Genomic DNA, 56,348 nt, shown 5'->3' on the forward strand with positions numbered 1-56,348 from the left:
GAGATCATGCGCTCGTTCCAGCAATTGAACCAGGAGCGCGGCATCACCATCCTGCTGGTCACGCACGAACCGGACATCGCCGCCTACAGCAAGCGGCTGATGCGCCTCAAGGACGGCCATGTCATCTATGACGGTCCGGCCGCCGAAGGCTTGCGCGAGATGGCGCTAAGCCAGGAGGCGGCCCTCGGCCATCCTCCGCTTTCACCGACAAGCGTGGCGGCGCCATGAACCCATTGCAGATCACGATAGAGGCGTTCCGCTCGATGCTGGCGAACCGCCTGCGCACCTTGCTGACGATGCTGGGCATTATCATCGGCATCGCCTCGGTGGTGCTGCTGCTGGCCGTCGGCGACAGCATGAAACGCTTCATCGGCAAGCAGCTGGAGCAGCTGGGCACCAACATGCTGTTCATTTCTCCCGGCGGCGACCGCGCGCAGCAGCAGCGCCTGCGCAACGGCGCCGCGCCGGCGCTGACGATGCTCGACGCGGCGGCGCTGAACCGGCTGCCGTCGCTGGCCGGCGCCGCGCCGACCCTGCAAGGCGGCTTCAATCTGGCGGTCGGCAACGAGAACGCATCGAAGACGGTGCACGGCGTCACGCCGGACATGTTCAAGATCCGTGGCTGGAAAATCGACAAGGGCAGCGCCTTCAGCGACGCCGACGTGCGTTCGGCCGCGCGCATGGTGGTCATCGGCCGCAAGATCGCCGACCAGTTCTTCTACAAGATTGACCCGCTGGGCAAATACATCCGCATCGAGAACGTCTCGTTCCAGGTGGTGGGGGTGCTGTACGGCGAGGGCAAGCAGGTTGACGGCGGCGATTTGAGCGACTACGTGCTGGTGCCGATCACCGCCGCCGCCGCCAACCTGGTAAAGATGCAGTTCCCCGGCAACGTTCACTATGTGGTCGCGCAGGGCAAATCCGGCGGCAACCTGCAGGACGCCATCCAGGACATCAACGAAACGCTGCGCGACCGCCACCGCATCAAGTTCGAGCAGCCGGACGACTTCCGCATCGATAACCTGGCCTCGTTCGCGGAGACGGCAAAGACCATCAGCGCCGGCCTGGCCGCGCTGCTTGGCCTGATCGGCGCGATCTCGCTGATCGTCGGCGGCATCGGCATCATGAACATCATGCTGGTGTCGGTGACCGAGCGCACCCGCGAGATCGGCATCCGCATGGCGATCGGCGCCAAGCCGCGCGACGTGCTGCTGCAGTTCCTGACGGAGGCGGTGGTCATCTGCCTGGTGGGCGGGGTGTTCGGCATTCTGGTGGCCACGGGGGCGGCGGCGGCGATCACCGCGACCGGCAAATTCGACGTGTTCATCACCTTGCAGGCGGTGGTGGTGGCGTGCGGGTTTTCCAGCCTGGTGGGCGTTTTCTTTGGTTTTTATCCGGCGCGGCGGGCGTCGAAGCTGCTGCCGGTCGATTGCCTGCGCTATGAGTGACGCCGCGTGAGGGTCGAATTTAGTAGTCGAATTTTTTGCTGCGCGCCGCGCTCTTGAAGAACGACACCGGGTCGCGCTCTTCTTCCAGCTTCTTGCGCCGCTCGCGCGCCTCTTGCGCCTGCTGCGCGCGGCGTTCGTTGTGCTCGGCGATGCGCTGCTGCACCTGGAAACCCCTCTTGCTGTTTTCCAGCAGCCCCATTTTTTGCCGCATCGCGGCCGCCCAGATAAAGAAAATGATCAGCAGGGAGAGCAGATAGGCGGCTTGCCAGATGCCATAATTCTGGCTGATGAAGGGAAACAGCGGCGCCGCTTGCTCCAGCCAGCCCTGGCCCAATATCCCGAGCACGGCGGCGCAGGCGCCCAGCGCCATGGTCTTGGTGATCAACCATCTGCTGGCTTTGATGCGATGTTCCCAGAATTCCAGGGGGGCATCGTTAGGGAGGGTGTCAAGCGTTTCGGTTGTCATGGCGGCATTTTTTGGGCGCGGGTGGAGCGGAGGATATTATAGGTCATATTTTCCCTTGGGAAACTATAGTTGCAATTGATATGTATCAATGAGGGCGCTGAGATGAAGAGAAGCTTGTTGTCGGCCGTATTGCTGGCCATGGCCGTGGCCGTGTGCATCGCGTCCCCGGGCGCGGTGGCGGCGGCCGACTCGGCCTTGGCGCCGACAGAATCGGTCGTCGGCCCCGGCTGGGCCAACAATTCGGTCAACGCCGTGGTGTTCCGCAAGAATTCCCTGGTCTCGGACCGGCACACGCAATACATCGGCTACTACGACGCCGAGCGCTATCTGGTGCTGGGCAAGCGCAAGCTGGGCACGTCGCGGTGGACCACGCAACGCACGCCGTACCGGGGCAACGCCGCCGACGCCCATAACGCCATCAGCCTGATGCTCGACGGCGCCGGGTATCTGCATGTGTCCTGGGACCACCACAACAACGCGCTGCGTTACGCCCGCAGCGTCAAGCCGGGCGCGCTGGAATTGCGCGCCAAGCTGGCGATGGTCGGTGTCGACGAGGAATCGGTGTCTTATCCCGAGTTCTACCGTCTGCCGGACGGCAACCTGCTGTTCTTTTACCGGCTGGGAGGTTCCGGCCGGGGCGACCTGGTCATCAACCGCTACGACACGAAGACGCGGCGCTGGTCGCGCCTGCACACCAACCTGATCACCGGCGAAGGCAAGCGCAACGCCTACTGGCAAGCCTTCCTCGACCACCAGGGCACCTTGCACCTGTCCTGGGTGTGGCGCGAATCGCCGGACGTGGCCAGCAACCACGACCTGGCCTACGCCCGCTCGCGCGACGGCGGCGTGACCTGGGAGAAATCGGACGGCCAGCCCTACAGCTTGCCGATCAGCGCCGGCAGCGCCGAGTACGCGCTGCGCATCCCGCAAAACAGCGAGCTGATCAACCAGACCTCGATGGCCGCCGACCGCGACGGCCACCCCTACATCGCCAGCTATTGGCGCGACGCCGGCTCGGCGGTGCCGCAATACCACGTGGTGTTCCGCACCGACGCCGGCTGGACGGTGCGCGCCCTCGACTTCCGCAAGACGACGTTTTCGCTGAGCGGGCAGGGCACCAAGCGCATCCCGATCGCGCGCCCGCAAATCATGGTCGATGCCGGTCCCGGCACGGGCACCCCGGGCGGCCTGCTGGTGTTCCGCGACGAGGAACGCGGCAGCAAGGTGTCGGTCGTCAGCATCAGCGATTTTGTCGGCGGCAAGTGGCAAGTCAGCGATTTGACCGATGCGTCGGTCGGTGCGTGGGAGCCGAGTTTCGATACCGAGTTGTGGCGGCGCAACGGTGTGCTCAGCCTGTTCGTGCAGGACGTGCAGCAGGTCGATGGCGAGGGACAGGCGGCGGTGCCGCCGCGGCCGGTGCGGGTGCTGGACTGGCGGCCGCCGCGCTAAAACCACGCTGAAACAATACGTGACAAATCGATACCGCCGGTATCGCGTATTTTGTTGTCGGCTGGTATTCGATTGGACTACCATTGATTTTTTAACGTCAAGAGTAGCCCATGAAATCCAAGCTTGCCATCATGCTGCTGGCCGTCAGCGCGACCGTCTGCGCGCAAGAAAACCCTACCGACAAAGCACAGTCCGCGCCGGCGCTGGGCAAGGAGCGCGCGGCCGACCTGCTGGCCAACGAGCGCGTCATCAAGGCCGACTCGCGCGTGAGCAAAACCGCGACCGTCACCATCAAGGGCAAGGCGGTGCCGTACAAGGTCACGGCTGGCACGCAGCCGGTATGGGACAAGGATGGCAAGGTCAGCGCGACCTTGTTCTACACCTACTACCAGCGCACCGACGTCGCCGACAAGAGCAAGCGTCCGCTGGTGCTGTCGTTTAACGGCGGCCCGGGATCGGCGTCGGTGTGGATGCACGTCGCCTACACCGGCCCCAAGGTGCTCAACCTCGACGCCGAAGGCTATCCGACCCAGCCCTACGGCGTGCGCGACAATCCGCACTCGATCCTCGACGTGGCCGACATCATTTTCATCGATCCGGTCAATACCGGCTTCTCGCGTGTGTTGGACGGCAAGAGCGACCGCGCGCGCTTCTTTGGCGTGAACGCCGACATTTCCTACCTGGCCGAATGGGTCAGCACCTTCGTCTCGCGCGAGGGCCGCTGGACTTCGCCGAAATACCTGATCGGCGAGAGCTACGGCACCTCGCGCGTGGCCGGCCTGGCGCTGGAATTGCAGAACGCCCAGTGGATGTACTTGAACGGTGTGGTGCTGGTGTCGCCGACGGAACTGGGCCTCAAGCGCGACGGCGTCGTCGCCGACGCGCTGGCGCTGCCGTACTTCGCCGCCACCGCCTGGTATCAAAAGGTGTTGCCGGCCGACTTGCAGGCGCGCGACTTGAAGGATCTGCTGCCGGAGGTGGAGGCCTTCACCATCGACGAACTGCTGCCGGCGACGGCGCGCGGCGGCTTTATCGATCCGCAGAAGAAGGCGCAGATCGCGGCCAGGTTCGCGCGCTACTCCGGCTTGTCGGAAGCCTATGTGCTGCAGAATAACCTGTCGGTGCCGGTGGACAGTTTCTGGAAGGAGCTGTTGCGCAAGCAGGGCAAGACCGTCGGCCGCCTCGACTCGCGCTACCTTGGCATCGACAAGACCGATTCCGGCGACAAAGTCGATTACAACGCCGAACTGACGTCGTGGCTGCACTCGTTCACCCCGGCCATCAACCAGTATCTGCGGGTGGAGCTGGGCTACAAGACCGACATCAAGTACAACCTGTTCGGCGACGTCCATCCGTGGGACTTCAAGAACGAGAAGACCGGTGAGAACCTGCGTCTGGCGATGGCGGCCAATCCCTACCTCAAGGTGATGATACAGTCGGGCTACTACGACGGCGCCTGCACCTACTTCGACGCCAAGTACACGATGTGGCAGCTGGACCCGAGTGGCAAGATGAAGGACCGCCTGCGCTTTGAGGGCTACCGCAGCGGCCACATGATGTATCTGCGGTCGGAGGATTTGGCCAGCGCCAACGAGGATCTGCGTGACTTCATCCGCCAGGCGACACCGGCGCCCAACGCGCCGGCCAAGTACTAAGACGCACCGCTGGATTACTGCTGTTGCTGGTTGCGCTTGGCGATTTCGTTGCCTGCGTAGGCGCCACCCATCGCGCCGGCGATGGTGGCCAGCGTCCTGCCTTTGCCGTCGCCCACCTGGTTGCCCAGCAGCCCGCCCACCACCGCGCCCAGGCCGATCCCCACCGCGCTGTTCTGTGGCGCCGGTGCCGCAGCGCGCTGCACCGGCGCTTGCGCGACCTCGGTGCGGTCGTCGTTGCGGCTTGCCTGGCGGCCAGGCGCATACGTGTGGTGCACGACGGTGCGGTGCTCGACGACCTGGCGGGGCTGCGGCTGCGGTGACTGTACTTGCGCGGTCAGCGGCTGGTTCGCCTGCGGCGCCGGCGCCGTGGCGCTGATCTCCGGCTGCATGCTGCCTTTCGCTTGCGAGTACGGCAGCAGGCCGAGGATGGAAGCGGCGCCCACCAGGCTGACGATGGTCACGGAAAACGCGGCGACGGCCAGCAGGGGATGCATGCGGTTAGGTACGGTATGTTCCATTTTCTTCTCTCCAGATATCGCCGTGTGTGGCGCTTGCCCCTATAACGGGACGGGAAGGGCACAGGGTGACCTGGAAAGTGTTTCCGGCGTAAGCAGATGTTACGGCGCGCTTTTGGCGGCGTCGCGGCGCTCCAGCCATTCGCGTCCGCCCCGCTCCAGCGCGCGCTCCACCACGGCGGCGGGCAGGCTGTAGACGGTGGCCCAGGTGGCGCGGCCGTCGACGCCGTTCGACGGAAAGCTGCTCGCCTCGACCGGCCAGTGATATTTGCGCTTCAAGCTTTTAATGATGGCCGCGAGCGAGGTGCGGCCTTGCAGCGGCGGGTTGCCGGACTGGTCGCTATCGGAAAGCAGGACCGCCAGCACGGCGCCGCGCGCCGTCAACGGACCGGGAAAGGTGGGGGATTTCGGAGATTTGGTAGCCATGGCGACATTCTACGCCGGGGGCGGGCCCACCCGACGGCAAGCCCGCCCCGCAGCCACCCGCTTAGGCGCGGGATTGACGCCTGCGCATGTAGCCGACCATGCCCAATCCGAACGCCATCATCACGTACGTGCTTGGTTCGGGCACGGCGGCGGCACTGATTTGCACCGTGTCGATACCGATGTAGTTCGAATTGGCGCCGAACAGCCCGGCGTCGGCGACCGTGTAGCGGAACGCGAACGCCCCGGTGGTCGGGCCGGCCAAGCCGTTCAAGGTGGCGCTGTAACGGGTCCAGTCTTCCGGATAGCCACCCACCTCCAGGGTCGGATTGATGCTGAGGAGAAGCGTGGAGAAGCTGCCCACGCTGGTCGCCGTGGTGCCAACATCGCTGCCGCCGATGTTGCTGAAGCGGACCTCCAGCCGGTCCGGCCATTCCGACAAGTCGGCGGTGCGGCTGTAGAAGGACAGCGTGTCGCCATTGCGGTAGGTGGAGGTCGGCAGTATCAGCCAGGTGCTGATGGTGGAAAAGTCACCGCCCGATTCGAAATTGGCGGCGAGATAGGAGTTCGGCGCGCCCTGTTGCGCGTCGAAGACGAACTCGTTGCCCTGGAACCAGGCGAGCGTGCCCGGCGGCTCACTCAGGTTTTTGACGGTCCAGCCTGCGGGTACACCGGTGTTGAAGTTTTCGGTCAACGGATCGGCCGAGGCGCCGGTACTCAGGCCCAGGGTCAATGCCAACGCGAAAGCCGACATCAAAGCGGATTTGAAAGAAACAGCCATCTTAACCTCCAGTAAGTGGAAAACGGCGAGCGGGCGCCCGCCGTCATGGTCAAAATAGCATGCTTAACTTATTGGCATTAAACTCAAAACAACCCTGCGGTAGTTTGATCGATACTGGGTCGCTGCGGCAGCGTCCTTCAGTGCACCTGGGCCATTTTACCCAGTGCGACCTTCAAGCTGGCGCTGTCCAACGAATTGACCAGTTGTGGATGGTCGGCAAAAAAGGACGCGACGCGCTCGACGACGCCCGGATTGTGCTGCTGCGCGGTGGTGGCGATTTCGGCCACTTGCGGCGGCGTGATGTCCGATACCTGCTGGGGCGTCAGTGTCGCGTGGCCGTTGGCGGTGAACAGCTCGCCCACGCTGCCGGCCAAGGCGGCCTGCATCGTCGGACCTACGTCGTCGAGCAACTGATTCAGCAAGCCGGCCTGCACCTGCGGATCGCTGCGCACGAACAACTGGCTGACCAGTTGGCCGAACGGCGGCGTCTCGCTCGACAGAAAGGCGGAGGCCAATCCCTGCGCGATCGACGCGCGTGGCGCATCGCCGGCGACGTGCGAGAACGCTTGCGCGACGCCTTCCGGATCGGTGGCGGTAGGATGTGCCGCGAATTGCTGCAATAAGTTTCCGAGGTCAAAGCCCATGACTGCTCCCGAGTTAAAAACCTCAGCATAGCGGCGAAGCGGGGCGGCGTCTGTTCGGGGGCTAACGAAGGGTGGGGCACTCAACAGGGGAATTGTCTATTTATACAGTATAATCGAGACACTTTAGTTCGCATGCGACATTGTTTTTATTTTTATGATAACTTGCGTGTCTATTGGGAGAGAGCACATGCAAACAGAACAACGACACAACGCTTCGCTCAGCGCGGCGGTGGAACATGGAATTTGGCTGGCCGAGTCGCAGGGGAGCGCGATCGCCTGGGCGTATATGCAGACGTACAAGGTGCCTGCGGAAGCGATCCGCCGCGTGCTGGCCTATCCGGAGACCCGCCGCAAGAGCGATACCGTCCGCCGTTACCAGTGATGTGCCTGGCGCGCCGGCGCCAGCCAACAAAAAACCCGCAGAGCCTGATGGCGATGCGGGTTTTGTCGTTTGGTGAAGCTATATACTGCGTGGTCAAATTCTATTCATGGTGCCGGGAGCCGGAATCGAACCGGCACGCCTTGCGGCGCGGGATTTTGAGTCCCGTGCGTCTACCTATTCCGCCATCCCGGCAACGCGACCCGCATTATCACTGATTTGCTCCGCAGCCGCAAGCCTTGATGCGCACTATTTGGTTTTTAAGCAAGTGGCCGGACGTCGCGGTCGCCTGCGCACCGTTGGACGCAGATCAAAACGTGCTGTCTTTGTCGGATGAGCTCGTTTTTTTTGGCGCCACAATGGATGCATGAACGACCAGTATATTCCCGTAAACCGTATAAACTTTAGCCATGCACCGCAAGGGGCGGAGGGCGCTATGGAATTGTCCCAGAGAGTAGATATGCTGGCCGCGCGGGTCGATGCGCTTACCGAGTTGGTCAAAGCGGCCCATGGCGACCAGTTGGAGACGCATGGCGAGCAGCTGGCTGAGTGCGGCGAACGCTTGGATGCGCTTGAGCGGGTGCTTGGCAATCACGGGGAACAGCTGGCCTCCGTGCGCCAGGAAGTGGCTGCCTTGCGCAAGGAAGTGGCGGCGCTGACTTTTAAAGTTGCCATTTTGGAGGAACGGTTGAATGCCTTGGTTGCAAGAGTTCAGACACTCGAGCAACAAGTCTCCCTACTGGCGGCAGAGTTGGCCGCTTTGTCCGTCAGGGTCGACCATTTGTCCGTCAGGGTCGACCATTTGTCCGTAAGCGTCGACCATTTGTCCGCCAGCGTCGACCATTTGTCCGTCAACGTCGACAACCTTTCCCAAGGGGTAGATAGGGTTGAGCGACGCGTGGGCCGGGTCGAGTTCGCGATGTGGCTGCTCGCGGCAGCCAACATCTCACAGATGATCTTCGTCCTCAGCCGCTAACCGTCACGCGACCTTCAACAGGCGCTGTTGATGCTGCTGCTCCAGCAGCGCGAAGATGGCGTCCTTCGACAGCACATACTGATCCATGAGCACTTCCTTCAGTTCGCTGATCTGCTCGCGGTAGTCGTTGATCGACTGCAGGGTGTACGTGTAGAGCTCGTCCGCCTTGGCCTGAACCTGGTCGAGGTCGTTTTCCTTGTTCTTGAACTGCGAGTAGTCCAGCTTGGAGCGCGAGTACATCGACAGCTTGTTGACCATCATATCAAGCATCGAAGTGGCCTTCTGGATGTCGTTCTGGCTGCCCACCGAGATGCCGCGCGCCCCGTAGAACAACTCCTCGGCCGCCACGCCGCCGTATAGCTGGATCACGTCGCGCTCGAGTTCCTCGAGCGTGCGCAGCGCGACGTCGCCCGACGCCGACAACACATAGCCGAGCGCGCCGAGCTTGGACACCGACTCGGTGCTGATCTTGAGCAGCGGCGAGCGTTCCTTCACCTCGGCCAGCGGCAACCCCTCGCGCAGCCACGGATCGATTTGCATGAAGAAGTGGCCCAGCTCGTGCAGCGCGACGCGTTCGCGCTGGCGGGTCTTCTCGGCCGTGGTGGCGCGGTCGGTCAGGCCGATGGTGGCCCGTTCGAAGGCGCGGAACATCAGGTCGGTGTTGATCACGGTCTTTTCCTGGATCGCGATCATGCTGGCGCGCTCGACCACCGTCTGCAACAGCGCCGGGCTGAGGTTGGCCGTGATCTCGGCCACGTGGTCGAGGTTGAGCCCGTCCCAGTCGACGCAACCGTGCGCCTTGCGCGACAGGAAGGAGCGCAGCAATTCGCTGCGCTCGCCCTTGTTGGGCAGGCGGAAGTTGATCTTGACCGAGAAGCGGCGCAGCATCGCCTCGTCCATCTGCGAGGAGGCGTCGTCGAAGTTGGAGGCCACCACCCAGATCACGCCGGCGCCCTGGTCGCTGCGCACGCCGTCGAGCAGGCCCAGCAGAGTGTTGGCGGTGTCGTCTTCCCATTTCTTTTCGCCGCGCCCACGCGGCATGAACAAGCCCTGCGCCTCGTCGAGGAAGATGATGCAGCTGCCGCGCGCGCAAGCCTTGCGGTGCAGCGCGTGCAGCGCCTTGGAGCCGCCGCCGATATAACCCGATTCGAGCGCCGAGGCCGACGCCTGGATCAGCGGCACGTCGAGGCGCTTGGCCAGGTAGCCGGCCAGCTTGGTCTTGCCGGTGCCGGCCGGGCCGGTGAGCATGACGTTGAACGGCTTGTCGATGTCGTGCTCGCGGTACACCGCGCGGTTGCGGATCATGTCTTCCAGGTGCAGCACTTCCTGCTTGATGTCTTCCATGCCGATCAGATCGTCCATGCTGCCCTTGAGCTGCGCGGGATCGAGCACGGTGGCGCTGACGCCGGTGCCGGGAATGCCGTGGCGCAGCAGGAACAGCACCAGGCCGATCAGCAGGATGTCGACCGCGTGGCGGCGCAGGAAGCCGCCGGCGCGCGCCAGCTTGCTGTCGTCCTCGTCGACCAGTACGGCCTTGTGCGACGCCAGGTAATCCTCGCGCGCGATGGAATAGGGGATGTTATTGCGCAGCAGGACTTCGCGCTCCAGGCTTAGGTGCGAGGTGCTCGGCACCTTGATCACGCGCAGCATCGGGTCGCCCTTGAGCTTGAAGATATAGCGCGGCGCCTCCGACAGCGGGGCGGCCACCATCAGGTATTCGAGCTTGTCGCGCTGCGTGGCCAGCGCGGTGATCTGCGAGATGTCCTGCGAGCGCATGATCGGGCCGGTGTCCTGCGGCACGTCGCTGCGCCAGCTGAACAGCGCGGCGGCGGCGATCGCCAGCAGCAGCAGCGCGGCGCGGACGTAATTATTGCGTAGTGCGGATTGAAGTTTGTGAAGAGTAAACATATGCGCTATCCAACCTGGAGTGGGCAGCTGAGTGTCGGGCTGGTGCGCGGGAGTGGGGCGCAGCAGCCGAGGCCGCCGTTGCCGGTGCGCGGTGTGGCGCAGCCGGGTGTTGCTAAGGGTTAAACTTGGGACGAATCTTGTGAAACTAACATGCCGTGCGGCAACTCGTCCTAGGTGAACTATAGCGGTCCTTTTTCGTTTTGTCTCGCGTTTGCTCAACAAAAAAGCGTGTCGCGCAACAGCCGGCGGCGCCCGCCGGGCGTGGTTGATGCGCATTCCGTTCGTCGCGGTTTTTTGCTTTTGACGCCCGCCGTTTGACCGCCCGTCGCAAACGCCGGATATCGGCGCCGGCTTTTGTTAATGTGATCACGTCAGCCGCTGAACAGCACATTCCAGCGGTGATCCCAGAGCAGTTTATTGAACCGATAACCTTACGGAGCACACCATGAAAAAATCCCTGTTCAGCATTGCAGCCGCAGCCGCCCTCGTCATGACTTCGCTGGCCTCGATGTCCGCCGCCCACGCGGATGACAGCAGCGTGCAGATCAAAGCCACGCCGGCCCGCTACTACGTCACGCCGGGCGAGTTCGCCGATTTCAAGAACGCCTATCAGTTGACCAACGGCCAGGTGCTGCAGTTCACGCAGAACGGCAACCACTATTACACGCAGATCGACAAGGGCCAGCGCGTGCGTATCTTCGCCGCTTCGCGGAGCGAGTTCGTCACCGAGGCGGGCACCCGCATCGTGTTCACCGAAGAGGGCCAAACGGTTGGCATCAGCAACTTTGAAAAGCTGCCGATGGCCGCCAAGCTGCCTGCCAATACGATGATGATGGCGCGCCGTTGATGCGCGCATGCCGTGGGCCGGCGGTCGCGTGGCGGCCGCCGGCGCCCGGGTTTTTCAGTCGGGTTGTTAGTCAGCTTAGTCGGCCCGGCGGTATAGCCTGAAGCGCTCGGAGCGGTCCGCCGGACGGCGACCTTCCCAGATCAATGCCCACTGCTTGCCGCGGTGCTGCGGCTGAATCTCGCGGTTGTCGCGCACCTTGGTGCTGTCCTGCAGCAGCAGCAGTTTGCAGCGCCCGCCTTCAACACCGGTGAACGGCAGTTGCGCGTAGTAGGCGAACGACGCGCGTTGCGCCGGCCCCACGTTGGTTTCGATGCAATCCCCCTTCGATGGAATTTTCTCGGCGATCTGGCGCGCCACGCTGGCGTAGCTCTTGCTGTAGTTGACGTCCGGCAGGAACAACGTCATCAGCAAGATCCAGATCAGGATCACGCCGCCGGACGACAGCACCACGGCGCGCCACAGCACCGTCGGCCGGCGCGAAACGCGCCAGTGCACCAGCACGAACCAGCCGGCCGTGGCCAGCAGCGCCACCGGCACGGCGACCAGTCCCACCTCCGGCGTGAAGCCCGGCACCAGTTTCAACGCGTTCTTGGCGAACTGCGCCGGCCAGCCGGTCAGCTTGGCGATCCAGAACAGCCAGATGACGGCCCCGCACAAGGTCAGCGCCATCACCGAGAACCAGTCGATGGCGTTGATGGCGCCGCGCTTCATCGTCAGCAGGCCGAAGGCGGCCATGACGGCCAGCGGCGGCAGCAGCACCAGCAACTGGCCCTGCTCGGGCACCTCGGTGGACAAGCTCAGCAGCGTACCCATGGTGACGAAGGCCAGCGGCACGACGATGTGCAGCGCCAGGCGCTGGCGGCGCCAGGCCCACACGGCCCAGCCGGCGAACGGCCAGGCCGGCCAGAAGAACCAGACCCCGACCCGGAAGAAGTATTTGAAGGCGGCGAGGGTGGGCAGCGCGACCTGGTTCAGGTTCCAGTTCATCCACGCCTGCAGCGGCTGCTGGTTGTACGGGCGCAGCACTTCGGCCGGCACCAGCCACACGGCGGCAACAAAGGCGGCCACCAGCAGCGCCAGGCCGAGGTCGCGCAGCGCGCGCAGCACCGGCTGGGCCAGCAGGCGGGTGCAGGCGAACACGGCCAGCATGAGGAACACCGGCGTGACCCAGCCGCGCGTCAACGTCAGCAGGCCGATCGCCAGGCCGCTGAGGGCGGCGTTGCGCAGCGACGGCGCCTCCACGTAGCGCACGGTGCGGTACAGCATGAACGCCGTCAGCGACACCTGCAGCGCCTCGGAGGTGGTCTCGTGGCTGTGCAGCAGCAGGCCCAGGCAGCCGAGGTAGATCAGGACGGCGGCGTCGGCAAGGGTGCGGCCGAAGTCGTCCGGCTCGGGCTGGCCGCCGAAGGCCAGGCGCAGCGGTTGCGCGTCCTGGCGGCGGCCAAGGTTGAAGGTGGCGAACCACAGCGACGACACGCCGATCAGGAAGATGGCGATGGTGCCGACGCGGGCGGCCATGACGTCGCCCAGCAGCCAGCCGAACAGCTTGATGCCGAGCGCGCCGATCCAGAACGCCAGCGGGCCCTCGTCGGGCATCGACAGGCCGGCGATATTGGGCCACAGCCAGTCCTGCCAGGTGCCGTGCGCCATCGTCCACATGATGCCGAAGCTGGCGGCGTCGTCGTTCTTCCACGGGTCGCGGCCGATCAGGCCGGGCAGGATGTAGAGCAGGCCGAGGGCGAACAGGGCCCAGCGTGGCAAGGCCAGGGTGGCGGCGGCGGGAAGACGGACTGGCTTCATCGATCAGTGTGCAAATTGAGGTAGACGGGAGTATGAAGGAAAACCGGCGGCAGGCGAGGCCGACAAACAAAAAAAGCAGCCAGAGGCTGCTTTTTTTGATCGCGGGAAGGAATTAACCTTGGGCGACTTGGGTCTTCGAACCGACGGCGCCGAATTTCTGGCGGAATTTCTCAACGCGGCCAGCGGTGTCGACGATTTTGTGCTTACCGGTGTAGAACGGGTGCGATTCAGCCGACACCTCGATTTTGACCAGCGGGTATTCTTTACCTTCGTGCTGGATTTTTTCGCGGGTCTGGATGGTCGAACGGGTGACGAATTTGAAGTCGCACGACAGGTCGTGGAAGACAACGTCGCGGTATTCTGGATGGATTTCTGGTTTCATGTTTAAGTCTCGGTAGGTTTGGTAGCCAAACAGCACTTCGTCGGTCGATGCTGCTTCTTGACCCGATTGCCGATCACTTGCCAGTGGTTTGGATAGTGCGACCGGGGATTATACAGCCGTAAACGGAAACAGGCAACCGAGGTTGCCTGTTTGTCATGGTGGGGAGGGGGTATTACCCGCCGCGCCTCATCATGTCGAAGAATTCTCCATTGTTCTTCGTTGCCTTCATTTTGTCCAGGATGAACTCCATCGCCTCGATCTCGTCCATCGAGTACAGCAACTTGCGCAGGATCCAGATCTTCTGCAGCTGGTCCGGCTTGATCAGCAGTTCCTCGCGGCGGGTGCCCGATTTGTTCAGGTTGATCGCCGGGTAGACGCGCTTCTCGGCCAGGCGGCGCTCCAGGTGCACCTCCATGTTGCCGGTACCCTTGAATTCCTCGTAGATCACGTCATCCATGCGCGAACCGGTTTCGATCAGCGCGGTGGCGACGATGGTCAGCGAACCGCCTTCTTCGATGTTACGGGCCGCGCCGAAGAAACGCTTCGGACGCTGCAGCGCGTTGGCGTCGACACCACCGGTCAATACCTTGCCCGAGGCAGGGATCACGGTGTTGTAGGCGCGCGCCAGGCGGGTGATCGAGTCCAGCAGGATGACCACGTCTTTTTTCATTTCGACCAGGCGCTTGGCTTTTTCCAGCACCATCTCGGCGACCTGCACGTGGCGGGTGGCCGGTTCGTCGAAGGTCGAGGCGACCACTTCGCCGCGCACCGAGCGCTGCATCTCGGTCACTTCTTCAGGACGTTCGTCGATCAGCAGCACGATCAGGGTCACATCCGGGTGGTTGGAGGTGATCGCGTGGGCGATGTGTTGCAGCAGGACCGATTTACCGGATTTCGGCGACGCCACCAGCAGGCCGCGCTGGCCCTTGCCGATCGGCGCGATCAGGTCGACGATGCGGCCGGTGATGTTTTCGGTGCCGTTGATGTCACGTTCCAGGCGCAGCGGCTCGTTCGGATGCAGCGGCGTCAGGTTCTCGAACAATATGCGGTGCTTCGAGGCTTCCGGCGATTCGCCGTTGACCTTGTCGACCTTGACCAGCGCGAAGTAGCGCTCGCCATCTTTTGGGGTACGCACTTCGCCCTCGATCGAATCGCCCGTGTGCAGGTTGAAGCGGCGGATCTGGGAAGGGGAAATGTAGATATCGTCGGTGGAGGCCATGTAGCTGGCGTCCGGCGAGCGCAGGAAGCCGAAGCCGTCGGGCAGCACTTCGAGGGCGCCGTCGCCGAAGATCTGTTCACCGGATTTCGCGCGCTTTTTCAGGATCGCGAACATCAGTTCCTGTTTGCGCAGACGCGCCGCGTTGTCGATATCAAGACCGATGGCCATCTCCAGCAATGCCGAGACGTGTAGGGCCTTTAATTCAGATAGATGCATATGTGTTGAGTGTCCCGTGACGGGAAAGTAAAGGTAGGGGAGGGAACTGCGTGGTGTTGTCTGTTTAATTATAAAACGGGCTGCGGTCTGGCCGGGCCATCGTTTTCTGCCGGATAACCGACGGTGCCGCGGGCGCGGCGCCGTCGATGCAGGCAAATACTATCGTACTTAGATATTACTGTCGATGAAAGAAGTCAGTTGACCTTTTGCCATCGCGCCGACTTTTTGAGCGGCGGGAACGCCGTTCTTGAACAGGATCAGGGTCGGGATGCCGCGGATGCCGAACTTGGCGGGGACTGCCTGGTTCGCATCGACGTCCATCTTGGCGATCAGGATCTTGCCGTCGTATTCCTTGGCCACTTCTTCCAGGATCGGGGCGATGCTCTTGCAAGGACCGCACCATTCGGCCCAGAAGTCGACCAGCACGGGGCGGTCGGACTTCAGCACGTCGGCGTCAAAAGAAGTATCGGTGATGTGTTTGATATTTTCGCTCATATATTCCTCAATCGAGGTCTGTGTGGGTCAATAACGCCTGGAGATTATGCCATGTTGTCCGCAATCGCCTACAACGTTGCCGGTTACCGACAACAGATGGTGGCCAATTGCGCGAATTCAATGTCTTGGATGGGATGGCAACAAGGTCGGCAGGCGGGGATGGCTGAAATAATAACCCATTTTTTAAAAATGTGCGGCGGAATGTCGAAAGGGCTCAATTGTCGTCGGCGAAGGTGGTGTTGGTCATGATCTGCTCGGTGATCTTTTCCAGCAGCGGCCACAGCTCGGCCAGCAGCGCCTGCGCCCTGGCCGCGCCGGCCGCATCGTCCAGCGGCAGCTCCTCCAGCTCGAGCAGCAGCTCGCCCATGCCCAGCGCGCCGACGGTGCGCGCCGGGGACTTCAAACGGTGGCTCAGGTCGCGCACCGTCGTCATGTCGCCGCGCTTGAGCGCCGCCTCCATGCGGGTGATGACGTCCTGGCTGTTTTGCAGGAACTTGAAGGCGAACTTGCGCACCTTGTGCGGGTGGTAGCCCAGCAGCTTGGCCAGGATCGACAGGTCGATCACCGCCGGATCGCCGCCCAGCGTGGTCTTGAAGGCCGGCCGCGCCGGCGCCGGCGGCCGTTCGCGCGCCGCGTCGCGTTCCGGCAGCCAGTTGGCGATGGTCTGGTACATCAGCGCCGGCTGGATCGGCTTGGAGATGAAATCGTCCATGCCGGCCTCGATGCAGCGCACCCGGTCCTCGCTGGTGGCGGTGGCCGTCATGGCCAGCACCCGGATGGCGGCCAGGCGCGGGTCGGCGCGGATGCGGCGGGTCGCCTCCAGGCCGTCCATCAGCGGCATCTGCACGTCCATCAGCACGCAGTCGAAGGCGGTCTGGCGCAGCAGCTCGAGCGCCTCCATGCCGTTGGCGGCCAGGCACACCGACGAGCCTACCTCCTCGAGCATTTCCAGCGCGATCTGCTGGTTGAAGGTGTTGTCCTCGACCAGCAGGATGCGGGCGTTCTTGAGCGCGGCCATCACCGCCGCGCTGCGCGAGGACGCCAGCAGCTCGGCGGCGGCGTCCTTGACGCGGTCGATCAGCGCCGGCACGCTGGCGCTCGACACGCCCAGGCGCGCGGTGAACCAGAAGGTGCTGCCGTGGCCGGGCCGGCTGCGCACCCCGACCTCGCCGCCCATCAGCTGCGCCAGCTGCTTGCAGATCGACAGGCCCAGGCCGGTGCCGCCGTATTCGCGCGTGGTGGAGGTGTCGGCCTGCTGGAACGACTGGAACAGCTTGTCGATCTCGCCCTCGGACAGGCCGATGCCGCAATCGCTCACCTCGAAGCGCAGCAGGCAGCCGGTGGCGTCGCCGACGACCTGGCGCACGCGCACGTCGATGCGGCCCTTTTCGCTGAACTTGATGGCGTTGTTGGTGTAGTTGATCAGCACCTGGCCGAGCCGCAGCGGGTCGCCGCGCAGCACCTTGGGCAGGTTCGGATCGAGGTCGAACACCAGTTCCAGCTCGCGGCTGGCGGCCTTGGGGGCAACCACCGTGGTCAGGGTCTGGATCACGTGTTCGAGCGCGAAGTCGACCTGCTCGATGGCCAGCTTGCCGGCCTCGATCTTGGAGATGTCGAGGATGTCGTCGATGATGCCCAGCAGGTGTTCGCCGGCGAAGCGGATCTTCTCCAGATAGTCGCGCTGGCGCGGATCGAGGTCGGTCTTGAGCGCCAGGTAGGCCATGCCGATCACGCCGTTCATCGGCGTGCGGATCTCGTGGCTCATATTGGCCAGGAACTGGCCCTTGGTCTGGCTGGCCTCCTCGGCCACCTGGCGCGCCTGGTCGAGCTCACGGGTGCGCCGGGCCACGCGCTCCTCCAGGTGCTCGTTCAACTCGCGCAGCGCGTCCTCACCGCGTTTGCGGTCGGTGATGTCGGTCAGGCTGGCCACCACCAGCGGCACGGCGCCGCCCTGGTCGGGAATCGGTTCGGCGTTGATCGACAGCCAGTGCAGCGCGCCGTCGGGCTGGGCGATGCCCATCACCACGTCGCGCACCGACAGGCCGGTGACGATGGCCAGGCGCACCGGGTGGCTGGCGGCGTCGAAGCGGGTGCCGTCCTCGCGCACGCCGCACCAGAGACCACCGCCGCCGCCGCCATCATCGGCGCCGCCGTTCGCGCCCCCGGGCTCGATCGGCAGCGCGTGCGCCAGCATGCGCGCTGCGGCGGCGTTGCGTTCGAGGATGGCGCCGTTACCGTCGACCATCACCAGGCCGTTGGTGACGGCGTTGAAGATCGACGCCAGGCGCTGGCTCGAGCCGCGCAGCGCGCCCTCGGCCTGGCGGCGCGCCGTGATATCGGTCAGCATGGCCAGGGTGCCGGCGTAGTGGCCGGCGTCGGAATTGATGACGGTGGTCGACAGCAGGCACCAGACGGTGGTGCCGTCGCTGCGGCGGAAGCTGACGTCGCCCTGGATCGCCTCGCCGGCCAGGCGCCGTTGCAGGTGGTGGTGCAGCTGCGCACGGCCGTCGGCGTCCATGAAGTCGGTCATGGCGCGGCCCATGATCTGCTCGACGTCGTAATCGAGCATGCGCGCCATGGTCGGATTGACGAAGGTGGTGCGGTCGTCGGCGTCGCTCATCCAGATGCCCTCGGCGGCGGTCTGCACGATCAGGCGGTAGCGCTCGGAGCTGGCCTGCAGCGCCTCCTCGGCGCGCTGGCGCTGGGTCATGTCGCGCAGCGCCATGATCACCAGCTCCTGGCCGCCCAGCTCCACCTGCGAGATATGCACCATGGCCGGGAAGGTGCTGCCGTCGGCGCGGTGCGCGCTCAGCACACGCCCCGGCAGGTTGGGGCGGGCGAACAGCTCGCGCCCGCGGCCGTTGCTGCGCATCGCCTCCGGCGCCAGGTGGTCGACCGAGCGCCCGGCCATGTCGCCGTCGTAGCCGAAGCTGGCGGCGCAGGCCGGGTTGGCGTGGCGCACGCGCCCGCTCTTGTCGGCGATCAGCACCGCGCCCGGGGTGGCGTCGACCACCGCGCACAGGCGCGCCTGCTCGGCGGCGGCGCGGTCGCTGATGTCGGCCAAGGTGCCGACCGCGCGCAGCGGCCGGCCGGCGCCGTCGCGCTCGACCACCATGCCGCGCATGAGCACCCACTTCCAGGCGCCGTTCTTGCAGCGCATGCGGTGTTCGCTGTTGATCTGGACGTTGCCCTCGGGCGCCGCGCCCAGGCAATCCTGGATGCCGCGTTCGACCTGCGGCAGGTCGTCGGGATGGACGTGGCCGCGCCATTGTTCCATCGATTGCGCGAACGGTTGCGCCAGCGGCCGGGCCGGTGTCGTCGTGGCGGACGTTCCGTGGCCGCCGTCGTAGCCGAGCAGTTCGCAATAGCGCGCCGACAGTTTGAGCGCGCCGGAGTCGATGCGCCATTCCCACATGCCGGCGCCGGAGCCTTCCAGCGCCAGGCCGGCGAGGCGTTCGGCGCTGTTTTGTTCGGTGCGCGCGGCGCACAACGCGGCCGCTTGCTTGCGCAGGCGCCAGGCGCCGCCCGCAGTCACCAGCAGCAGCAGCGCGCCGAGCGCGAAGCCGCCGTAGCGCAGCATCCGGCTCGACCCCTGCGGCTGGTACAGGAAGCCCTCGAGCTTGAAGTCGGCCGGCAGCATGCCTTGCTGGGCGTAGGCGCGGGCGATGGCGCTCCAGCGTTCCGGGTTGCTGTAGCCCGGTTCGACCAGGTCCTGCTCCAGCAGCGCGGCGATCTGGCGCGCCTCGAACATCAGCAGCTCGCGGCTGTTGCGCTCCGGGTAGCGGGCCCGTATCAGGTCGGCGATTTCGCCCTGGTGGGCCATGGCGTAGCGCCAGCCGCGCAGGGTCGCCTCGCGCAGCGCCCGCGCGCGCGCCGGATGTTCGCGCAATTCGCTCTCGGTGGTGTACAGCACGTCGCCGTAGAAATCGAGGCCGATGGCGCGCGGCGACTGGATCTCGTAGGAGACGTTGGCGCGTTCGAGCACGAACGGCGCCTCCGTGGTGTAGGCCGACATGGCGTCGACGCGGCCCTGCAGCAGTTCGTCGTAGCCATGGGTGTGGGTCAACTGGACCATGCTGTCGCTGCGCACCCCCAGTTTTTTCAGGTAGACGGTCAACTCTTCGTTGTTCGGCGCCAGCATGATGCGGCTGCCGGCCCAGGGCCGCGGCTTGCCGTCGGGGCCATGGCGCACCAGCAGCGCCGCGCCGGAATGCTGGAAGATCGAGGCCAGCACCACCACCGGCTGGCCGGCGCCGCGCGCCAGCAGCAAGCCGGTGTTGCCGACGCCGTACTGGGCGCGGCCGCCGGCGACGTTTTGCAGCGGATCGCTGCCCGGCACCGCCTCGGCCAGGGTGACATCGAGGCCGGCGTCGCGGTAGTAGCCCTGGTCCTGCGCGGCGTAGTAGCCGGCGAACTGGAACTGGTGCCGCCATTTGAACTGGATGGTGACTTTCTCGGCCGCCTGCGCGCCCGGCGCCGCGCTGGCAAGCAGCAGGACGAGCGCCGCCGCCAGGCGCGGCAAACGGCGCCAGGAACTCGGGAAAACGCGGGGACGGCTGTGCGACAAGAGCTTCCCTTTCCGATGACAGTGGGTGCCTGGAGGCAGCCAACTATAGCAGTTTTAACCGCTGTGATCGCATCGATAAGAAAAGAAGGGAATTGCTGCGTGCGAGGGGCGTCGCACCCCGAAAAAGACACATTTTGGGCATGAAAACGCCCTGTTGCGGCCCGCGCGTGTGACATTCGGTGAGAAAGCGGCGCGTGCCGCGACTTGCCGACTGGGAGTCACGCTCCGGCTATTGCGCGAAGCTGCCGGCGAACTGGTAGCGGTGGCCGGGGTGCCACATGGTGGCGATGCTGGCGATGCGCCCGCCCGACAGGGTCTGGCGCTTGAGCACCAGGCAGGCTTGCCGGGTGTCGATGGCCAGCATGTCGGCGATGTCGCGCGGCGTGGCCAGCGCCTCGATGCTGTAGGTGGCGCCCTGCAGCGGGGCCGCCTTCATCAGGTATTCGTTGGGGGTGGTGCTGGCGAAGTCCTGCTCCATGTAGTCGGGCGCGCACAGCGGGTTGACCCAGCGGTCCTCGACCTGGATCGGCACGCCGTTCTCGAAGTGGATGATCACCGAATGGAACAGCGGGTGGCCGGCCGGCAGGTCGAACTGCTTGGCCATCAGGTCGCTGGCCTTGGCGCGCTCGAGCTGCTGCAGGCTGCTGCGGTGGACGTGGCCGCGCGCGCGCACCTCGTCGGCGATCGATTTGATCTCCACCAGCGTGGCCTGGTATTTTTGCTGGGCGACGTAGGTGCCGGAGCCCTGGCGGCGCGTGAGCACCTGTTCGGCCGTCAGTTCGCGCACGGCGCGGTTGACGGTCATGCGGGAGACGCCGAATTGTTTGACCAGCGCCTGTTCGGACGGGATCACGTCGCCTTCCTTCCAGACGCCGGCGGCGATCTGCGCCAGCAAATGGTCTTTGATGCGCTGGAAGATAGGGATGCCGTCCGGGCTGGCCGGCGAGGGATGTTCTTGTTGTTGCTGATCGCTTTGATCGTCCAAACGGGTTCTCCTGGCGCGCCTCCGCAGGCGGCGGAGCGGGGCATTTTAGCATCGGCACGGGTACAATTCAAAAGCAAGAGCTGGAGTGCGTCCCCGTCCGTCCCCCGATAGGATGACACCATTCCAATTCAACGATGGAGTCCGCGATGGACAAGTTAATACACAAGGCGACCGAGACGGGCTACGCCGACGAGCAGTCGCGCTGGACGGCGGTGCAGCGGCGCGACGCCGGCGCCGACGGCGTGTTCTGGTATTCGGTGCGCAGCACCGGGGTGTACTGCCGGCCGTCGTGCGGGGCGCGGCCGGCCTTGCGCAAGAACGTGGCGTTCCACGACAGCCGCGAGGCGGCGCTGCAAGCCGGTTTCCGGCCCTGCCTGCGCTGCAAGCCCGAACAGCCGCCGCTGGCCGAGCGCCGCGCCGCGCTGGTGGCCGAGGCCTGCCGCCTGATCGACGCCGCCGACGAGGCGCCGGACCTGGACCGCCTGGCCGCCGCCGTCGGCGTCAGCCGCTTCCATTTCCACCGGCTGTTCAAGGCGGTCACCGGGATCACCCCGAAAGCCTACGCCCAGGCGCGGCGCGCGCGGCGGGTGCAGGACGGCTTGACGCGCCAGGCCACGGTCACCGAGGCGATCTACGATGCCGGCTTCAATTCCAGCGGCCGTTTCTACGCCAGTTCGCCGGCGGTGCTGGGCATGACGCCGACCGCCTTCCGCGCCGGCGGCGCCGGCACGGTGATCCGCTTCGCCATCGCCGCCTGTTCGCTGGGCGCGATCCTGGTGGCCAGCACGGCGCAGGGCATCTGCGCGATCCTGATCGACGACGATCCGGATTTCCTGGTGCGCGACCTGCAGGACCGCTTTCCCAAGGCGGAGCTGATCGGCGCCGAAGCGGAGTACGAGCAGGTGGTCTCGCGCGTGGTGGGCATGGTCGAACGGCCCGGGATCGGCCTCGATCTGCCGCTCGACGTGCGCGGGACGGCGTTCCAGCAGCGGGTGTGGCAGGTGTTGCGCGAAATACCTGCCGGGCGCACGGTCAGCTATGCCGAGCTGGCGGAGCTGGTGGGCGTGCCCAAGGGGGCGCGCGCGGTGGCCGGCGCCTGCGCGGCCAACGCGCTGGCGGTGGCGATTCCTTGCCACCGGGTGGTGCGCAACGATGGCGCGATTTCCGGCTACCGCTGGGGCGTGGACCGCAAGGCGGCGCTGTTGGACCGGGAAAGGCTGGGCAATGAGTAGCAATAACGGCGAATTCGACTTCAGCGCCGGCGCGCCGGAACGCCAGCCGCGCAAGGCGCCGCCGGTCGGCGTGGCGCCGGCCGGACCAACAACCTCCCAAGCCGCGCCGGCGGCGGCCATCGCCAGCGACCCCGCGGCCGCCACCGATCCGGCACCCGGCGCGCTGGCGATGGCCAACGCCCGCCGCGCCGTGGGCGCGGCCGCCGGGATCGCCGTGCACGTGGCGGGGCTGGACTGGCAAGCCATCGCCGACGAGCTCACCGCGCATGGCTACGCCATCGTCCCCGGCATGCTGACCGCCGACGAAAGCGTCGCCATGGCCGCGCAGTACGCGCAGCCGCAGCTGTTCCGCAGCCGCGTGGTGATGGCGCGGCACGGCTTCGGCAGCGGCGAATACCAATACTTCCGCTACCCGCTGCCGTCGATGATCTCGGCGCTGCGGCAGGCGCTGTATGGGCCGCTGGCCGCCATCGCCAACCGCTGGCACGAGGCGCTGGACATCGACACCCGCTTCCCGGCCGACCACGCCGACTTCCTGGCGCGCTGCCACGCCGCCGGCCAGAACCGTCCGACGCCGCTGCTACTGCAATACGCGGCGGGGGACTACAACTGCCTGCACCAGGACCTGTACGGCGAGCACGTGTTCCCGCTGCAGGCGGCGGTTTTGCTCAGCGAACCGGGCAAGGATTTCGACGGCGGCGAGTTCGTGCTGACCGAGCAGCGCCCGCGCATGCAGTCGCGGGTCGAGGTGGTGCCGCTGCGGCGCGGCGACATGGTGATTTTCCCGGTCACCCACCGTCCGGTGCAAGGCACGCGCGGCGTTTACCGGGTGGCCATGCGTCACGGCGTGAGCCGGGTGCGCGCGGTGGCAGCAACCGAGGCCGGCGCCGGCGCAGGCGCGCGCACCATCGCGGTGCGCCATACCTTGGGCGTCATCTTTCACGACGCCACCTGAAGATTCGAATATTCCTTCGGTTTCCCCGCCGCACTACTCGTCCGCCTGTTATGCTGCCTGCGCAGCGGCCGCGCGCGTGGTCAATTGAACATCGAAAAGCCGCAATGCTTTGGTACTATTAGTTGCTATTATTTAATTTGCACGACAACCTCCGGGGATTTGATGACCACCAACGACAACGCGCGCCGTATCAGCGCCCTGATTCAACAGCACCAGGCCGAGATCGGCGCCGACTGGATCGCAAATCTGGAAAGCATGGCATTTCGCAGCGACAGCGCTTCGCAGGAACAACTGCGCCGCCACTGCCGCCAGTTGCTGACCTTGCTGCCCGAAGCGACGCTGAACGGCGGCTTCGACAGCATCGAAGGCCGCGCCTGGGACGAGGTGCGCGACCAGTTGACCGAAATCTCCGGCCAGCGCGCCAAGCAGGGTTCGACCCCGAGCGAGACCGCCACCTTCGTGTTCTCGCTCAAGCAGTCGCTGTTCGGCAGCCTGCGCCAGTCGCTGGCGTCCGAGCCGGAACTGCTGGCCGAGGCGCTGTGGAACGTTAGCACCCTGCTCGACAAGTTGGGCCTTTTCACCATCGAGGTGTTCCAGAAGAGCCGCGACCAGATCATCGTGCGCCAGCAGCAGGAGCTGCTGGAGTTGTCGACCCCGGTCGTCAAGCTGTGGACCGACATCCTGGCGCTGCCGCTGATCGGCACCCTCGACAGCGCCCGCACCCAGGTGGTGATGGAGAGCCTGCTCGAGAAGATCGTCGAAACCGGCGCCGCCATCGCCATCATCGACATCACCGGCGTGCCGACCGTCGACACCCTGGTGGCCCAGCACTTGATGAAGACCATCGCCGCCGCCCGCCTGATGGGCGCCGACTGCATCATCAGCGGCATCCGCCCGCAGATCGCCCAAACCATCGTCCACCTGGGCGTGAACCTGGACGACGTCGTCACCAAGGCGACCCTGGCCGACGCCTTCATCGTGGCGCTGGCGCGGGTCGGCTCGACCATCTCCCGCAAAGCCTGAGGCGCCGATGGAACGCATACCTATTCTGCGTATCGGCGACCTGCTGCTGGTGACGATCCAGGTCGACATGCATGACCGCCTGGCCATGACCCTGCAGGACGACCTGACCGAGCGCATCGTCAAGGACCAGGCCAAGGGCGTGCTGATCGATATTTCCGCGCTCGACCTGGTCGACTCCTTCATCGGCCGCATGATCAGCAACACGGCGGCGATGGCGCGCGTGCTCGATGCCCAGACGGTGCTCGTCGGCATGCAGCCGGCCGTCGCCATCACGCTGGTCGAGCTGGGGTTGACCCTGCCGGGCGTGAAAACCGCGCTCAATGTCGAAAAAGGCATGGCGCTGCTCGGCAAGAGTTATCAATGAACGGTGCGTCGTCAGCGGACCCGGTCCGCTTCGCCTCGCCGTTGCTGGAAGCGGACCGCATGGTGCGCGCCAGCCAGACCTTGCCGTTGCGTACCGACGAGCATGTCGTGGCCGTGCGCCGGGTGGTGCGCGAGCACGCGCTGGCGCTCAAACTGAGCCTGGTCGAGCAGACCAAGCTGGTGACGGCCGCCAGCGAGCTGGCGCGCAACACCATTAAATATGGCGGCGGCGGCATGGTTGTCGCGCAGGAGCTGACCGACGGCGTGCGCCAGGGATTGCGGCTGGTGTTCGCCGACGACGGTCCCGGCATCGCCGACATCGCGCAGGCGCTGCGCGACGGTTTCACCAGCGGCGGCGGCCTGGGCCTCGGCCTGGGCGGCGCCAAAAGACTTGTTGACGAATTCGACATCGATTCACGCAGTGGAGAGGGCACCGCCGTGGCGGTCGTCAAATGGAAAAAATAGCCAGTTCGTTCGACGGCCAGCAGTGGTTTTCAATTGTTCATCCGAGTGATATCGCCAGCGCCCGCCGTTGCGGCCAGCGCATGGCGCAGGACGCCGGCTTCGACGATGTGCGCAGCGGCCAGGTGGCCATCGTCATCAGCGAGGCCGCCACCAACATCCTCAAGCACGCCGGCGAAGGGCGCATCGCGCTATTGCCGGTGTTTAGCGGCGACAGCGCCGGCGTTGAGATTCTGGCGCTCGACAAGGGACCCGGCATCGCCAACCTGGGCCAGGCGTTGCGCGACGGCGTCTCCAGCGCCGGCACCGCCGGCACCGGCCTGGGGGCGATGCGCCGCCTGGCCGACGAATTCGACGTGTATGCGGTGCCGGGCAAGGGCGCGGTGTTTTGCATGCGGCTGTGGCCGCGCGCCGGCGCGGGGGCGATATCGCCGGCGCCGGCGCCGTCCCGGTCCTTATCGGGCGCCGTTTGCCTGCCGCTGGCCGGCGAAACGGAAAGCGGCGACGCCTGGCTGGTGGCGCGCCAGCGGCACGCCATCGCGCTGATGGTGGTCGACGGCCTGGGACACGGGCCGGAGGCGGCCAAGGCCGGCCGCGCCGCCGTCGACGCGATGGCGCTGCAGCCGGGCATGCGTCCGGCGCAGCAGATCGAGGTATGCCACGCGGCGCTGCGGCCCACGCGCGGCGCGGCGCAGGCGATCGCGCTGCTGGACCTGGAGGCGCGCCAGCTGTCCTTCGCCGGCGTCGGCAACATCGGCGCTTGTGTGATCGACGGCGAGGAGCGCCGCCAGATGATGTCGCACAATGGCATCGTCGGCCATAACATCCGCAAGGTGCAGGAGTTCGTGCTGCCATGCCCGCCCGGCGCGCTGGTGATCCTGGCCAGCGACGGCATCGCCACGCAGTGGGACCTGGCTCAGTATCCGGGCCTGGCCGCGTGCGATCCGTCCATCGTGGCGGCGGTGCTGCTGCGCGATCATGCGCGCGCGCGCGACGACGCCTGCGTGTTGGTGCAACGCTGTCCTGGAGAACGTTGATGTCGCTTACCCGCATCCTGCAAGTTGGCATCGACAGCGAGCCTGACGTGGTGCTGGTGCGCCAGCGCGCGCGCCAGATCTCCGGCCTGCTCGGCTTCGGCGTGCAGGACCAGGTGCGGGTCGCGACGGCGGTCTCCGAGGTGGCGCGCTGCGCCTACGGCCGGTTGTCCGGCGGGCGCGGGCAGTTCGCGCTCGACCAGCGCGGGCCGGTGGCGCAATTGACGGTGTCGATCCGCGCCGAGGCGCGGCCGGTGCCGGCGCAGGGTTCCCTGTCGGCTTTCACGCCGCTGGTGTCTGCGGCAGGCGTCGAGATGGAATCGGCGGCGGCGCAGTTCGACAACGCCATCGTCACCGCCCGGCGGCTGATGGACGACTGCGAGGTCGAACACGCGGCCGGCGGCGGCCTGACGGTGGTCATGCGCAAGGACCTGCCGGCCGGCCAGCGCATCGACGCCGCCGGCCTGGCCGGACTCGGCGCCGAGCTGGCGGCCAGCCCGGTGCAGAACACGTATTCGGAGATGCAGCAGCAAAACCGCGAGCTGGGCGCCGCGCTGGCCGAGCTGCGCGAGCGCCAGGACGACCTGCTGGCGCTCACGCGCGAGCTGGAGGACACCAACCGCGGCGTGGTGGCGCTGTACGCCGAGATCGAGGAAAAGGCCGAGCGCCTGCGCAAGGCCGACGAAATGAAATCGCGCTTCCTGTCCAACACCAGCCACGAACTGCGCACGCCACTGAGCTCGATCCGCGCGCTGGCCAAGCTGCTGCTCGACCGCATGGACGGCGACCTGACCCCCGAGCAGGAGCGCCAGGTCGGCTTCATCGCCAGCGCCGCCTTCGATCTGTCGGAGCTGGTCAACGACCTGCTGGACCTGGCAAAGATCGAGGCGGGCAAGGTCGAACTGACGATCGCGCCGATCGACATCGACAATTTGTTCAGCACCCTCAAGGGCATGCTGCGGCCCTTGACGCGCAATCCCGACGTCGAGCTGGTGTTCGTCGCGCCGGCGGCGCCTTGCCTGCTGCTGTCGGACGAGCCCAAGGTGGCGCAGATCCTGCGCAACTTCATCTCCAACGCGCTCAAGTTCACCCAGACCGGCCAGGTGACGGTGGCGCTGCACGACGACGGCGGCGACCAGCTCACCTTCACCGTCAGCGACACCGGCATCGGCATCGAGGCCGACAACCTGCAACTGATTTTCGAGGAGTTCAGCCAGATCGCCCATCCGCTGCAGGCTGGCGCCAAGGGCACCGGCCTGGGGCTGCCGCTGTGCCGCCAGCTGGCGCAGCTGCTGGGCGGTTCGGTGGACGTGGCCAGCGTGATCGGCACCGGTTCGACCTTTTCGCTGCACCTGCCGCGCCGTCCCGAGGGCGCCGCCGACGGTGCGCCATGAAAGACAAAGCCATGAGCAATGACAGCATATTGATCCTGAATGTCGACGACAACGACGGCGCGCGCTACGTCAAGACGCGCATCCTGCACGGCGCCGGCTTCAAGGTGGTGGAGGCGGCCAACGGCACCGACGGGCTGGCGCTGACGCGCCAGATGCTGCCGGCGCTGGTGCTGCTGGACGTCAAACTGCCCGACATCAACGGCATCGAGGTGTGCCGCCGAATCAAGGGCGATGCGCTGACGGCCGGCGTGCTGGTGCTGCAAACGTCGGCCGCGCTGACGGGGCGCGACGACAAGATCCGCGGCCTGGAGGGCGGCGCCGACAACTACCTGGCCGCGCCGATCGAGGCCGACGAGCTGGTGGCCAACGTCAACGCGCTGCTGCGGCTTCAGCGCACCCAGACGGAGCTGCGCAACAGCGAGGAACGCTTCCGCCAGCTGACCGAGAACATCGAGGACGTGTTCTGGATGTTCGACCTGCAAAGCCGCGCGCTGCTCTACGTGAACAACGCCTACGATACCTTCTGGGGCCGGGTGGCGGCGCAGCTGCAGCAAAACAACGGCGACTGGCTCAACGCCATCCACGTCGACGACCGCATCGCCGTCGCCGCCCGCTGGGAGGCGGCGCAGCACGGCGAGCATTACGACGAGGAGTACCGCCTGTTGCTGGCCGACGGCACCTTGCGCTGGGTGCGCGATCGCGCCTTCCAGGTGCGCGACGCCGGCCACACGCCGTACCGCATCGCCCGCATCAGCAGCGACATCACGCAGCGTAAAACCATGGAAGGCCTTCTGCGCGCGGCCGACGAGAACAAGAACGATTTTCTGGCCACCCTGGCGCACGAGCTGCGCAACCCTCTGAGCCCGATCCGCAATGCGGTCGCGCTGATGGGCGTGGCCGACGCCGGCCAGGTGGAGGTGCATCGCAAGGCGCGCCAGGTGATCATGCGCCAGGTCGGCCATCTGGCGCGGCTGGTGGACGACCTGCTCGACGTGGCGCGCATCTCCGAGGGCAAGCTGGCGTTGAAGCTGGAGGACCTGGAGCTGCAAGAGGTGCTGGAGCCGGCGCTGGAGACGGCCCGGCCGCTGATGGAGTCACGCGGCCATACCTTGACCGTGGACGTGCCCCCGCAGCCGATTCGCCTGCACGGCGATCCGGTCCGGTTGGCGCAGGCGGTCGGCAACCTGCTGCACAACGCGGCCAAGTTCACCGTGGTCGGCGGCGAGGTCCGGCTGGAGGTGACGTTGCCGGCGCCGGACCGCGTGCGCATCGCGGTGCGCGACAACGGCATCGGCATCTCGACCGAAAACCTGCCGCGCATCTTCGACATGTTCGCGCAGGGCGCATCGACGCACGACCGCGCGCACGACGGCCTGGGCATCGGCTTGTCGCTGGTGTCGAAAATGGTGCAAATGCATGGCGGGACGGTGTATGCCGAAAGCGCCGGCACCGACCAGGGCAGCAGCTTCGTCATCGAGCTGCCGGTGCTGGCCGCGCCGGGGACGGAGCTTTCGGCGACGTTGGCGGGCGCGGGCTCGCCCGTGCAGGCGTCGGCCAAAGGCCTGAACCGGCTGCTGGTGGTCGACGACAACATCGATTCCGGCGAGGTGCTGAGCGATCTGCTCCAGTTGCTGGGCTACGAGGTGCGGCTGGCGCACGACGCGGCGACCGCGTTGGCCAGCGCGCGCGACTTCGCGCCGCACGCGATGATCCTCGACATCGGCATGCCGCACGTGGACGGCTACGCGCTGGCGCGCATGCTGCGCGCCGATTCGGCGCTGTCGCGCATCCGGCTGATCGCGCACACCGGTTTCGGCTCGGCCGAGGACCGCGAGAAAACCGCCGCCGCCGGCTTCGATTTCCACCTGGTCAAACCGGCGGCGATCGATGAACTGCAGCAGACGCTGCGCCTGCTCTAAGCGATTTGCACGCTTTTTTGCGTTTGATATAAACGCGAGTAAATGCCGTTCTGCTCCAGCAGCGCGGCGTGGCTGCCCGCTTCGGCGATGCGGCCGCCGTCGAGCACTACGATGCGGTCGGCGTTCTCGATGGTCGACAGGCGGTGCGCGATGACCACCGTGGTGCGGCCCTTCATCAACACTTCCAGCGCCGACTGCACCAGCCGTTCCGATTCGGTGTCGAGCGCGCTGGTGGCCTCGTCGAGGATCAGGATCGGCGCGTTCTTGTACAAGGCGCGGGCGATGGCCAGGCGCTGGCGCTGGCCGCCGGACAAACGCAAACCATTTTCTCCCACCGGCGCGAGGTAGCCGCCCGGCTGGCGCTCGATGAATTCGTGGGCATGCGCCGCGCGCGCGGCCGCCTCGATGCGTTCCATCGACGGCGCCGGATCGCCGTAGGCGATGTTGGCCGCCAGCGTATCGTTGAACAGCACCACATCCTGGCTCACCAGCGCGATCTGGCTGCGCAGCGACGCCAGCGTGTACTCGCGCAGGTCGACGCCATCGAGCTTGATGGCGCCGGAACTGACGTCGTAGAAGCGCGGCAGCAGGCCGGCCAGGGTGGTCTTGCCGCTGCCCGAGCTGCCCACCAGGGCCACCGTTTCGCCGGCGGCGATATCGAGCGAGACGCGGTCGAGCGCCGGGCGCGCGTCCGGCGACAGCGGCTGGCCATCGGCGCCGCGATAATGGAAGCTCACTTCCTCCAGTTGCAGGCGCCCCTCGGCGCGTTCCAGCGTTTTGGTGCCGGTGTCGGCCTCGGTGTCGGTGTCGATCAGGCCGAACACCGATTCGGCGGCTGCCAGGCCGCGCTGCATCGGTTCATTGATCTTTGTGAGGTTCTTGATCGGCGATTGCATGGCCATCAGCGCCGACATGAATGCGACGAAGTCGCCCGGCGAGAGCGCGCCGGCCTGACTGCGGATCAGCGCGAAATAAATCACCGACGACAGCGTGATCCCGATCAGCAGCATGATGATGCCGGAGTTGAGCGCCGACGTCGCCGCGTGCTTGACGGCCAGCTGGCGATTGGTCTTGACCACGTTGTCGAAGCGGGTTTGCTCGTATTGCTGGCCGCCGAAGATCTTGACCACGCGCTGGCCGCTGATGCTCTCGTCGAGCACATTGGTCAACTCGCCCATGGCCGCCTGCGCGCTTTTGCTCAAGTGGCGCATGCGGCGGCCGGTAAAGGTGACGATGGCCGCCACCAGCGGCAGCAGGCCGAGGCAAAACACCGCCAGCTGCCAGTCGACGACGAACAGCGTGATTAAATATCCGATGGTGGCCACCGAGTCGCGCACGGCGACGTTGACGACGTTGAGCACCGCCTGTGACACCTGGGCGGCATCGAACGCCACGCGCGAGAGCGTGGTGCCGGTCGAGGACTGGTCGAAATAGCCGTTCGGCAGGCGCATGATGCGGGCGAACATCTGCTCGCGCAGGTTGGCCTGCACGCGGCTGCTGAGCCACGCGGCGCCGTACTCGCCGACGAAGCTGGAGACCATGCGCATCACCGCCAGGCCGAGGATCACGGCCGGGATGGTCCACAGCGCCACGCGCGCCGGGTCGCTCGGCAGCAGGGGGGCGAGCAGTTCGCGCACCCAGGCCAGGATGCCGGTGGCGGGGGCTCCGGTGGCGTCGTGGGCCGGCGCCAGTGCGTCGATCACGTTCTTCAGCTGGTTAATCAGCAGCACGTCGGTGGCCGCGGCCACGCCGACCGCGAACAGGGTGACGGCGACAATGCCGGCGTAGGGGCGGAACTGGTTGAGCAGGCGGATATAGAGTAGGCGGCTGGACACGTGTGGCGTTCTGAGAGCGGCGAATCCGCCATTGTACCCCTCCCGCCCGGGCGCCAGCGTGTAAAAACCCCTGACACCCATGGCGAGTTCGGTTGACCCCGGCGCAAACTTGGTTACACTCTGAACTTGCTTCCGAATGGAGAGATTTGATGCGCACCGCCCTTTTGCAACCTTCCCCGCTGGCAGCGGCAATGACTTTTGCCCTGTCCACCTTCCTGGCGCCGGTCCACGCCGACACTATCATCGACCACGCCAACGGCTACACGCTGACGGCGGCGGGCACCCTGCAGCGTTTCACGTCGCTGGGGTTCGACGATCTGGGACGGGTGATCGTTGTGGGCGGCGAAAAGGACACGGCGGCCAGGCTGCCGGATGCGCAGCACATCGACGCCCAGGGCAAAACCCTGCTGCCAGGGCTGATCGACGCCCACGGCCACGTGTTCGAGCTGGGCGAGATCGCCTCCGGGGTCGACCTGTTCAGCGCGACGTCGCTGGGCGGTGCGGTGCGGGCGGTGGCCGAATTTAGCCGCAGCCACCCGAAGAACGCCTGGATCGTCGGCTACGGCTGGAACCAGGAGGTGTGGAAGCTGGGCCGCTTCCCGACCGCCGCCGAACTGGACGCCGTGGTGGGCGACCGTCCGGTGCTGCTGCACCGGGTCGACGCCCATGCCAGCTGGGTCAACACCAAGGCGCTGGAGATGGCCGGCATCAACAAGGACACGCCCGATCCGGCCGGCGGCAAGATCGAACGCGACGCCAACGGCAAGCCGACCGGGGTGCTGGTCGACAGCGCCATGGAGCTGGTCAACAAGGTGGTGCCGCTGCCGACACCGGCGCAGGCGCGCGGCACGCTGGACAACGCGCTGGCGGCGCTGGCCAAGGTGGGACTGACGAGCGTGCACGACGCCGGCATCAAGGTGGCGCAGGACGACCTGTATCGCGACTACGCCGACCACGGCAAGCTGACCGCGCGCGTGTACGCGATGATCGGCGACACCGCCGGCGACTTCGACGAACTGTCCAGGGAAGGCCCGCTCAAGTCCTACGCCAACGACGTCTACGCGCTGGCGGCGGTCAAACTGTATTCGGACGGCGCGCTGGGCAGCCGTGGCGCGGCGTTGATGTCGCCCTACAGCGATATGCCGTCGACCAAGGGCCTGCTGTTCTATCCGAACGACCAGATGCTGGCCAAGATGAACAAGGCGATGAAGGCCGGCTATCAGGTCAATATCCACGCCATCGGCGACGCCGGCAACCGCCAGATCCTCGACGCCTATGCGCAGCTGATCCCCAAATATAAAAACGCGCAGCTGCGCCACCGCATCGAGCATGCGCAGGTGGTGGCGCTGGACGACATCCCGCGTTTCAAGGCGCTGGGGGTGATCCCGTCGATGCAGCCCACGCACGCGACGTCCGACCAGAACATGGCCGAACACCGCGTCGGCCCGGAGCGCATCAAGGGCGCCTACGCCTGGCGCACCTTCCTCGACCAGGGCTCGAAGATCGCCTGCGGGTCGGACTTCCCGGTGGAGTCGCCTAATCCGTTCGAGGGCTTGCACGCCGCCGTCACGCGCCAGAACAACGCCGGCGTGCCGGCCGGCGGCTGGTACAAGAACCAGGCGATGACGATGAACGAGGCGTTCCGCTGCTTCACCCTGGACGCGGCTTACGCGGCCCACCAGGAAAACGTCATCGGCTCGCTGGAGCCGGGCAAGTGGGCCGATTTCATCCTGATCGACCGCGATATATTCAAGGTGGCGCCCGAGCAGATCGGCAAGACGGTGGTGCTGCAGACCTGGATGGGCGGCAAGCGCGTGTACAAAAAGTAAAGGGTCGGGCGCAAAAATAGTGGCTTGACTTGGTTGTCTATACAACTTATCCTTGTGGGCATCATCCACAGGAGGAGGCCCCATGACCAGCCATTTAGACAGCGATCCACGATTCGACGCCAGCCGCGAGATCCGCGCGCCCCGTGGTCCGGAACTGACTTGCAAGAATTGGGGCGCCGAGGCGGCCTACCGCATGATCCAGAATAATCTGGACAAGGAAGTGGCGGAAAATCCCAAGCATCTGGTGGTCTATGGCGGCATTGGCCGCGCCGCCCGCAACTGGGAATGCTACGACCAGATCCTGGCTTCGCTGCGCGAGCTGGAAGACAATCAAACCCTGTTGATCCAGTCCGGCAAGCCGGTCGGCGTGTTCCAGACCCACGAGGACGCGCCGCGCGTGCTGATCGCTAATTCGAACCTGGTGCCGAAGTGGGCCAACTGGGAGCACTTCAATGAACTGGACCGCAAAGGCCTGTTCATGTACGGGCAGATGACCGCCGGCAGCTGGATCTACATCGGCACCCAGGGCATCGTGCAGGGCACCTACGAAACCTTCGCCGAGGCGGGGCGCCAGCATTTCGGCGGCGACCTCAAAGGCCGCTGGGTGCTGACGGCGGGCCTGGGCGGCATGGGCGGCGCGCAGCCGCTGGCCGCGACCATGGCCGGCGCGGTGTCGCTGACCATCGAGTGCCAGCAAAGCAGCATCGACTTCCGCCTGCGCACCCGCTACCTGGACAAGCAGGCCGCCAGCATCGACGAGGCGCTGGAGATGATCAAACTGCACAAGGCCAATGGCGACGCGATTTCGATCGGCTTGCTGGGCAACGCCGCCGACGTGCTGCCGGAGCTGGTGCGCCGCGCCAGGGCCGGCGGCATTGTGCCGGACATCGTCACCGACCAGACCTCCGCGCATGACCTGATCAACGGCTACCTGCCGCAGGGATGGAGCGTGGAGGAGTGGAAGGCTGCGCAGCACGACGAGGCGCGCCACGCGGCGCTGAAGGATGCGGCCACCGCATCGTGTGCGGTTCACGTGCAGGCGATGCTGGACTTCCAGGCGCTAGGCGCCAAGGTGGTCGACTACGGCAACAACATCCGCCAGGTGGCGTTCGACCACGGCGTGCAAAACGCTTTCGACTTTCCGGGTTTCGTGCCGGCTTACATCCGTCCGCAGTTCTGCGAGGGCCGTGGGCCATTCCGCTGGGTGGCGCTGTCCGGCGATCCGGAGGATATCTACAAGACCGACGCCAAGATCAAGGAGCTGTTCCCGCACCACGCGCAGGTGCACCGCTGGCTGGACATGGCGCGCGAGCGCATCGCCTTCCAGGGCCTGCCGGCGCGTATCTGCTGGCTGGGACTGGGCGAGCGTCACATCGCCGGCCTGGCCTTCAATGAGATGGTGCGCAGCGGCGAGCTGAAAGCGCCGGTCGTCATCGGCCGCGACCACCTGGACACCGGCTCGGTCGCCAGCCCGAATCGCGAGACCGAGAGCATGAAGGACGGCACCGACGCGGTCTCCGACTGGCCGCTGCTGAACGCCTTGTTGAACACCGCCGGCGGCGCGACGTGGGTGTCGCTACACCACGGCGGCGGCGTGGGCATGGGCTATTCGCAGCATTCCGGCGTGGTGATCGTTGCCGACGGCACCGACGCCGCCGCGCGTCGCCTGGCGCGGGTGCTGGTCAACGACAGCGGTACCGGCGTGATGCGCCATGCCGATGCGGGATACGAGACGGCGGTCGCCTGCGCCAAGCGCAACGGCCTCAATCTCCCAATGATCAAATAATCAGAGAACCACCATGACCACCAATGCATTGACCTTGAAGCCCGGCGCGATGACGCTGTCCGAATTGCGCGCTGTATGGACCGCCGCCGCACCGCTGTCCTTGGCCGCCGAAGCCTGGCCGGTGATCGAGGCGTCGGCCGCCGCCGTGCGCGCCATCGTCGCCAAGGGCGACGCCGCCTACGGCATCAACACCGGTTTCGGCCTGCTGGCCAAGACCCGCATCCCGGACGACAAGCTGGAACAGCTGCAGCGCAACCTGATCCTGTCGCATTCGGTCGGCACCGGCGAGCTGCTGTCGGACGCCGTCTGCCGCCTGATCATGCTGATGAAGATCGGCAGCCTGGCGCGCGGCTACTCCGGCGTGCGCCCGTTGATCGTCGAGACGCTGATCGCGCTGTACAACGCCGGCATCATGCCCGCCATTCCGGCCAAGGGTTCGGTCGGCGCCTCGGGCGACCTGGCGCCGCTGTCGCACATGACCCTGGCCATGCTGGGCGTGGGCGACGTGCGCTTCAACGGCGAGATCACGCCGGCCGCCGACGCGCTCAAGGCCGCCGGTATCGCGCCGGTGGTGCTGGCGGCCAAGGAGGGCCTGGCGCTGATCAACGGCACCCAGGTGTCGGCCGCGCTGGCGCTGCATGGCCTGTTCATGGCCGAACGACTGCTGGAGGCGGGCATGGTGTCCGGCGCCTTGTCGCTGGACGCCGCCAAGGGCAGCGATTCTCCGTTCGACGCCCGCGTGCACGAGGTGCGCGGCCAGCCGGGCCAGATCGCCGCCGCGTCGATCTACCGCCAACTGGTGAGCGACAGCGCGATCCGCGCCTCGCACCTGGTCGGCGACGAGCGTGTGCAAGATCCATATTGCCTGCGCTGCCAGCCGCAAGTCATGGGCGCCTGCTGGGACATCATCGGCAACGCCGCCCGCACCCTGCTGATCGAGGCCAACGCCGTCACCGACAATCCGCTGCTGTTCAAGGACGGCGAACTGTCGGTGGTGGTCTCCGGCGGTAACTTCCACGCCGAGCCGGTGGCCTTCGCCGCCGACACGCTGGCGCTGGCGATCGCCGAAATCGGCAGCATCTCGGAGCGCCGCATCGCGCTGCTGATCGACGCCACGTTGTCCGGCCTGCCGCCGTTCCTGGTGCGCGAGCCGGGCCTGAATTCGGGCTTCATGATCGCCCACGTCACCGCCGCCGCGCTGGCGTCGGAGAACAAGTCGCTGGCCCATCCCGGCAGCGTCGACACCATCCCGACCTCCGCCAACCAGGAGGACCACGTCAGCATGGCGACGTACGCGGCGCGCCGTCTGGACGACATGGCTCAGAATACGGCGGTGATCATCGGTATCGAGCTGCTGGCGGCGGCGCAGGGGATCGATTTCCATCGTCCGCTGACCACGTCCCCGCATCTCGAGCACGTGCATGCGCAATTGCGCCGGAACGTGGCCGTCTACGACCAGGACCGCTTCTTCGCGCCGGATATCGAGGCCGCCAAGGGCATGGTCATGCGCGGCGAGTTGAGCGCGTCGTGCAAGGAGTTGTTTACATCGCTGCATCCATAACCGGGGGCGCCATGGATTATCAGTTCAAAGCAGGCAGCATTCCCTTGCTGGTGTCCATGCCGCACGTCGGCACGGATATTCCCGACGACGTGGCGGCGGCGATGACGCCGGCCGCCGTCGACAAGCAGGACACCGACTGGCATCTGGCGCGCCTGTACGATTTCCTCGGCGAGATGGGAGCTTCGACCTTGTCGGCGCGCTGGTCGCGCTATGTGATCGATTTGAACCGGCCGCCGGAGAACACCAACCTGTATCCGGGGCAGGACACGACCGGTTTGTGCCCGGTCGATACCTTCCACCGCGAGCCGCTGTATCTGGAGGGCCGCGCGCCGGACCAGGCGGAGGTCGAGCGCCGCCTGGGTCTTTACTGGAAACCGTATCACGAGCGGCTGCGCGCGGAGCTGGACCGCTTGCTGGCGCTGCACGGCGCGGTGGCGCTGTGGGACGCGCATTCAATCGCCTCCCACGTGCCGCGCTTCTTCGAGGGCAAGCTGCCCGACCTGAACTTCGGCACCGCAGATGGCGTCAGCTGCGCGCCGGGGTTGAGCGAGGCCGTGGTGTCGCGCGCGCTGGCGCAGGAGCGCTTCAGCGTGGCCGTCAACGGCCGCTTCAAAGGTGGGCATATCACGCGCTTCTACGGCAAGCCGGAGGCGAATGTGCACGCGATCCAGCTGGAGATGTGTCAATCGACCTATATGGATGAGGAAGCGCCTTACGGCTACCGGACCGACCGCGCCGACCAGGTGAGGGGGCTGCTGCGCGAGATGACGCAGGCCGCCGCCGGCTGGGTGCGCCGATGAGCAAGCTCTTTGCCCTTTTTGCACGCCACGCGCTGCTGCCCGACGGCTGGCGCACCGATGTGCTGATCGAGTGGGACGCGGCGGGCGCCATCACGGCCGTGTGCGCGGGCGCCACTCGGGAAGACTGCGTTGAAACCGTCGAGTACGCGCTGCCGGGCATGATCAACCTGCATTCGCACAGCTTCCAGCGGGCGCTGGGCGGACGCACGGAAAAGGCGGGGCCGCACAAGGCCGGCGGCGTCCAGGACAGCTTCTGGACCTGGCGCGACCTGATGTACCGCTTCGCCCGCAACATCACCCCGGTGCAGATCGAGGCCATCGCGGCCCAGCTGTTCTCCGAATGCCTGCGCCATGGCTATACCTCGCTGTGCGAATTCCACTATGTGCAACGCTCGCCGGACGGCGCCATGTACCCGCGCCCGGCCGAAACGGCCGAGCGGGTGATCGCCGCCGCACGGTTGGCCGGAATCGGCGTGACGGTGCTGCCGGTGTTGTATAGTTATTCCGGTTTTGGCGAAAGCGCCCTGAAACCCGAACAGCAGCGTTTCAAGACCGATGTCGCCGATGTGCTGCGCTTGTTTGAGGCGCTGGAACCGTTGCGCGACGCGCAAACCGAGGTGGGCGTGGCGCCGCATTCGCTGCGCGCGGCGTCGGTGGGGCAGATCAACGCGGTGCTGGCGGCTTTGCCGCCGGACCGCCCGGTGCACATCCACATCGCCGAGCAGCAGCCGGAGGTGCGGCAGTCGCTGGCCTGGAGCGGGCGCCGGCCGGTCGAGTGGCTGCTCGATAACGTCGCCGTCGACGAGCGCTGGTGCCTGGTGCACGCCACCCACCTGACGCGCGGCGAAGTCGATCGCATGGCGGCCAGCGGCGCGGTGGCCGGCCTGTGCCTGACCACCGAGGCGAACCTGGGCGACGGCCTGTTCCCGCTGGAGGACTTCCTGGCGGCGGGCGGGCGCTTCGGCATCGGCAGCGACAGCCATATTTCGCAAAGCCCGGTGGAGGAACTGCGGTGGCTGGAATACGGCCAGCGCCTGCAGCACCAGCGCCGCAATATCGCGGTGTCGGCCAAGGAGCGCCATGTCGGCGATTTTCTGTGGCAGGGCGCCTTGCGCGGCGGCGCGCAGGCGGCGGGACGGCCGGTCGGCGCCTTGGCGCCGGGGCGGCGCGCCGATGTGATCGTGCTTGATGACGATCACCCGAATCTTTATGGCTTGGCGCTGGACGAGGTGCTTGGCAGTTTCGTCTTCAGTGGCAACGACAATCTGGTCAAGGACGTCATGGTCGGCGGCCAGTGGGTAGTACGCAACCAGCAGCACGTGGCGCAGCAGGCGATCGCTGCGCGCTTCAAGCAGACGATGGCCGAACTGAGGGAGTTCAGATGACCCAGCTGATCCAGTATGCAAGCCTGATGCCCGCGCCGTGGAAGAACGGCGGCGGCAGCACGACCGAAATCGCCGCCTCTCCCGCCGGCGCCGGTTTTGACGATTTCGACTGGCGCGTGAGCCTGGCGACCATCACCCAGGACGGCCCGTTCTCCGCCTTCCCCGGCATCGACCGCACCCTGGCGCTGGTCGACGGCGACGGCGTGCTGCTCGATTTCGGCGATGAGCGGGTGGTGCTCAGCCCCAGCGAGCCGCTGATCGAGTTCGCCGGCGAGGATGCGGTGCACGCCACCGTCACGGGCGCCAACACCACCGACTTCAATGTGATGACGCGGCGCGGGCGTTGCCGCCACCGGCTGGAAGCGTGCGTCGTGCGCGGCACGCTGGAGCTGAACCGGCGCGCCAGCACCACGCTGGTGTTCCTGGCCGACGGCGAAAGCCTGTCCGTCAGCAGCGCGCGCGAACGCATCGCCATGGTGCGCTACGACATGCTGGTGATCGAGTCCGAGCAGGTATGGAACCTGGAGGCGGCGCAGGCGACCGTGTTCGTGGTCGACATCATCGATATCTAAAATAATACGAAGGCATGGCATGACCGCGTGGGATGTGTTGTTTACCAATGTGCACCTGGCCACCATGGACGGGGGCTACGGCGAAATCCGCGATGCCGCCATCGCCGTCAAGGACGGCCGCATCGCGTGGCTGGGACCTGTCGCGGCGCTGCCGCCTGACGCGCGGGCGGCCGCCACGCATGACGGGGAGGGCTGCTGGCTGACGCCGGGCCTGATCGACTGCCACACCCACATCGTCCACGCCGGCAACCGCAGCGATGAATTCGAGGCGCGCCTGAATGGCGCCACCTACGAGGATATTTCGCGCGCCGGCGGCGGCATCATGTCCACCGTGCGCGCCACCCGCGCCGCGTCGGAAGACGAATTGCTGGCGCAAAGCCTGCCGCGCGTGCGCAGCCTGCTGGCCGAGGGCGTGACCACCATCGAAATCAAATCCGGTTACGGCCTGACGTTGGAATCGGAGGCGAAGATGCTGCGCGTGGCGCGCCGCATCGGCCGCGACGAGTCGGGCAAATTCCCGGTCGATGTCGTCACCACCTTCCTTGGCGCGCATGCGCTGGCGCCGGAATTCGCCGGCCGCGCCGACGACTACATCGACGAAGTCCGCGCCATGATCGCGCCGCTGGCGGAGGAGGGCCTGGTCGACGCGGTCGATGCTTTTTGCGAGCGGATAGGGTTTTCGCATGATCAGACGGAGCGCGTGTTCCAGACGGCGCAGGCGCATGGCTTGCCGGTCAAGCTGCACGCCGAGCAGCTGTCCGACCAGCGCGGCGCGCAGCTGGTGGCGCGTTATGGCGGCCTGTCGGCCGACCACCTCGAACATTTGACCGGCGACGGCATCGCCGCGATGGCCGCCGCCGGCACGGTGGCGGTGCTGCTGCCGGGCGCCTACTACTTCCTGCGCGATACCACGCCGCCGCCGGTGGCCGCCTTGCGCGCTGCCGGCGTGCCGATGGCCGTCGCCACCGACTGCAATCCGGGCACGTCGCCGATGACGTCCGTGCTGCTGGCGATGAACATGGCCTGCACCCTGTGGCGACTGACGCCGCTCGAGGCGCTGTCCGGCTGCACGTCGCACGCGGCGCGCGCGCTGGGCCGGCAGTCGGATATCGGCACCCTGGAACCGGGCAAGCGGGCCGACTTCGCGCTGTGGCGCATCGCCCGGCCGGCCGACCTGTCCTATGCCATCGGCATGAATCCCTGCGCGGGCGTGGTCAACGCCGGCGTATGGCGTTCGCCGCACGGTTAGGCGTTGGCGCGGCGGCTTTGCAAAAAATCGTTCCGTTGCCGGGGCTTTCGGTTACATTATCCCGATTCCACAACCTGTAACAGGAACACCATGTTTGCCTTGAAATCCCAGCGCGTCGCCGTCATGCTGCTGCGCGCCACGCCGTCGACGCCGGCCGGCGCACGCAGCCTGCAACGCGAAGACGCACCGGCGCTGCGGCGCGATCTGCTCGGCGCGACAATGCGCACGGCCAGCAGCGACGTCAAAGCGCCTTCGACCGCGAGCTACGGGACGCCGATGCCGCGGATGGGGGCCTGATGCGGGGCTGGTTGGGCGGGGCGCTCCTCGCACTTGGAGTGATGATCGGCGGCGCGACCGCCGCGCAGGAAGCGGACACGCTGCACGTCGGCTCCAAGCGTTTCACCGAATCTTATATCCTTGGCGAGGTGCTCACGCAGACGGCCGCGCCGCACGCCAAGGTCACGCACCTGCAGGGGTTGGGTAATACCGCCATCGTGCTGGCGGCCTTGCAGGCAGGCCGCATCGACGTTTATCCGGAATACCTGGGCACCATCGATCTGGAGATTCTCAAGCACACCAAGCCCGCGCCGCTGGAGCAGATACGGCGCGAACTGGCGCCGATGGGGCTGGGCGTGGCGGTGCCGCTGGGGTTCAACAATACCTATGCGCTGGCGACGCGCGGCGACGCCGAGGGCCTGCACAAGCTGAGCGACCTTGCCGCGCGCGACAAGCTGCGTTTCGGGCTGTCGCATGAGTTCATCGGCCGCGCCGACGGCTGGCCGGGCCTGGCCGCCCGCTACGGCTTGAAGCAGCGGCCGGAGGGCCTCGATCACGGCATCGCCTACGAGGCCTTGATGCAGCGCCAGGTCGACGTCATCGATATCTATTCGACCGACGCCAAGATACGCCAGTACGGGCTGCGGGTGCTCGACGATGACGGCGCATATTTCCCGCGCTACGACGCCGTGCTGCTGTACCGGCTCGATGCGGCGCAGCGCTTTCCCGCCGCGTGGAAGGCGATCGGCCAGCTGGAGGGACGCATCAGCGCGGACGACATGATCGCCATGAACGCCGCCGCCGAAATCGACGGCAAGAGCTTTACCCATATCGCGCGCGACTGGCTGGCGGCGCGCGCCGCGAAGGCCGCCGGAACGTCCGCCGCCGCCACCGATGCCAAAGCGCCGCCGGCCGCGCGCGACGGCCTGCTGGCCAAGATCTTCGACAAAAATCTGTGGCCGCTCACGCGCCAGCATCTGACGCTGGTGCTGTTCGCGGTGGCGATGGCGTGCGTGATCGGCATTCCGCTGGGCGTGATGGCGGCGGTGTTCCCGCGCCTTCGGCAACTGGTGTTGGGATTGACTGGCGTGCTGCAAACCGTGCCGTCGCTGGCCCTGTTGGCGCTGCTGATCCCGCTGTTGGGGCGCATCGGCACCGTGCCGGCGCTGGTGGCGCTGGTGGTCTACGCGCTGCTGCCGATCGTGCGTAACACCTGCACCGGCCTGCTGCAGGTGTCGGCGGGGCTGCGCATGGCGGCGCTGGCGCTGGGCCTGCGGCCGTCGCAACGCATGATGCTGGTGGAGTTGCCGCTGGCCCTGCCGGTAATCCTCGCCGGCGTCAAGACGGCGGCGGTGCTGAGCGTGGGCACGGCGACCATCGCGGCCTTTATCGGCGCCGGCGGCTACGGCGAGCGCATCACCATCGGCCTGGCGCTCAACGACAACGACATGCTGCTGGCCGGCGCCATTCCGGCGGCCGTGCTGGCGTTGCTGACGCAGGCGGTGTTCGAGCTGCTGGAGCGGTTTGCCGTCCGTTCGCGGTCACAGCGACTGTAGCTTGGAGCGGACCGCGCCGGGGTTACGCCTGCGCCGACAGCTCGGTCAGCGCTTCGCCGGTGACGCGGCAGATGCGCCACTCCGGCATGACGGTCGCGCCCATGCCCTCGTAGAGTTTGATGGCGTTGGTGTTCCAGTCCAGCACCGACCATTCGAAGCGGCCGCAGTCGCGTTCGACCGCCAGGCGCGCCAGCGCCACCAGCATCTGCTTGCCGTAGCCCCGGCCGCGACAGGCTTGCTTGACGTACAAATCCTCCAGGTACAGGCCCTTTTTGCACAGGAAGGTGGAAAAGTTGTGGAAGAACAGCGCGAAGGCGACGACCTCGCCGTTGGCCTCGCCGACCAGCGCCTCGCAGCCCGGTTTGTCGCCGAACAGGCTTTCGTGCAGCATGGACTCGTTGGCCACGACCATGTGTTCGAGTTTTTCAAACACCGCCAGCTCGAAGATCATGCCGAAAATGGCGGAGACGTCGGCCGGCTCGGCCGGGCGGATGGTCAGGTCGGAGTTGTTCATCAGGCTGCTTCTGCACTTTCTTTTATGACGGGGGAATCGGATTTGAGCGCCCAGGCGACGCTTGCCAAGCACAATACCATGCCGATCCATTCCAGCGGTCCGGGACGGAAGTGTTCGAGCTGGATCGACAACAGTACCGAGATCACCGGCGTGACGACGGTGATATAGACGGCCTTGTCCGAACCGATGCGGTGGATCAAGGTGAAGTAGGCGGCGAACGCGATGACCGAGCCGAACAGCGACAGGTAGAGCAGCCCGCCCCAGTACTTCGGTTCGCTCGACAAGGTGAACGACTGGCCGCTGGCGAGTACCCCGGCGGCGACGATCAGCGTGCCCCACATCATCGACCAGGCCATCGTCAGCAGCACGTTGGACGACTCCACGCGCACCTTGACGACCATCAGGTTGCCGACGGTGCTGGCGATGGTGGCCGTCAGCGCCAGTCCGAGGCCGAGCAGGAAATGGCCTTCGCCGCCGGTCATGATGTCGCGCCACGCGCCCTGGATGGAGTGGAAGAACAGCAAGGTGACGCCGGCGACGGCGATGATGCCGGCGTTCCAGGTGCGCCAACTGACCGGCGTGCCGAAGGCGACGCGGTTGAGGATGGGGCTCCAGAACACCATCAGCGCGAACAGCACGGCCACCAGGCCGGACACCAGATATTGCTCTGACGAATAAGTGCAGATGTAACTGAGGGCGAAGGTCGCGCAGCCCTGCAGCATCAGCCAGCGCTGGGCGCGCCAGGGCAGCATCAATTTGTCGCCGCGCACCGCGCACCAGGCGAACAGCGCGGCGGCGGACAGGCCGAAGCGGTAGGCCACCGAGACGGCCGGCGCGACGTCGCCCAGCTGCAAGGTGATGGCGAAGAAAGTGGAGCCCCAGATCAGGCAGGCGATAGCGAAGAGCAGTGGCGAGGACATCGAACAAGTATAGCTGGCTTAATGGCAACTTGCCTAGCTGCCACCTTTTGGCGAGGTCCCGTCGCTGACGGGGCGCGTCAGTAGGCAAGCCGGAAGCGGCGGTACAAAAAGCCCAGCACGAACAGCGGCCCGATCAGCAGGAAGCGCAGGTCGTCGAAAAACGACGGCTTTTTGCCTTCAATCTTGTGGCCGATGAACTGGCCAATCCACGCCAGCACGAAGATCGCCAGCGACAGCGGCAGCACCGCCTGTTGCGGCAGCGCGGCCAGCACGGCGAGCATGACGGCGGCCATCACCAGCATGCCCAGCGCGAAGGGTTTGGACAAGGTGAAGTAGTAGACCAGCGACGCCACGGTGACCGCGACGGCGGCCAGCGGATGGATCGCCCATACCAGCCCCAGCAAGGTGAACACGATGACCGGCACGCAGATGAAGTGGATCACTTCGTTCGTAGGATTCAGATGGCTCTCGCTGTACTTGGCGAGCAACATATCGATGGTGCGCGGTTGCGGCATGGTTGTCTCCTGCGATTGTTTTTATGGCGCGGTCTGGCCGCCGGTAAATTCTACACCCGTTTTTCATGGAGGCTGCCGAGGCCGCTTCCTGCGGCGACGCGTCGTGGCCGGCTCCGGTAAAATGCCGACATGCCCGACGACACCGATTTGATCTCCCCGGCGCTGACCGGCCTCGCGCCCGTGGTCGACGCGCGCACGCGCATCCTGGTGCTGGGCAGTTTTCCCGGCGCCGCCTCGCTGGCCGCTCAGCAGTATTACGCGCATCCGCGCAATTTGCTGTGGCCGATCCTGTCGGCGTTGACGGGGGAGCCGCTGGCGCAGTTGCCGTATGCCGAGCGCTTGCCGCGACTGCTGGCGCATGGGTTCGGGCTGTGGGATGTGCTGGGGGCGTGCGAGCGCGAAGGCAGCCTCGATTCGGCGATCCGCAAGCCGGCGGCCAACGACTTCGCGCGGCTGCGCGAGCTGTGCCCGTTGCTGGAAACGGTCGGCTTCAACGGGCAGACGTCGGGCAAGTTCGCGCCGCAGTTCGCGGCCGAGGGCTATCGTACTGTGGTGCTGCCGTCGACATCGCCGGCCCATGCTTCGCTTTCCTTGGCGGAAAAACTAGAGCGCTGGAGAAGCCTGCTGTGATTGGCGGGAGTCTGCGTAGATCGGTGTCAATGCGCACCGAACACACGATCCAACGCCGTCTGGATTTCAAACTGATGCAGACCAGCAGAACCGCTTTGACTTTGAGTTCACTTAATGGGATGGCACCCATTTGCGGCGTGTCGAGAAAATGCCGGATGCCGTTAACTTCTATCAGCGGGAACAGGTCGCCGGGTAGCGACAGTGATGAAAACATGGCCAAAAGTACGTAGTGGTATCACGATTCTAGTCGCCAGCCCGCTGATCACATTGCTTTGTTTCTTCCCGGATTCTCATAGATATCGAAACGCGCCATTAGAAGCCGCGCCACTCTTGCAGTGCCACGCCTTCTGCTGCAACTTGTTCGTTATACGTTGCGATGAAGTCGGCATGCAGTTCGTTCCAAAGCGGTTCCTTGCGCGCCTGTATCTCCTCAAGCAAACGTTGCTCGCAAACTGGGGAAATGTTGATGCCGAACTTTTTCGCCTCCACGTACACGTCCGTAGCCAGGCTGACGTTGGTTGTCTTCTTTGGCGATGTTTTTGACGCATGCGAAGCTACGCGGGCTGGTTTCATGTGGACTCCTTGCGCATCATGAATGTGGGTGATCACCAAGCATTATACGCCCCCTTTAGCACTAATCCGCCGCCGCGAAATGCGCCATCGGGTCCGCGTCGGCTTTACTAACGACGGCCGGGCGATGGTGCGCGCATGGGTGCCCCAACATCGCATGAAGTCCAGGCGGGGCGATTAACCGGCGTCTGAGCGCCTTGGGATTTTATGTGGTCCGAGTGGATGCTCTTCGCCTAGTTGGTGCCTTCGCACACCACCACCCGCACCACCGTCTCCAGATAATCCTCGAACCCCATGCGCAGATAGACATCGTGTGCCGGGTTGGCGCGCATGACGTGCAGGAAGGGCGTGTCGCCGCGCAGCATGTGGCGGCGGATCAGCTTCCCGATCAGTCGCTTGGCCAGCCCCCGTCCCTGATAGTCGGGATGCGTGCACACGCCGCTGATCTCGCACAGCCCCGGCGCGCGCAGGCGCTCGCCGGCCATCGCCATCAGCCGCTCGCCGTCGAAGTAGCCGAAGTACTCGCCCAGCTCGATGGTGCGGATGCCGAACGGCCCCGGCTTGCACAAGGTGGCCAGCTCCAGCGCCTGCTGCGCGTGCTGCGCACGCAGCGGCAGCGCCTCGGGCGCGGGATCTTCGGCCGGCATGGCGCCGGCAAAGACCATGCGGAACATCGTCGTCTCGGCGTCGATGCGCCAGCCGGGCGGCGCGGCGCCGGTCCAGTTTTCGCAATAGAAGTGTTCGCCCGGCGCGCAGTGGGGCGCGAGCGCGGCGAAGTCCGGCGCGGCGCTGTCGGCGAAGGCGAGGATGGGCGAGAAGCCGGCGGTGTAGCGGCGCGCGCCGCCTTCGCCGCTGGCGTGCTGGGCATGCGCGCCGGTCAGCGTGTGCCAGAAAATGTGGTCGAGTAGTGAGTTGTTTTGCATCGCCTCCAGATTACCATTACTTCATCACTTTCGCTTCATGGGCGCGTATACGGTCGAGCTTGGCGGCGTACAGCGCGTTCTGCCCTTGCGTGGTGCTGTTCTCCAGCGCCTTGCGCATATGCTTGTCGGCGGCGCGCAGGTTGCCCAGCTGGTATTGGCTTACCGCCAGCCAGTAGTGGAACTCGTGGTAGTCGGGCGAGCGCTCCAGCTCGCGCTCGAACAGGTTGCGCGCGCGCTGGTAGTCGCCCATATCGAAGGCCTCCAGTCCCAGGTGGAAGAAGTGGAACGGCGGGAACGGCTCGAGCCGCGCCAGCCGCTCGCGCACCGCCGCCGCCTCCATCGGACGCTGCAGCGACTCCAGCGTCTGCGCCAGGTTCGACAGGTAGATGGTGTTGTCGGGCGCTTGCCGCAAGACGTAGCGCAAGGTCTGCTCCGCTTGCATCTGGTCGCCGTGGTTCTGGTAGATGACGGCCAAGGTGTTGTAGCCGTTCATGAAGGCCGGATCCACCTGGACGGCCAGCCGCGCGGCCCAGTAGGCGTCGTCGATGCTGCCGGCCGACAGCAGTTCGGCGGCGCGGTTGTTGAGGTACATGGCGACGATGGTGTGTTCCTCGAGCAGGCGGGCGGTTTCGCGCGCCTTGGGCGGGATGGGGATGAAGTCCACCGTCAGCGCATTCGCGGTGTTGACCTGGTAGCCGTCGAGGTAGGAGGTGCGCTTCTTGCCGAGCACCAGGTTGACGTGGTTGGCGGCGAAGTACAGGTTGCCCGAGCGGCTCCAGCTTTCGTCCATCTGGATTTGCTGGAATTGCACGGAGAAGTTGAGCTCGCGCGCCAGCGCGGCCGTCATGATCACCAGCGACAGGCAGTTGCCGGCGCGCGCGTCGAAGGTCTCGGCGGCGTTGCGCGTCATGGCCGCGTCGTATTCGAGCTTGAGCTGGTCGCGGGTGTAGAGGGCGTCGAACAGCGCGCGGCGCGGGTCCTGGCCGGCGCCGCGCTGCACCAGGTTGTGCTTGAGGTAGTCGCGCATGCGGTCGCTGAGGGCGAAGATGGCGGTGGTGTCGATCGGTGCGGCGGGAGCTTTGAACAGCTGGTCGTGGAATAGTTCGGCTACCGGCGCGCGCTGCGCCGGCGATTGGCTGGCGCAGCCGCCGACGCAGAACGCGACGGCGCACCAGAGCATGGCCCATGGCTTCATGACTTGTCTCCCTTTGCTGCGGAGCACAAGGCCGGCGCCGCACCAGGCAGCGGACTCTGTGTTCCGCCTTGGAGAAAGTATCGGCCGCTAATCCGGTGCTGTCAACGAGTATCCATGTTGCGTCGCGGGCGGTTTTACCTACCCCAACGGGCGCGCATCGACCGGCTGTCCCTGGCCGTCGAAACGCAGCGCCACCGATACCGCTTCGATGCCGATGCTGGCCAGCGCGTCGCGCAGGTCGTCCACTTCCACTTCGAGGTCGGCGGTGATGTCGAGCGGCTTGTCGCACGTGGCCAGCACCTCGGCGCCGGCCGACAGTTGCACGCGCAGCAGCATTTCATCGTCGACATCGGTCGGCGCGATGATGGCGCTGACCTGGTCCGGCGCGTGCGATCCCAGCGCCTGGTTGAGCTCGGACAAGATGCGCAGCATGTCGTACTCGGACTGCCCCTGCGCGCGGGCGCCGAAGAACAGGTCCTGGTAGAGGAAATTGAGCGTCAGGGCCGGATCGGCGCCACGCCCGCGTCCCAGGCAGCGCGCCACCAGCGCGCCGTACTGTTCCGTCCATTTCTGGTAGCGCTCGGCGCGCTTGGCGAAGTAGGCGTCGGCCGCCTTCTCGCCGGCCGGCACCTGGTAGAAGGCGTCGTCGGCGCGCTTGAGCGCAAAGCCGAGCAGGAAGCGCAACTCGACGGCGCTGTCGTCCGGGCCGAAGCCCACGGGCGTCCAGCCGGCCGCCATGCTGCGCTCGAGCGCCGGCGCGGCGGTGATTTTCTTCTCCGTCAGCGTCTGCGCCGCTTCGCGCACCATGCTGTGCAACTGGCCGTAGCTGATCCGCTCGAACTCGGTCAGGTCGTAGGCGTGGCTGACCAGCACCACCTTGGCCTTGGGGCTTTCCAGGCCGGCGTCGTTGAAGCTGGCGAGCAGCGCGTCGTAGGCGTCGCCGTCCTGGAAGTCGGCGGCCGGGTCGAGCCCGCCCTGGCTGTGCACGAACACCGGAATGGCGAAGGCGTCGATCTCCATCTCGGGCGCGCCCTCGCGCCGCAGCAGCAGGCTGGCGGCGCCTTCCTCGACGGCGGCGCGCAGGTAGCGGTAGCCGTCGACGGATTCGTCGCGCGCCAGTTCGATGGCGCCGTACAGCACCTCGTCCTTGCCCTGGTTGAGCAGCTTGCGCAGCAGGCGCTGGAAGTCGAGCGCCTTTTGCGCCAGTTCGGCGCGGGTGCTCTCGGCCACGATATCGTTGTTGAATTCACCGTCCGACAGGTCCAGCGCGAGCGCGCACAGTTCGGTGGTTTGCTGCTCGTCCTTGAGTTCCGGCGAGTTGGCGGATTTGCGCGGTACGGGGCGCTTGTTCTTAGGCATGTAGGTGGGGTCGTCTTATCGTTCGTGGTGGAAGGCTTCGTGCAGCTCGTCGAGCAGGTCGGCGGTTTCGTCCTCGGTCAGGCCGAGGTGCTGGCAGGCCAGCGCGCCGCCTTTTTCCCATTCGTGCGACATGCGGCGGCCGTGGAAGCGTTCGATGCCTTTTTCGGCCAGCAGCGCCAGCGCCACCAGCGAGCGCACGGCGTCGTCGGTGGCCGGGTCGTCGAGCACGCGGTAGTCGTGGTGCAGCAGGATGGCCCAGGAGACGTCCGGCGACAGCCCCCAGTTGCGCGCCAGCAGGCAGCCGATGGCGGCGTGGTTGGTGCTGTAGCGCTGGTCTTCGACGGCGGTGAACGGCAGCCCGGCCTCGTGGCAGGCGTCGGCGTAGGTGTCGGCGTAGTCGCTGAAGCGGTTCATCAGCAGCGGCACGCCGATGTCGCAGAACAGGCCGAAGGTGTGGGCGATGTCGGGCGGGGCGATGCGCAGCTTGCGCGAGATGAACACCAGCGCCTGGGCGCGCCGCGCCGACACTTCCCAGAACGCGTTCAGGTCCGATTCCTTGCCTTCGATGGCCTGGCGCGCGAGCAGCCCGGTCAGCAGGGCGGCGCACTGGTCGACGCCGAGGAAGTTGATGCCCTGTTCAACCGACTTGGCCTTGCGGGCGGCGCCGAAGAACGGCGAGTTGGCCAGCTTGAGCAGGGCGCCGGACATGCCGACGTCGTTGCCGATGATGCGGGCGATGCGGCGCGGCGACGGGTCGGACTGGGCCAGCTCGCGCTGCAGGTCGACAAGCAGGCTGGGCCGTGGAGGAATACGGATGGAGCGCATCAGCGCTTCTTCCACCGCGTTTTCTACTGGCATGGCTGGGGCTGCAACTGTCGTCATGTTGTTCTTCAGGTGTCAAAGGCGGCGCGCGGCCCCGATGGGCGGCCGGCGCGGACAAATGTTGGGCGTGCGAATGAGCATGCGTACCCAACATTATCGCCGCAAGCGCGCGCCGGTTGCGCGAATTTCTCCCAATTTTATTGCTTTGGGGCTACACAGGCTTCAAATTTGTCGCAAATTTTGGCCCGTGACACAAATTTGATGTCGCTTCGATAACGATTCAATAGCCCGGCCGTGGTTGCGCGGTCCAGATTGGCATTTACAATATCGCCATGACCAATGTTATCGCAGGGATCAATTTTGCCGCGCCGTCGCACGAGGTGGCGCGCCGGCTCATCGGCGTGACGGTGCTGGTCGACGGCGTCGGCGGGCGCATCGTCGAGACCGAGGCCTACGACCGCGATGAGCCGGCTTCGCATTGCTATATCGGTGAGACGCCGCGCAATTTCTCGATGTTCGGCCCGCCCGGGCGCAGCTATGTCTACCGTTCGCACGGGCTGCACTGGTGCCTCAATTTCGTCTGCCGCGAGGAGGGCCACGGCGCCGGGGTGCTGATCCGCGCGCTCGAACCGGTGCAGGGATTGGAGCGGATGCGCGAGCGGCGCGGCATGGACGACGCGCGCCTGCTGTGCGCCGGACCGGGACGGCTATGCCAGGCGCTGGGCGTGACGCGCGAGCATAACAATCTGCCGCTCGACGCGCCGCCGTTCCTGCTGCTGCCGCCCGATCACGGGTTGCCGGCGCCTGAGCCGATCGTCGTGCTAGCCGGCCCGCGCATCGGCATTTCGAAAGCCGTGGAGCTGCCGTGGCGCTTCGGCGTGGCCGGCTCGCGCTTTTTGAGCAAACCCATGCGCGCCTGAGGCCGCGCCGGCGACGGCCACCGGCGCCGCCGGCGGCTCGACCTTGAACACCGACACCGCCTGCGACAGGTGCACCGCCTGGTCCTGCAGGCTCTCGGCGGCGGCCGCCGCCTGTTCCACCAGCGCCGCGTTCTGCTGGGTGACGTCGTCCATCTGACCGACCGCCTGGTTGACCTCGGCGATGCCCAGCGCCTGCTCGGCGCTGGCGTCGCTGATGCGGGCGATGATGTCGTTGACCTCGCGCACCGAGTCGACGATGTCGCCCATGCGCTCGCCGGCCTGGTGCACCGAGGCGCTGCCGCTGTCGATGGTGGCCACCGAGGCCGCGATCAGGGTTTTGATTTCCTTGGCCGCCGCCGCCGAGCGCTGCGCCAGCGTGCGCACCTCCGACGCCACCACAGCGAAGCCGCGCCCCTGCTCGCCGGCGCGCGCCGCCTCGACCGCCGCGTTGAGCGCCAGGATGTTGGTCTGGAACGAGATGCTGTCGATGACGCTGATGATGTCGACGATCTGGCGCGAGCTGGCGCGGATCGACGTCATCGTCTGCACCGCCTGCTGCACGGCGGCGCCGCCGCGCTGCGCCATGTCGGTGGCGCTGGCGGCCAGCTTGCAGGCCTGCTGGGCGTTGGCGGCGTTTTGCTGCACCGCCCGCGTCAGGCTGTCCATCGCGCTGGCGGTCTGTTCGAGCGAGCTGGCCTGCATTTCGGTGCGGGTCGACAGATCGAGGTTGCCGCTGGCGATTTCGTGGGCGGCCGTGTCGATCGAGCGCACCGCCGTCAAGATCGTGCCCAGGGTCTGCGTCAGGTTGCTCATGGTCTGGTCGAGCATGCGCGCGGTGTCGGCGATTTCATCGCGGCCGTCGTTGCGCCGCCCGGTGCCGAGGCGGCCCGCCGCCAGCGCCACCACAACGTCGGCGATGCCGCGGATGTCGCGCAGCATGGCGCCGCGCACCGCCATCGTCACGCCCAGCGACAGCGCGATCGACAGCAGCACGATGACAGCCATGGTGGTGGTGAGGGTGGCGAAGTCGCCGGTGGCGCGGGCGTGCGCCTGTTCGCTCAGTTGCTTTTGCAGCGCCGACATTTTCGCCAGCTGGTCGTTGAGCTGCAGGAACTGCGTTTCCGCCTTGGCCATCGAGTTGGTGGCGATGCTTTGATCCATCTGCGCCATGTCCATCGTTTCGAGCACCGCCTTGCGATAGGCCGCCAGCGACTGCAGCGACTGCTCGACGAGCTTGCGCTCGGCCTCGTCGGCGCCGGCTTCGGCGGCCAGCCGGCGCAGACCGGCCTCGACGCCGGCGTGGCGCGCCTTGATCTGTTTGCCCAGCGCGTCGAGCCGCGCCTGCGCGAAGCTGCCGTTGACCCAGGCCAGCAACTGGTAGATGTGGGCATGGGCGTAGCGCGCCTCGCCGGAGACGTCTGCCGCCGCCTTGAGGCGCTCGGCGCGCACCTGCACCAGGTTCTGCATTGAGGCGTTCTGGCGCACCATGCCGTAGTAGCCGGCGGCGGCGGTGACGATCAACAGCACCAGCACCAGGCCGGGCGCGAGCAGCAGTTTGGGACCTATCCGTAATTTCTTCAACATGATGCTCTCCGGCGGTTGCGTCGTGATTATTTCTTGTAGATGCCCGCCTCCAGCACGGCGTCGCCGACGCGCAGGATATAGGTGGTCTTCGGCTCGATCTTGCCGGTGGTTGGATTCTTGTACTGGTAGTCGACCCAGCCGCTGCCTTTCTTGGCGGCCAGCTCGATGATCTCGCGGCGGTATTTCTTGCCGCTGGCGTCGGGCACGTCGGTCAAGTCCTTGCCGACGATGGACGGGTTGATCGGATGGGCCAGCACGATGCCGGTGTTGATGTCGCGCATGTCCACGTACAGCGAGCCCTGCACATAGTCGGGGTCCTTGGCGGTGATCTTTTTCATCATCGCTTCCTTGCCGTTGGCCTTCATGAAGGCGGCGCCTTTTTCGGCCATGGCGATGGCGTCTTTCTCGGTCGGCTCGCTGGCGTGGGCGGCCGGCAGGTTGAACAGGGCGGTCGCGGCGATGGCGGCCAGGGCGAAGTGCGCGAAGTGCAGTTTCATGGCGGTTCCTTGTCAGGTGAGGGGATTGCTCGGGTCAACTTTACGCCCGCCCCGGTCGCCGGGATTGCGCTGTCGCAAGGTGTGGCCGCATGGCAATTACGACCGTGGTTTTATTGCCGCTTGCGCCCCGTCTCTAAATATTTCCAAGTGTCACTTGATTTTCGGCAATTTCAATGGCCCATGGGCAGCCTACGATTCAGTTTCCGCCACCCCACAAAAGCGATAGGAAACCGCCATGACCACCAACCTGAATTCGTCCGGGACCCCAAGCGCCGCGCAGGCGCCGAAGTTCAAACCCTTCATCCGCCAGACCATCGCCAATTCGCGCCAGTGGGAATGGATACCGCCCGAGTTGCAGGAGGCGGTGCAGGTGGTGTCGCATGTGCTGCCGTTCCGCACCAACGAATACGTGCTCGACCATCTGATCGACTGGAACAACATCCCCGACGATCCGATCTACCGCCTGGTGTTCCCGCACAAGGACATGCTGCAGGCGGACGACTACGCCCAGCTGCGCGAACTGGTGCTGGGCCACGCCAACCAGCCGGCGATGGCCGAACTGGTGCGCAAGATCCGCCTGCGCATGAACCCGCACCCGGCCGGACAGATGACGCACAACGTGCCGCGCGTAAACGACGCGCCGGTCAAGGGCCTGCAGCACAAGTACAAGGAGACGGTGCTGTTCTTCCCCAGCGCCGGCCAGACCTGCCACGCCTATTGCACCTTCTGTTTCCGCTGGCCGCAGTTCGTCGGCATGGACGACATGAAGTTCGACGCCCGCGAGTCGCACGAGCTGGCGGCCTACCTGAAGCTGCATCCGGAGGTGACCGATGTGCTGATCACCGGCGGCGATCCGCTGATCATGAACACCCGCTCGCTCGAGGCCTATATCGAGCCGCTGCTGGTGCCGGAGCTGGCGCATATCCAGAACATCCGCATCGGCACCAAGTCGGTGGCCTACTGGCCGCAGCGCTTCGTCACCGACCGCGACGCCGACGATTTGCTGCGCCTGTTCGAGCGGGTGGTCGCCAGCGGCAAGAACATGGCCATCATGGGCCATTACAACCACGCGGTGGAGCTGCGCTCGGAGATCGCCCAGCGCGCCGTCAAGCGCATCGTCGGCACCGGCGCCACCCTGCGCATGCAAGGCCCGCTGATCCGCCACATCAACGAAGATCCGAAAAGCTGGGCCGAGCTGTGGCAGACCGGCGTGCGCCTGGGCGCGATTCCCTACTATATGTTCGTCGAGCGCGACACCGGCCCGCGCGAGTATTTCGAGCTGCCGCTGGCGCGCGCGCACGAGATCTTCCAGGAGGCCTATCAGATGGTGTCGGGCCTGGCGCGCACCGTGCGTGGCCCGTCGATGAGCGCCTTCCCCGGCAAGGTGGTGATCGACGGCGTGGCCACCATCGGCGGCGAAAAGGTGTTCGCGCTGCAGTTCCTGCAGGCGCGCAATCCGAACTGGGTGCGCCGTCCGTTCTACGCCAAGTACGATCCGAACGCGACCTGGATGGACCATTTGAAACCGGCCTTCGGCAAAGAGAAATTCTTCTTCGAGGAGGAGGGCGGCAGCCGCAGCGAGTACGGCATCGAGACGCCCGGCCACCGCAAGGTGATTCCGCTGATCTCGGCGCGGCAGGAGGCGGCGGCCGCCGCCGTGTCCGCCGGTTGCAGCGCCCCCAACGCCGCATAGGGTGACGCCATGCTGACCCGGGAACGGACGCGGGAGGACATGGTGTGCATGCCGCCACCCCAGACCCGCAATGCGGCCACAGGGGTCGGACCCCGTACGGGGTCCGACCCCGCGCCTCCGGTTTGCGGGTTGGGGGCGCCGCCGCCCAAACTGTCGGGAAGCGCCGTGTTCATGCTGGTGTTCCTGCCGTTCGCGCTGGGCCACTTCCTGTCGGCGCTGATGCGCACCGTGAACGCGACAGTGGCGCCGCAACTGGTGAAGTCGCTCGCGCTCACGCCCGGCCAACTGGGGCTGCTGACCAGCGCCTTCTTTTTCGCCTTCGCGCTGGTCCAGCTGCCGGTCGGCATCGCGCTCGACCGCTGGGGGCCGGCCAAGGTCCAGCTGCCGATGCTGATCGTGGCCGCGCTGGGCGCGCTGGCTTTCTCCGGCGGCCACACCTTCGCCGAACTGCTGGTGGCGCGCGCCGTCATCGGCCTGGGCGTGGGCGGCTGCTTCATGTCGGCGGTGAAGGCAATTTCGACCTGGATCGCGCCGTCGCGCATGCCGTCGGTGCAGGGCTACCTGATCGCCGTCGGCGGCCTGGGTGCGGCCTCGGCCACCTTGCCGGTGCGCCTGGCCTTGCACTACACCGACTGGCGCGGCCTGTTCGTCGTGCTGGCCGTGGCGGCCGTGACCACCGGCCTGCTGATCCGCATGCTGGCGCCGTCGCCGCCGCTGTCGCCGCCAGGATCGGGTAAAGGATCGCTGCTGGCGAAGATGGGCGAGGTCTACCGCCATCCGGCTTTCCGCGAGGTGGCGATGCTGGTGCTGATCCCGCACACGGTATTTTTCGGCATGCAGGGCTTGTGGATCAGCCGCTGGCTGACCGACGCCGCCCGATTTTCCGACGAGGCGGTCGGCTATCTGCTGTATCTGAGCATGGCCGCTATCATCTTTGGAGCCATCGCGGTGGGCATGATCACCGAGTGGGCCGGGCGCCGCGGCGTGCCGCCGATCCGCGTGGCGGCGGCCGGCGTGGCCCTGTTCATCCTGGTGCAACTGGGCTTTGTGTTCAACTGGCCGCCCAGCTACCAGACCCTGTCGGTGCTGTTTACGCTGGTGGGCACGGTGACCGGCATCGAGTACGCGATCGTCGCGCAGAACCTGCCCGGCAGCTTGACGGGACGCGCCGCCACCTGTCTGAACCTGCTCATTTTCCTGGGCGCGTTCGCGGTGCAGGCCGGCTTCGGCATGGTGGTCGGCTGCTGGCGGCCCAACCTGCTGCAGCAGTACCCGGCGCAGGCCTACCAGGTCGGCTTCGCGGTGCTGGTGTTGCTGCAGTTGCCCGGATTGGGATGGTTCGTGTGGCGGCGCTGGAGACGGCCGTCCGGTTCCGGTAGAATGGACCTCCATTCCGGCAACCCGGCGACCAGCCCTTCATGACGCGATGACCAAACTTCAACAGGCCCAGAACGGACACGGCGCGGACAACGCGTTCACCTCCCTGCCGCGCAGTTGGCAGGATTGGATCAAGGAGAATCTGGCGCGCGCGTGCAGCCCGCTGGACATGGCCAACAGCATGGCCCGTTCGGGCCAGTACAGCATGGCCGCGGCCAGCGCAGCCATCGACGAAGCCCTGCGCATGCGGGCGCGGGACGATGGCGGCGCCGCCGGCGAGCCCGGGCCGCCGCAAAGCGTGTTCGTGGCGCCGCAGCAGATGCCCTTCATCGACATCGAACGCAATCGCGTCGCCGCCCCGGACCGCGAGGTCGAGCTGCTGTTCGTGCTCAAACAGCCACAGGTGATCCTGCTCGGCAATGTGCTCAGCATGGAGGAATGCG

The 56,348-nt window shown here is 66.1% G+C and carries 52 protein-coding genes and 1 tRNA gene (2 of these 53 cut by a window edge); 29 read left to right on the plus strand and 24 right to left on the minus strand.

Features of this window, described 5'->3' with window-relative positions; genetic code table 11:
• Nucleotides 1-228, plus strand: partial view of an ABC transporter ATP-binding protein gene (locus AC0IYS_RS04125; protein ID WP_471703980.1) — the 3' portion only. Its footprint begins 570 nt before the window's first position; 228 of the gene's 798 nt are visible here — the last part of the coding sequence; the start codon falls outside the window, past its left edge; its stop codon occupies nt 226-228.
• Nucleotides 225-1,448, plus strand: coding sequence for an ABC transporter permease (locus AC0IYS_RS04130; RefSeq protein ID WP_471703981.1), 1,224 nt, complete (start codon nt 225-227; stop codon nt 1,446-1,448). Before AC0IYS_RS04125 ends, AC0IYS_RS04130 begins: the two co-directional genes overlap by 4 nt.
• 19 nt (nt 1,449-1,467) lie before the next feature.
• Here the strand turns inward: AC0IYS_RS04130 and AC0IYS_RS04135 are convergent, their stop codons facing one another.
• The gene (locus AC0IYS_RS04135; protein ID WP_471703982.1) at nt 1,468-1,833 is read right to left on the minus strand and encodes a hypothetical protein; all 366 of its coding nucleotides are present in this window, start codon (nt 1,831-1,833) and stop codon (nt 1,468-1,470) included.
• A 183-nt stretch (nt 1,834-2,016) separates the two neighbouring features.
• Here AC0IYS_RS04135 and AC0IYS_RS04140 point away from each other — a divergent pair, with 183 nt between their 5' ends.
• Nucleotides 2,017-3,363: a BNR repeat-containing protein gene (locus AC0IYS_RS04140; protein ID WP_471703983.1), complete on the plus strand. Its 1,347-nt coding sequence runs from the start codon at nt 2,017-2,019 to the stop codon at nt 3,361-3,363.
• A 110-nt stretch (nt 3,364-3,473) separates the two neighbouring features.
• A complete protein-coding gene (locus AC0IYS_RS04145; RefSeq protein WP_471703984.1) occupies nt 3,474-5,018 on the plus strand; it encodes a S10 family peptidase in 1,545 nt (514 codons plus the stop codon).
• Between the two features lie 14 nt (nt 5,019-5,032).
• On the opposite strand, the gene AC0IYS_RS04150 is transcribed toward AC0IYS_RS04145, so the two are convergent.
• The 4 genes from AC0IYS_RS04150 to AC0IYS_RS04165 form a co-directional block, all read right to left on the minus strand.
• The gene (locus AC0IYS_RS04150) at nt 5,033-5,536 is read right to left on the minus strand and encodes a glycine zipper 2TM domain-containing protein (RefSeq protein ID WP_471703985.1); all 504 of its coding nucleotides are present in this window, start codon (nt 5,534-5,536) and stop codon (nt 5,033-5,035) included.
• A gap of 99 nt (nt 5,537-5,635) precedes the next feature.
• Nucleotides 5,636-5,959: a hypothetical protein gene (locus AC0IYS_RS04155; protein ID WP_471703986.1), complete on the minus strand. Its 324-nt coding sequence runs from the start codon at nt 5,957-5,959 to the stop codon at nt 5,636-5,638.
• A gap of 61 nt (nt 5,960-6,020) precedes the next feature.
• Entirely contained in the window at nt 6,021-6,737 is a 717-nt protein-coding gene (locus tag AC0IYS_RS04160; protein ID WP_471703987.1) for a choice-of-anchor J domain-containing protein, read from the minus strand.
• Nucleotides 6,738-6,874: 137 nt separating this feature from the next.
• On the minus strand, nt 6,875-7,381 hold the full coding sequence (locus tag AC0IYS_RS04165; protein ID WP_471703988.1) for a hypothetical protein: 507 nt from the start codon (nt 7,379-7,381) through the stop codon (nt 6,875-6,877).
• Nucleotides 7,382-7,568: 187 nt separating this feature from the next.
• Here AC0IYS_RS04165 and AC0IYS_RS04170 point away from each other — a divergent pair, with 187 nt between their 5' ends.
• The gene (locus tag AC0IYS_RS04170) at nt 7,569-7,763 is read left to right on the plus strand and encodes a hypothetical protein (RefSeq protein WP_471703989.1); all 195 of its coding nucleotides are present in this window, start codon (nt 7,569-7,571) and stop codon (nt 7,761-7,763) included.
• Nucleotides 7,764-7,870: 107 nt separating this feature from the next.
• Here the strand turns inward: AC0IYS_RS04170 and AC0IYS_RS04175 are convergent.
• Nucleotides 7,871-7,955, minus strand: a tRNA-Leu gene (locus AC0IYS_RS04175).
• A gap of 241 nt (nt 7,956-8,196) precedes the next feature.
• Here AC0IYS_RS04175 and AC0IYS_RS04180 point away from each other — a divergent pair.
• A complete protein-coding gene (locus tag AC0IYS_RS04180; protein WP_471703990.1) occupies nt 8,197-8,736 on the plus strand; it encodes a hypothetical protein in 540 nt (179 codons plus the stop codon).
• Nucleotides 8,737-8,739: 3 nt separating this feature from the next.
• Here the strand turns inward: AC0IYS_RS04180 and AC0IYS_RS04185 are convergent, their stop codons facing one another.
• Nucleotides 8,740-10,644 carry an AAA family ATPase gene (locus AC0IYS_RS04185; RefSeq protein WP_471703991.1) on the minus strand — a complete coding sequence of 635 codons (1,905 nt, stop codon included), beginning with the start codon at nt 10,642-10,644 and terminating at the stop codon, nt 8,740-8,742.
• 445 nt (nt 10,645-11,089) lie between these two features.
• On the opposite strand from AC0IYS_RS04185, the gene AC0IYS_RS04190 reads away from it, so the two are divergent.
• Nucleotides 11,090-11,491, plus strand: coding sequence for a gel scht (locus tag AC0IYS_RS04190; protein WP_471703992.1), 402 nt, complete (start codon nt 11,090-11,092; stop codon nt 11,489-11,491).
• A 75-nt stretch (nt 11,492-11,566) separates the two neighbouring features.
• Here AC0IYS_RS04190 and AC0IYS_RS04195 read toward each other — a convergent pair whose 3' ends face one another.
• From AC0IYS_RS04195 to hutC, 6 genes are all read right to left on the minus strand, one after another.
• A complete protein-coding gene (locus AC0IYS_RS04195) occupies nt 11,567-13,291 on the minus strand; it encodes an ArnT family glycosyltransferase (protein ID WP_471703993.1) in 1,725 nt (574 codons plus the stop codon).
• Nucleotides 13,292-13,403: 112 nt separating this feature from the next.
• Nucleotides 13,404-13,673, minus strand: coding sequence for a type B 50S ribosomal protein L31 (locus AC0IYS_RS04200; protein WP_090317457.1), 270 nt, complete (start codon nt 13,671-13,673; stop codon nt 13,404-13,406).
• Between the two features lie 172 nt (nt 13,674-13,845).
• On the minus strand, nt 13,846-15,108 hold the full coding sequence (gene rho, locus AC0IYS_RS04205; RefSeq protein ID WP_471703994.1) for a transcription termination factor Rho: 1,263 nt from the start codon (nt 15,106-15,108) through the stop codon (nt 13,846-13,848).
• A 168-nt stretch (nt 15,109-15,276) separates the two neighbouring features.
• Nucleotides 15,277-15,603 carry a thioredoxin TrxA gene (gene trxA, locus AC0IYS_RS04210; RefSeq protein ID WP_471703995.1) on the minus strand — a complete coding sequence of 109 codons (327 nt, stop codon included), beginning with the start codon at nt 15,601-15,603 and terminating at the stop codon, nt 15,277-15,279.
• Nucleotides 15,604-15,817: 214 nt separating this feature from the next.
• A complete protein-coding gene (locus tag AC0IYS_RS04215; protein ID WP_471703996.1) occupies nt 15,818-20,170 on the minus strand; it encodes a PAS domain S-box protein in 4,353 nt (1,450 codons plus the stop codon).
• Between the two features lie 229 nt (nt 20,171-20,399).
• The gene (gene hutC, locus AC0IYS_RS04220) at nt 20,400-21,095 is read right to left on the minus strand and encodes a histidine utilization repressor (RefSeq protein WP_471708790.1); all 696 of its coding nucleotides are present in this window, start codon (nt 21,093-21,095) and stop codon (nt 20,400-20,402) included.
• A 206-nt stretch (nt 21,096-21,301) separates the two neighbouring features.
• On the opposite strand from hutC, the gene ada reads away from it, so the two are divergent.
• The 8 genes from ada (at nt 21,302) to AC0IYS_RS04260 (ending at nt 29,537) form a co-directional block, all read left to right on the plus strand.
• Entirely contained in the window at nt 21,302-22,387 is a 1,086-nt protein-coding gene (gene ada, locus AC0IYS_RS04225) for a bifunctional DNA-binding transcriptional regulator/O6-methylguanine-DNA methyltransferase Ada (RefSeq protein ID WP_471703997.1), read from the plus strand.
• A gap of 169 nt (nt 22,388-22,556) precedes the next feature.
• Nucleotides 22,557-23,342, plus strand: a complete 786-nt coding sequence (locus AC0IYS_RS04230) for a 2OG-Fe(II) oxygenase (protein ID WP_471708791.1) — start codon at nt 22,557-22,559, stop codon at nt 23,340-23,342.
• A gap of 162 nt (nt 23,343-23,504) precedes the next feature.
• On the plus strand, nt 23,505-24,365 hold the full coding sequence (locus AC0IYS_RS04235) for an STAS domain-containing protein (protein ID WP_471703998.1): 861 nt from the start codon (nt 23,505-23,507) through the stop codon (nt 24,363-24,365).
• Between the two features lie 7 nt (nt 24,366-24,372).
• A complete protein-coding gene (locus tag AC0IYS_RS04240; protein WP_090317440.1) occupies nt 24,373-24,729 on the plus strand; it encodes an STAS domain-containing protein in 357 nt (118 codons plus the stop codon).
• Nucleotides 24,726-25,193, plus strand: a complete 468-nt coding sequence (locus AC0IYS_RS04245; RefSeq protein ID WP_471703999.1) for an ATP-binding protein — start codon at nt 24,726-24,728, stop codon at nt 25,191-25,193. The genes AC0IYS_RS04240 and AC0IYS_RS04245 overlap by 4 nt, the downstream gene beginning before the upstream one ends.
• Nucleotides 25,181-26,227 carry an ATP-binding protein gene (locus AC0IYS_RS04250; RefSeq protein WP_471704000.1) on the plus strand — a complete coding sequence of 349 codons (1,047 nt, stop codon included), beginning with the start codon at nt 25,181-25,183 and terminating at the stop codon, nt 26,225-26,227. The genes AC0IYS_RS04245 and AC0IYS_RS04250 overlap by 13 nt, the downstream gene beginning before the upstream one ends.
• Nucleotides 26,227-27,618, plus strand: coding sequence for an ATP-binding protein (locus tag AC0IYS_RS04255; protein WP_471704001.1), 1,392 nt, complete (start codon nt 26,227-26,229; stop codon nt 27,616-27,618). Before AC0IYS_RS04250 ends, AC0IYS_RS04255 begins: the two co-directional genes overlap by 1 nt.
• A gap of 11 nt (nt 27,619-27,629) precedes the next feature.
• Nucleotides 27,630-29,537, plus strand: coding sequence for a hybrid sensor histidine kinase/response regulator (locus AC0IYS_RS04260; protein ID WP_471704003.1), 1,908 nt, complete (start codon nt 27,630-27,632; stop codon nt 29,535-29,537).
• Here the strand turns inward: AC0IYS_RS04260 and msbA are convergent.
• The gene (gene msbA, locus AC0IYS_RS04265; protein WP_471704004.1) at nt 29,534-31,372 is read right to left on the minus strand and encodes a lipid A export permease/ATP-binding protein MsbA; all 1,839 of its coding nucleotides are present in this window, start codon (nt 31,370-31,372) and stop codon (nt 29,534-29,536) included. The two genes, AC0IYS_RS04260 and msbA, sit on opposite strands and share 4 nt — an antisense overlap.
• A 191-nt stretch (nt 31,373-31,563) precedes the next feature.
• Here msbA and AC0IYS_RS04270 point away from each other — a divergent pair, with 191 nt between their 5' ends.
• The 9 genes from AC0IYS_RS04270 to AC0IYS_RS04310 all read left to right on the plus strand — a co-directional run bounded on the left by AC0IYS_RS04270 (nt 31,564) and on the right by AC0IYS_RS04310 (nt 42,386).
• Nucleotides 31,564-33,201, plus strand: coding sequence for an amidohydrolase (locus AC0IYS_RS04270; protein ID WP_471704005.1), 1,638 nt, complete (start codon nt 31,564-31,566; stop codon nt 33,199-33,201).
• Between the two features lie 82 nt (nt 33,202-33,283).
• A complete protein-coding gene (gene hutU / locus AC0IYS_RS04275) occupies nt 33,284-34,987 on the plus strand; it encodes a urocanate hydratase (protein WP_471704006.1) in 1,704 nt (567 codons plus the stop codon).
• A 13-nt stretch (nt 34,988-35,000) separates the two neighbouring features.
• Entirely contained in the window at nt 35,001-36,548 is a 1,548-nt protein-coding gene (gene hutH, locus AC0IYS_RS04280; protein ID WP_471704007.1) for a histidine ammonia-lyase, read from the plus strand.
• 11 nt (nt 36,549-36,559) lie between these two features.
• A complete protein-coding gene (hutG, locus tag AC0IYS_RS04285) occupies nt 36,560-37,348 on the plus strand; it encodes an N-formylglutamate deformylase (RefSeq protein ID WP_471704008.1) in 789 nt (262 codons plus the stop codon).
• The gene (locus AC0IYS_RS04290; protein WP_471704009.1) at nt 37,345-38,733 is read left to right on the plus strand and encodes a formimidoylglutamate deiminase; all 1,389 of its coding nucleotides are present in this window, start codon (nt 37,345-37,347) and stop codon (nt 38,731-38,733) included. The genes hutG and AC0IYS_RS04290 overlap by 4 nt, the downstream gene beginning before the upstream one ends.
• Nucleotides 38,730-39,305, plus strand: coding sequence for a HutD/Ves family protein (locus AC0IYS_RS04295; RefSeq protein ID WP_471704010.1), 576 nt, complete (start codon nt 38,730-38,732; stop codon nt 39,303-39,305). The genes AC0IYS_RS04290 and AC0IYS_RS04295 overlap by 4 nt, the downstream gene beginning before the upstream one ends.
• A 19-nt stretch (nt 39,306-39,324) precedes the next feature.
• The gene (gene hutI, locus AC0IYS_RS04300) at nt 39,325-40,554 is read left to right on the plus strand and encodes an imidazolonepropionase (protein ID WP_471704011.1); all 1,230 of its coding nucleotides are present in this window, start codon (nt 39,325-39,327) and stop codon (nt 40,552-40,554) included.
• A gap of 90 nt (nt 40,555-40,644) precedes the next feature.
• Complete coding sequence (locus tag AC0IYS_RS04305; protein ID WP_471704012.1) at nt 40,645-40,851, plus strand: hypothetical protein; 207 nt, start codon at nt 40,645-40,647, stop codon at nt 40,849-40,851.
• Nucleotides 40,851-42,386 (plus strand): glycine betaine ABC transporter substrate-binding protein, encoded by a 1,536-nt coding sequence (locus tag AC0IYS_RS04310; protein WP_471704013.1) that lies wholly within the window; start codon nt 40,851-40,853, stop codon nt 42,384-42,386. Before AC0IYS_RS04305 ends, AC0IYS_RS04310 begins: the two co-directional genes overlap by 1 nt.
• 22 nt (nt 42,387-42,408) lie before the next feature.
• Here AC0IYS_RS04310 and AC0IYS_RS04315 read toward each other — a convergent pair whose 3' ends face one another.
• The 3 genes from AC0IYS_RS04315 to AC0IYS_RS04325 all read right to left on the minus strand — a co-directional run bounded on the left by AC0IYS_RS04315 (nt 42,409) and on the right by AC0IYS_RS04325 (nt 44,335).
• Nucleotides 42,409-42,900, minus strand: a complete 492-nt coding sequence (locus AC0IYS_RS04315) for a GNAT family N-acetyltransferase (RefSeq protein WP_090317400.1) — start codon at nt 42,898-42,900, stop codon at nt 42,409-42,411.
• Nucleotides 42,900-43,820 carry a DMT family transporter gene (locus tag AC0IYS_RS04320; protein WP_471704014.1) on the minus strand — a complete coding sequence of 307 codons (921 nt, stop codon included), beginning with the start codon at nt 43,818-43,820 and terminating at the stop codon, nt 42,900-42,902. Before AC0IYS_RS04320 ends, AC0IYS_RS04315 begins: the two co-directional genes overlap by 1 nt.
• A gap of 77 nt (nt 43,821-43,897) precedes the next feature.
• A complete protein-coding gene (locus tag AC0IYS_RS04325; RefSeq protein WP_471704015.1) occupies nt 43,898-44,335 on the minus strand; it encodes an Mpo1 family 2-hydroxy fatty acid dioxygenase in 438 nt (145 codons plus the stop codon).
• A gap of 129 nt (nt 44,336-44,464) precedes the next feature.
• On the opposite strand from AC0IYS_RS04325, the gene AC0IYS_RS04330 reads away from it, so the two are divergent.
• Nucleotides 44,465-44,965, plus strand: a complete 501-nt coding sequence (locus AC0IYS_RS04330) for a DNA-deoxyinosine glycosylase (RefSeq protein WP_471704016.1) — start codon at nt 44,465-44,467, stop codon at nt 44,963-44,965.
• Nucleotides 44,966-45,277: 312 nt separating this feature from the next.
• On the opposite strand, the gene AC0IYS_RS04335 is transcribed toward AC0IYS_RS04330, so the two are convergent.
• The 5 genes from AC0IYS_RS04335 to AC0IYS_RS04355 form a co-directional block, all read right to left on the minus strand.
• The gene (locus AC0IYS_RS04335; protein ID WP_471704017.1) at nt 45,278-45,538 is read right to left on the minus strand and encodes a type II toxin-antitoxin system CcdA family antitoxin; all 261 of its coding nucleotides are present in this window, start codon (nt 45,536-45,538) and stop codon (nt 45,278-45,280) included.
• Nucleotides 45,539-45,768: 230 nt separating this feature from the next.
• Nucleotides 45,769-46,458, minus strand: a complete 690-nt coding sequence (locus tag AC0IYS_RS04340; RefSeq protein ID WP_471704018.1) for a GNAT family N-acetyltransferase — start codon at nt 46,456-46,458, stop codon at nt 45,769-45,771.
• A gap of 16 nt (nt 46,459-46,474) precedes the next feature.
• Complete coding sequence (locus tag AC0IYS_RS04345) at nt 46,475-47,653, minus strand: tetratricopeptide repeat protein (RefSeq protein ID WP_471704019.1); 1,179 nt, start codon at nt 47,651-47,653, stop codon at nt 46,475-46,477.
• A 138-nt stretch (nt 47,654-47,791) separates the two neighbouring features.
• On the minus strand, nt 47,792-49,012 hold the full coding sequence (locus AC0IYS_RS04350) for a hypothetical protein (protein WP_471704020.1): 1,221 nt from the start codon (nt 49,010-49,012) through the stop codon (nt 47,792-47,794).
• Nucleotides 49,013-49,027: 15 nt separating this feature from the next.
• Nucleotides 49,028-49,894, minus strand: coding sequence for an HDOD domain-containing protein (locus AC0IYS_RS04355; protein WP_471704021.1), 867 nt, complete (start codon nt 49,892-49,894; stop codon nt 49,028-49,030).
• 272 nt (nt 49,895-50,166) lie between these two features.
• On the opposite strand from AC0IYS_RS04355, the gene AC0IYS_RS04360 reads away from it, so the two are divergent.
• Nucleotides 50,167-50,754: a DNA-3-methyladenine glycosylase gene (locus AC0IYS_RS04360; protein WP_471704022.1), complete on the plus strand. Its 588-nt coding sequence runs from the start codon at nt 50,167-50,169 to the stop codon at nt 50,752-50,754.
• Here AC0IYS_RS04360 and AC0IYS_RS04365 read toward each other — a convergent pair.
• Entirely contained in the window at nt 50,656-52,338 is a 1,683-nt protein-coding gene (locus tag AC0IYS_RS04365; RefSeq protein WP_471704023.1) for a methyl-accepting chemotaxis protein, read from the minus strand. The genes AC0IYS_RS04360 and AC0IYS_RS04365 overlap by 99 nt on opposite strands.
• A 26-nt stretch (nt 52,339-52,364) precedes the next feature.
• A complete protein-coding gene (locus AC0IYS_RS04370) occupies nt 52,365-52,835 on the minus strand; it encodes a cache domain-containing protein (protein ID WP_471704024.1) in 471 nt (156 codons plus the stop codon).
• Between the two features lie 235 nt (nt 52,836-53,070).
• Here AC0IYS_RS04370 and AC0IYS_RS04375 point away from each other — a divergent pair, with 235 nt between their 5' ends.
• The 3 genes from AC0IYS_RS04375 to AC0IYS_RS04385 form a co-directional block, all read left to right on the plus strand.
• Nucleotides 53,071-54,528, plus strand: coding sequence for a KamA family radical SAM protein (locus tag AC0IYS_RS04375; protein ID WP_471704025.1), 1,458 nt, complete (start codon nt 53,071-53,073; stop codon nt 54,526-54,528).
• A gap of 171 nt (nt 54,529-54,699) precedes the next feature.
• Entirely contained in the window at nt 54,700-55,950 is a 1,251-nt protein-coding gene (locus tag AC0IYS_RS04380; protein WP_471708792.1) for an MFS transporter, read from the plus strand.
• A gap of 4 nt (nt 55,951-55,954) precedes the next feature.
• Nucleotides 55,955-56,348: the 5' portion of a 2OG-Fe(II) oxygenase gene (locus AC0IYS_RS04385; protein WP_471704026.1), read on the plus strand. It continues 527 nt past the right edge of the window; the window shows 394 of its 921 coding nt (coding positions 1-394); its start codon is at nt 55,955-55,957; the stop codon falls past the right edge of the window.

It is taken from the genome of Duganella sp. AC237, assembly GCF_979254035.1.

Bases quoted from the DNA above. Each gene is read 5' to 3' on its own strand.
- AC0IYS_RS04360 (WP_471704022.1), top strand. From the start codon at position 50,167: ATGACCAATGTTATCGCAGGGATCAATTTTGCCGCGCCGTCGCACGAG.
- AC0IYS_RS04195 (WP_471703993.1), bottom strand. From the start codon at position 13,291: ATGAAGCCAGTCCGTCTTCCCGCCGCCGCCACCCTGGCCTTGCCACGC.
- AC0IYS_RS04140 (WP_471703983.1), top strand. From the start codon at position 2,017: ATGAAGAGAAGCTTGTTGTCGGCCGTATTGCTGGCCATGGCCGTGGCC.
- ada (WP_471703997.1), top strand. From the start codon at position 21,302: ATGGACAAGTTAATACACAAGGCGACCGAGACGGGCTACGCCGACGAG.
- AC0IYS_RS04170 (WP_471703989.1), top strand. From the start codon at position 7,569: ATGCAAACAGAACAACGACACAACGCTTCGCTCAGCGCGGCGGTGGAA.
- AC0IYS_RS04380 (WP_471708792.1), top strand. From the start codon at position 54,700: ATGCTGGTGTTCCTGCCGTTCGCGCTGGGCCACTTCCTGTCGGCGCTG.
- AC0IYS_RS04255 (WP_471704001.1), top strand. From the start codon at position 26,227: ATGTCGCTTACCCGCATCCTGCAAGTTGGCATCGACAGCGAGCCTGAC.
- rho (WP_471703994.1), bottom strand. From the start codon at position 15,108: ATGCATCTATCTGAATTAAAGGCCCTACACGTCTCGGCATTGCTGGAG.
- AC0IYS_RS04370 (WP_471704024.1), bottom strand. From the start codon at position 52,835: ATGAAACTGCACTTCGCGCACTTCGCCCTGGCCGCCATCGCCGCGACC.
- hutG (WP_471704008.1), top strand. From the start codon at position 36,560: ATGGATTATCAGTTCAAAGCAGGCAGCATTCCCTTGCTGGTGTCCATG.
- hutH (WP_471704007.1), top strand. From the start codon at position 35,001: ATGACCACCAATGCATTGACCTTGAAGCCCGGCGCGATGACGCTGTCC.
- AC0IYS_RS04340 (WP_471704018.1), bottom strand. From the start codon at position 46,458: ATGCAAAACAACTCACTACTCGACCACATTTTCTGGCACACGCTGACC.
- AC0IYS_RS04165 (WP_471703988.1), bottom strand. From the start codon at position 7,381: ATGGGCTTTGACCTCGGAAACTTATTGCAGCAATTCGCGGCACATCCT.
- AC0IYS_RS04130 (WP_471703981.1), top strand. From the start codon at position 225: ATGAACCCATTGCAGATCACGATAGAGGCGTTCCGCTCGATGCTGGCG.
- AC0IYS_RS04250 (WP_471704000.1), top strand. From the start codon at position 25,181: ATGGAAAAAATAGCCAGTTCGTTCGACGGCCAGCAGTGGTTTTCAATT.
- AC0IYS_RS04345 (WP_471704019.1), bottom strand. From the start codon at position 47,653: ATGAAGCCATGGGCCATGCTCTGGTGCGCCGTCGCGTTCTGCGTCGGC.
- AC0IYS_RS04190 (WP_471703992.1), top strand. From the start codon at position 11,090: ATGAAAAAATCCCTGTTCAGCATTGCAGCCGCAGCCGCCCTCGTCATG.
- AC0IYS_RS04305 (WP_471704012.1), top strand. From the start codon at position 40,645: ATGTTTGCCTTGAAATCCCAGCGCGTCGCCGTCATGCTGCTGCGCGCC.
- AC0IYS_RS04200 (WP_090317457.1), bottom strand. From the start codon at position 13,673: ATGAAACCAGAAATCCATCCAGAATACCGCGACGTTGTCTTCCACGAC.
- AC0IYS_RS04350 (WP_471704020.1), bottom strand. From the start codon at position 49,012: ATGCCTAAGAACAAGCGCCCCGTACCGCGCAAATCCGCCAACTCGCCG.
- hutI (WP_471704011.1), top strand. From the start codon at position 39,325: ATGACCGCGTGGGATGTGTTGTTTACCAATGTGCACCTGGCCACCATG.
- AC0IYS_RS04295 (WP_471704010.1), top strand. From the start codon at position 38,730: ATGACCCAGCTGATCCAGTATGCAAGCCTGATGCCCGCGCCGTGGAAG.
- AC0IYS_RS04375 (WP_471704025.1), top strand. From the start codon at position 53,071: ATGACCACCAACCTGAATTCGTCCGGGACCCCAAGCGCCGCGCAGGCG.
- AC0IYS_RS04310 (WP_471704013.1), top strand. From the start codon at position 40,851: ATGCGGGGCTGGTTGGGCGGGGCGCTCCTCGCACTTGGAGTGATGATC.
- AC0IYS_RS04245 (WP_471703999.1), top strand. From the start codon at position 24,726: ATGAACGGTGCGTCGTCAGCGGACCCGGTCCGCTTCGCCTCGCCGTTG.
- AC0IYS_RS04145 (WP_471703984.1), top strand. From the start codon at position 3,474: ATGAAATCCAAGCTTGCCATCATGCTGCTGGCCGTCAGCGCGACCGTC.
- AC0IYS_RS04180 (WP_471703990.1), top strand. From the start codon at position 8,197: ATGGAATTGTCCCAGAGAGTAGATATGCTGGCCGCGCGGGTCGATGCG.
- AC0IYS_RS04235 (WP_471703998.1), top strand. From the start codon at position 23,505: ATGACCACCAACGACAACGCGCGCCGTATCAGCGCCCTGATTCAACAG.
- AC0IYS_RS04290 (WP_471704009.1), top strand. From the start codon at position 37,345: ATGAGCAAGCTCTTTGCCCTTTTTGCACGCCACGCGCTGCTGCCCGAC.
- AC0IYS_RS04185 (WP_471703991.1), bottom strand. From the start codon at position 10,644: ATGTTTACTCTTCACAAACTTCAATCCGCACTACGCAATAATTACGTC.
- AC0IYS_RS04320 (WP_471704014.1), bottom strand. From the start codon at position 43,820: ATGTCCTCGCCACTGCTCTTCGCTATCGCCTGCCTGATCTGGGGCTCC.
- AC0IYS_RS04150 (WP_471703985.1), bottom strand. From the start codon at position 5,536: ATGGAACATACCGTACCTAACCGCATGCATCCCCTGCTGGCCGTCGCC.
- AC0IYS_RS04325 (WP_471704015.1), bottom strand. From the start codon at position 44,335: ATGCCGCAACCGCGCACCATCGATATGTTGCTCGCCAAGTACAGCGAG.
- AC0IYS_RS04355 (WP_471704021.1), bottom strand. From the start codon at position 49,894: ATGACGACAGTTGCAGCCCCAGCCATGCCAGTAGAAAACGCGGTGGAA.
- AC0IYS_RS04230 (WP_471708791.1), top strand. From the start codon at position 22,557: ATGGCCAACGCCCGCCGCGCCGTGGGCGCGGCCGCCGGGATCGCCGTG.
- AC0IYS_RS04240 (WP_090317440.1), top strand. From the start codon at position 24,373: ATGGAACGCATACCTATTCTGCGTATCGGCGACCTGCTGCTGGTGACG.
- AC0IYS_RS04155 (WP_471703986.1), bottom strand. From the start codon at position 5,959: ATGGCTACCAAATCTCCGAAATCCCCCACCTTTCCCGGTCCGTTGACG.
- AC0IYS_RS04335 (WP_471704017.1), bottom strand. From the start codon at position 45,538: ATGAAACCAGCCCGCGTAGCTTCGCATGCGTCAAAAACATCGCCAAAG.
- AC0IYS_RS04365 (WP_471704023.1), bottom strand. From the start codon at position 52,338: ATGTTGAAGAAATTACGGATAGGTCCCAAACTGCTGCTCGCGCCCGGC.
- AC0IYS_RS04315 (WP_090317400.1), bottom strand. From the start codon at position 42,900: ATGAACAACTCCGACCTGACCATCCGCCCGGCCGAGCCGGCCGACGTC.
- trxA (WP_471703995.1), bottom strand. From the start codon at position 15,603: ATGAGCGAAAATATCAAACACATCACCGATACTTCTTTTGACGCCGAC.
- AC0IYS_RS04330 (WP_471704016.1), top strand. From the start codon at position 44,465: ATGCCCGACGACACCGATTTGATCTCCCCGGCGCTGACCGGCCTCGCG.
- AC0IYS_RS04160 (WP_471703987.1), bottom strand. From the start codon at position 6,737: ATGGCTGTTTCTTTCAAATCCGCTTTGATGTCGGCTTTCGCGTTGGCA.
- AC0IYS_RS04270 (WP_471704005.1), top strand. From the start codon at position 31,564: ATGACTTTTGCCCTGTCCACCTTCCTGGCGCCGGTCCACGCCGACACT.
- hutU (WP_471704006.1), top strand. From the start codon at position 33,284: ATGACCAGCCATTTAGACAGCGATCCACGATTCGACGCCAGCCGCGAG.
- AC0IYS_RS04260 (WP_471704003.1), top strand. From the start codon at position 27,630: ATGAGCAATGACAGCATATTGATCCTGAATGTCGACGACAACGACGGC.